Genomic DNA, 57671 nt, shown 5'->3' with positions numbered 1-57671 from the left:
GGCGATCGGGTGCGGGGTGCTGTTCCTGATCTTCCTGATCTGGCAATTCCCCTCGTTCAAGGCGCAGGCCGAGCTCGGATCGGCCTATGCCGCGCGCGTCGGCTGTTCGTGCCGCTATGTGCAGGGGCGCAGCCTGGAAAGCTGTCAGACCGATTTCGAGCCCGGGATGGAGATGGTGTCGCTGAGCGAGGATCCGGCGACGAAGACCGTCACCGGCAGCGTGCCGCTGCTTGCGTCGCGCAGCGCGCGCTACGCGGGCGCGAGCGGCTGCCTGATCAATCCCTAGCCTAGGGTCAGGACCCTAGGGTCGAGGCGCGCCGAGCCGTACCACGATCAGCGCCAGCGCCGCGGGTGCGCCGAAGACGAGCAGCCAGACGACCGCCTCCTCGCCCCAGCCGTAACCGGCCGACAGCACCCCGACGAGCAGATTGCCGACCGAGATGATCAGCCACAGGACGAGGAACGCCCAGGTCGCGCGCGCCTTGTCGCGGATCAGAATGCGAAGCCCGATCAGCAGCGCGAGGCCGGCGATCAGCATGATGGCAGTGTGCGACATGGTCCTGTCTCCCCCTCTCGTTCACCCTTCGGCGGCATCTCCGAAACGCCCGAGCCACGGCGCCCAGCGCCGCCAGCCGCCATGATAGCTGCCCCATTCCCAGAGTGCGGTGAAGACGAGCACGGCGAAGACGGCGATGCCGAGCGCGATCGGTTGCCAGTGCAGGAACCAGGCCGCCGCGCCGACCGCGATCAGCAGGATGCAACCGATGATGTGCGAAAAGGGCGGCAGGCGGCGGCCCGCCGTCGCGTGCTTGAAGCCCATATTGCCGATCAGGAAGAGCAGCGACCCGCCGATCGACACCGCGAGGAACGGAAATTCGATATGGCCATAGGGGTGCATCAGCAGCATCTCGTCGGCGACCGCCGAGACGACGAGCCCCGCGACGATCGGAATATGCCAATAGGTATAGGCGCGCCGCGCGAGCACGCCGGCCTGGTCGCTTGCCTCGATCACTTCGCTGCCGCGTTTGGCGCCGCTGTCGAAATAGAGCCACCAGAGCGCCGCCGAACCGAGGAAGCAGGTCGCGAAGGCCAGCCAGTGAAGGCCGTCCTGCGGCAGTTTCGCGAAGGTCGCGCCGGTGATCAGCACCCCTTCGCCGAGCGAGATGATGACGAAGAGCGCGCAGCGTTCAGCCATATGCGCGCCCGAAATGTCCCAGTCGGAACCTTTCGACCGGCCAAGCCCCGGCGCGGGAAAGAACAGCAGCGGTCCCGCATAATCGACGAGCAGCGCGCCTGCCCAGAACAGCATCCGCGCCGCGGGGTCGGCGAGCGCGCCGGCGATCCACAGGGGCAGCGAGAGCAGCGACCAGAAAGTGATGCGCATGAAATTGCGCGCGCGGCCGTCGTGGACGCCCCAACTCGCCCACACGACATAGAGCGATCGCGCGGTCTGCATCGAACAATAGGCCGCGGCGAACAGCCAGCCTGTCTTGCCGAACGCATAGGGAATCGCGCTCGACAGAACGAGCCCGGCCAGCATCAGCAGGATCAGCATCAGCCGGACGTTCGGATGGTCGGGATCGACCCAGTTGGCGACCCAAGTCGTGTAGATCCACACCCACCAGACGGCGAAGAGCAGCATCAGCGTCTGGAGCGCGCCGAGCCAGCTAAGATGTTCGAGCAGTCCGTGCGACAATTGGGTGATCGCAAAGACGAAGACGAGGTCGAAGAACAGCTCGAGATTGGTGACCGGCGCATGGCCGTGCGCGTCGCGGGTGCGAAACAGTTTGTCGCGGATCACAACAGCCCCTCCCTCGTCGCCTGACGGCGCCAGGCTCCGGGAGATATACCGAGCTTGTTGCGGAAGGCGGCACATAAATGTGCGTGGCTGGAAAACCCGGTCGCGAAGGCGATCTCGGCGACGGTCAGCGGCCGGTTCATCAGGAACCAGCGCGCGCGGCGGAGGCGCTGGTGGAGCAGATATTGCGCCGGGGTGCGCCCGGTCGCGCGCGCGAAATGGACGATCAAGCTGTTCACCGACATCCCCGCCTCGGCCGCCATCTCCTCGACGGTCAGATGCGTTTCGATCCGCGCCTCGATGAAGGTCATCAGCCTGTCGAGCCGCCGCGCGATGTCGGGCGCGACGGGAAAGCGCATCACGCCGCCGTCGAGCGCCGCGGCGATCGTGTCGACCAGCCGATCGCCTGCATCGGCCTCGCCCGCGCAGAGCGCGCGGACGAGCCCGGCCATCGCGGGATCCTCATATCCGGCCAGGATGCGCGCGCCGGGCGGCACGATCAGACGGCCGGACGGTATCTCGACCATGATATGGCGAACCGCGCCTCCCTGCGCGCGCGCGCGATAATCATGCCCGGCGGGGATCAGCCACATTTCGCCGGGCAGCGGATCGCCGAGCGAGGTGCGCCGTCCGTCGAGCCAGGTCTCGAGCCAATGATAGCTTCCGGCCTCGTACAGGATCAGCAGATGGACGGGCCGTTCGATCGTCCATTCGGAAGGGCCGTCGATGCGGTCCTCGACAAGAGTCGCCTTGATCCCCTCCCTCTTCATGGCCCGATAATGGCAACTATGGGAGAATCTGAAAGCCTGCAATTTCGGGCGATTCTAGTGTTTAATCCCGTCGTCCATATACGAGTTCAAACACCTCGGACGGCGCGAACAACTGTGTCCTGCGCTCCTTCCCGCCACCCTTGGAACGCGCATGGCACAGCCGGACCCCTCCTGGCGGGCGGCAATCGGATCTCGCCGCCCGCCCCCTTTTTCTCAAGGGGTTCGATCGCTGCTATGCCAGGAAATCGTCCATCGCCGCATTGACCGCTGCGGGGCATTCCCACGGCACGAAATGGCCGCAGCCGGGGACCTTGACGATCGTCACATCGGGGACGAGGTCTTCGATGCCGTCGAGATTGCAAGGCGGCAGCGCGACGTCGTCGAGCGCCCAGACCACCAGCGTCGGAATCGTCAGTTTCGGGAAAGGGGTCGCGGGCGGTTCGGCGAAAGGCTCGTCCATCGCGGGCACATTCGCAGGCGATCCGCGATACCAGTTTATCATCGCGCGGCAAGTGTCGCGATCCTCCCAGTCCTGGAGCAGCCGCGCGATCTCGTCGGGCGGCTGGATGCCGCCGCTCGGAACCTTGCCGGCAAAGGCATGGGCGAGGATCCCGGCGATGCCATGCTCCTCGATGATCGCGTCGCTGGCGGGATCGCGGAAGGTGCGGATATACTGGCTCGCCGCGCGCTGTTCCGGGTTGGTGAGCAGCAGGCGCTGGAAGATCGCCGGGTGCGGCGCATTGGCGATCACCGCGCGCGTGACGCGGCCCGACCACGCCGGATGCAAGCCGCCGGGCTGGCCGCCGAGCGCCACGCCCCACGCGATCGCCCCGCCCCAGTCGTGGCCGACGATGGTGAATTGGTCGACGCCCAGCGCATCGGCAAGCGCGAAGATGTCGGCGATCAGCTTGTCGGGGGTGTAGGATTGGGCGTCCTGCGGCTTCGACGACCCCCGATAGCCGCGCTGATCGGGGGCGATGCAGCGAAAGCGGGTCGCGAAGTGCGGCAACTGGAACCGCCAGGTGCGATGCGATTCGGGAAAGCCGTGGAGAAAGATCAGCGTCGGCGCATCCTTCGCCCCCATATCGACCACGTCGAGTTCGACCCCGGTCGAGAGCGTCAACCGCACCTGTTCGAAATCGCCGCTCATCCACCCTGCTCCTTTGGTTTCGTTTCGAAACCAACTAGGCGCGGATCAGCGCGGCTGGCAAGCCGCAACAGGCGGCGGCCTGCACGGGTCAGGGGTAGCTGACCGTCTTCGGCACCTCAGGGATCGGTATGAATTCCTCGCTGTCGCCGGGGACGAGCGGGAATTTGCGGTCCTTCCAGTCGTGCTTCGCCTGCGTGATCCGGTCGCGGGACGAGCTCACGAAATTCCACCAGACATGGCGCGGGGTCTTGAACGCCTCGCCGCCGAGCAGCATCACGCGGGCGTCGCTCCCGGCGCGCAGCGTCATCGCCTGTCCCGGCTGGAGGATATAGAGGCTGTGGCGTTCGAGCTTTTCGCCGTCCAGGCTGGCGTCGCCGATCGCGACGACGATCGCACGCTCGTCGGCTTCGGCCTCGATCGGCATCGTCGCGCCCGCATTCATCAATATGTCGGCGTAGATCGTCGCGCTGTGCTGGGTGATCGGCGAGGTCGCGCCCCACAGGCTGCCCATGATCACGCGCGCCGAGACGTTGCCATCCTCGACGAGCGGCAGATCCTCCTTCGCGACATGCTCGAACGCGGGATCGATCTCCTCCTTGCCGTCGGGAAGCGCGAGCCAGGTCTGCATGCCGGAGATCGCCGAGCCGGTGGCGCGCTCGGCCGCGGGTGTACGCTCCGAATGCACGATGCCGCGGCCGGCCGTCATCAGGTTGCACGCGCCGGGACGGATCGTCGCGAAGGTGCCGAGGCTGTCGCGATGGTCGATCGCGCCTTCGAACAGATAGGTGACCGTCGCCAGGTTGATATGCGGGTGCGGACGCACGTCCATGCCCCGTCCGATGTCGAAATGCGCCGGGCCGAACTGGTCGACGAAGATGAAAGGACCGACCATCGTCCGCGCCTTGTTCGGCAGCGTGCGGCGCACCTCGAAGGCGCCGATGTCATGGGTCGAGGGAGTGATGATCTGCATCAGGATTCTCCCGGCGCGGTCGCCTTGATCGCCAGCGCATGGACGCGCTGGCCCGGCAAGTCGCCGAGGGCCTTGTTCACCGCGCGCTGGCGCGCGACGCGGTTCTGGCCCGCAAAGCCCGCCCATTCGATGGTCAGGCTGAAATGCGATTCGCCCGATCCGTCGTCGCCGGCATGGCCGTGATGCTTGGCGCTGTCGTTGCTGAGGGTGACCTTCGCGTCGGGAAAAGCGGCGGCGAGCAGCTCTTCCATCTCGTGTTGGACTGGACCTTTTTGTGTCATGCCCCCATGTTGGGCGCGGACGTTCCGCATGACAAGCCCCCGCTCCCCCCGATTCCATGGCCGCATCCCGCGCGAAGCCCCCTGCGCCGTTCCCGGCTGCCGCGAGCCCGGCGAATTCCGCGCGCCCCTGTCCTCGCACCGCTCGCCCGACGGGCCGCCGCCGTACCGCTTCCTGTGCCTCGACCATGTCCGCGAATTCAACGCGGGCTATAATTTCTTCGAGGGCATGACCGCCGACCAGATCATGGCGGCGCAATCGCCGACCGCGGGCTGGGAAACCGAAAGCCGCGCCTTTCGCCCCGCGGGCAGCGCCGACCTGCCGCCGCGCTGGGCCGACTTCAAGGATCCGATGGACGCGCTCGGGGCGCGCTTTCGCCAGCGCATGGACGAGGCGCGGCGCGAGGCGAGAAATCCCGGCCTCAGCCGCGAAGAACATGCCGCGATGCAGTTGCTCGCGCTGCCCGCCGACGCCGACCGCGCGGCGCTCCGTCGCCGTTACAGCGAACTCGTCCGCAAATATCATCCCGACCGCAATGGCGGCGATCGCAGTTTCGAGGCGAGACTCGGCGAGGTGGTTCAGGCATATCAGATGCTGAGAAAAACAAAGGCGTTCGCATAGGGAGAGGTTCGATGAGCGACCTGAACGAAGCGCGGATCGACGTCGTGCGCCGGCATATGGCGCTGGAGATCACACACGACTGGGACGGCGTCCTCGCGACCTTCGAGCATCCCCGCTACGAGCTGATGGGCCCGGGCACCATCTTCGACGGCGAGACCGCGGTACGCTCCTATTTCGCTTCGTCGCGCGAGCCCTTTCCCGATCAGGCGAACGAGGTCATCGCGATCGCGGCCGACGCCGCCACGAACACGGTGCTGGTCGAATTCTGGTTGACCGGCACGCATCTGGGTCCGCTGCGCCTGGGCCTGCGGACGATCGAGCCGACCGGCAAGGCTTTTCGCATCCGCATGGCGGCCAGCTTCGAGTTCGCGCCGGGCAGCGACAAGATCGTCTGCGAGCGGCCCTATTACGACCAGTCGGCGGTGATGAAGGCGCTCGGCCTGCTCTGAATAAGGCGTTGCAAGCCGCAACCCATAGCGATACCGGCTAGCCGAAGCGCCGTCTGCGGCGACTCTCCCTGATCAAGATCGCTGGACAACCGACATGACCGATATCCCGAACAGCCTCCCCGACCACCACGGCTCGACGCTTCTCGGCGCGCCCGATACCGAGGTGAGCGCGCGCGAGATGTTCGGCGTCGATATCGACATGATGGTCCCCGCGTTCAGCGAGTCCGACGAGCGCGTTCCCGACCTTGACCCGGCCTATGTCTTCGACGGCGACACGACGCTGGCGATCCTCGCCGGCTTCAAGTTCAACCGCCGCGTCATGGTCCAGGGCTATCACGGCACCGGCAAGTCGACGCATATCGAACAGGTCGCGGCGCGGCTGAAATGGCCGTGCATCCGCGTCAATCTCGATGCGCATATCAGCCGTATCGATCTCGTCGGCCGCGACGCGATCGTGCTGAAGGACGGCCAGCAGGTCACCGAGTTCCGCGAAGGCCTGCTCCCCTGGGCGCTGCAGACGCCGACGGCGCTCGTCTTCGACGAATATGACGCGGGCCGTCCCGACGTGATGTTCGTGATCCAGCGCGTGCTGGAGGCCGAGGGCAAGCTGACCTTGCTCGACCAGAACCGCGTCATCCGCCCGAACCCGCATTTCCGCCTGTTCGCGACCGCGAACACCGTCGGTCTCGGCGACACCAGCGGGCTGTATCATGGCACGCAGCAGATCAACCAAGGCCAGATGGACCGCTGGAACATCGTCGTCACGCTGAACTACCTTCCCGCCGCGACCGAAAGCGCGATCATCCTCGCCAAGGTTCCCGGCACCGACGACACGACCGTCGCCAACATGGTGAAGGTCGCCGATCTGACGCGCCAAGGCTTCATCAACGGCGACATCTCAACGGTCATGTCGCCGCGCACCGTGATCAGCTGGGCCCAGAATGCGGCGATCTTCAACAACCTCGGCTTCGCCTTCCGCCTGTCGTTCCTGAACAAGTGCGACGAGGCCGAACGGATGATCGTCGCCGAATATTATCAGCGCGTGTTCGGCGAAGACCTGCCCGAAAGCGTCATCGGCAAGTGACGTTGGTGCGCCACCTCGCGGTGGCGTCCGCCGCATTGGCGCTTGGCGGCTGCGTCGTGACGCCGGTCGACTATGGCAAGGTGCCGCACGCGGCCTATGTCGCCGACCCGCGGTGCACCGCACAGCCGGGCGCGGCGGTCGACGAGGCTGCGCTGCCGCTCTTCTTCGTGACGAGCCGGCTGCCCGATTGCCGCACGGACGCGATCAGCCTGACCAACCATCGCGGGGAGCGGATACGCCACGGCCGCTTCGCGAAGCCGGCGGAGATCGACAAGAAGCTGCGCACCCCGATGGCGTTTCAGGACGAAGGCGACTGGTGGCAGGCATTGCAGGCGGAAACCGACCGCAAGCAAGGCCGCGTGCTGCTCTACGTCCATGGCTATCGCGAGACGTTCGAGACGACGTCGAAGGACGCCGCGCAGATCGCGCGCATGACGGGCTTCGACGGGCCGGTGATCGGATACAGCTGGCCCTCGCAGGGCGAAGTGCTGAAATATGCCGCCGACGAGACGAACATGTATCACGACGTCCGCAATTTCCGCGATTTCCTGCGCGGGCTCGCCGACAAGCCGTGGGTGAAGGAGATCGTCATCGTCTCGCACTCGCTCGGCGCGCGGCTGGTGATCCCGGCGATCGGCACGGTCGATCGCGTATCGCGGCGCGCCGACCGGACGGGGAATATCTCGACCATCATTCTCGCCTCGCCCGACATCGACAGCGAGACGTTCGAGCGCGACATCGTCGACGAGGTGCTGTCGCCCGAGCGCGTCGCGCAGGGGCGGCACATCACCCTTTATGTGTCGGCGAAGGACAAGGCGCTCGCGGTGTCGCGCGCGGTTCACGGCTATCCGCGGCTCGGTTCGCCCTTCTGCTTCGACCCGTTCGAGGCGGCCGATCTCAAGGCCAAGGGCTTTCCCGAGCGGTGTTTCGTGGGCACGATCCCGGGGGTCACCGTCGTCGACACGACCGAGGTGTCGCGTGGATCGACCGGGCACAGCAATTTCCTGCGCAGCGCGGTCGCGTGCCGCGATTTCGTCGATGCGGTGGCGGGCAAACAGACTCGGCCCGAGCGCGTCGCAACGCGATTGCCCCATGTCTTCTGGTTGCGGCCCGACCCGGCGGCGCCGAAGGAGCTCGACGAGACGATCTGCAACCGCGATCCCCTTTGACAGCGGCGGCGAACCCTCCGATCCCCTTTCTTCCCGCCGCAAAGCTGGTTACAGCCGACTCGTCATGTCCGCCCAATCCCCCCTCGACGACCTGAAAGCCGCGCTGTCGAGCGTCGCGCGCGCGGTCACGCGCGATCCCGAGGTCGAGGTGGGCTTCACCGCCGATGCGCCGGTGCAGATCGGCAAGGCGATCAAGGTGCCGACGCCGTCGCGCACCCTGCCGCGCGATCAGGTCGCCGAGGCGCGCGGTTTCGCCGACGGCTATGCGCTGCGGATGAAGCATCATAGCGACAAGGTCCACAGCGCCGCGCGCCCGTCCGAGCCGCTCGCCGCCGCCGCGTTCGACGCAATGGAGCGCGCGCGGATCGAGGCGCTGGGCGCGCGCAACATGGCGGGGATGCGCCAGAATCTCTCCGCCTCGCTGACCATGCGGATGCGCAGCGACCCGATCAGCCGCGCGCAGGCCAAGGAAGATGTGCCGATTTCGAGCGCGCTGGAACTGCTGATCCGCGAGGCGCTGACCGGCGAACGCGCGCCGCAGGGCACCGAGACCGGCCTGTCGCTGGTGCGCGAGTGGATCACGAAGGAAGCCGGCGGCGACCTCGACGCGCTCGCGATGCTGATCGACGATCAGGCCGCCTTCGCCGAGACCGCCAAACTCGCGCTGCGCCACCTCGACCTCATCTATGGCGACGAGCCGATGGAGGAAGGCGCCGAGGATACGGGCGAGGAAGACGAGTCCGAAGCGGACGAAAGCCAGGACGAGCAGGAGAGCGAGGACGGCGGCAGCGGCGAAAGCCAGGTCGACGCGCGCGCCGAAATGGCGGGCGACCAGGCCGACGACGGCGACAGCGACCCCGACGCGCAGGAAGTGGAAGCCGACGGCGAGCCCGAGATGGGCGGCGAAGGCGACGAGGGCATGCTGCCCGTGCGTCCCAACCGCCTGCCGACCGACGTCCCCGATTTCAACTATGTCCGCTTCACCGAGAAGCATGACGAGATCATCGCCGCGACCGAGCTTTGCGACGCGGACGAACTGACGCGCCTGCGCGCCTATCTCGACCAACAGATGACGCATTTGCAGGGCGCGGTGACCAAGCTCGCGAACCGCCTCCAGCGCCGGTTGATGGCGCAGCAGAACCGCGCGTGGGATTTCGATCAGGAGGAAGGCCAGCTCGACGCCGCCCGCCTCGCGCGCGTCATCGTCTCGCCGGGCAGCTCGCTGTCGTACAAGGTCGAACGCGACACCGACTTCCGTGACACCGTCGTCACGCTGCTGATCGACAATTCGGGCTCGATGCGCGGGCGGCCGATCAGCATCGCCGCGATCAGCGCCGACATCCTCGCGCGCACGCTCGAACGGTGCGGGGTGAAGACCGAGATTCTTGGCTTCACCACGCGCACCTGGAAGGGCGGGCAGAGCCGCGAGGACTGGCTCGCCGCGGGACGCCCTCCCCATCCCGGCCGCCTCAACGATCTGCGTCACATCATCTACAAGCCCGCCGACGAGCCCTATCGCCGCGCGCGCAAGTCGCTCGGGCTGATGATGCGCGAAGGGCTGCTCAAGGAAAATATCGACGGCGAGGCGCTGATCTGGGCGCACCACCGGATCGTGGGCCGGCCCGAAGAGCGCCGCATCCTGATGGTGATTTCGGACGGCGCGCCGGTCGACGATTCGACACTGTCGGTCAACCATGGCGCCTATCTCGACCAGCATTTGCGGCAAGTGATCGAGTGGATCGAGAACCGCTCGCCGGTCGAGCTGTGCGCGATCGGGATCGGGCACGACGTGACGCGCTATTACAGCCGCGCCGTCACGATCATGGACGCCGAGCAGCTGGGCGGCACGATGGTCGAGCAGCTCGCGGGCCTGTTCGACATCGACTGATCGCCGGGGACTGCCCCGAAATGGGCCGCCCACGGGGTGGGTGACAAGCCCTTTTGCCCTCGTTACAAACGCTTCCCGGAGCAGCAGGGACTCGCGGGGCTACGACGGGAACCGCTGCATCATCATTGTGCTGACGGGTCGCCGGCACGGACTGAGGACCGCACCCCCGAGGGTGCCGGCTGAGGGGGCGACTGACCGTGAAAAAAGCATCCGACCTGTTCATCGACTGCCTGGAGGAAGAAGGCGTCGAATATATTTTCGGCGTTCCGGGCGAAGAGAATCTCGACTTTCTCGACAGCCTATCGCGCTCGACCAAGATCAAGCTGATCCTGACCCGCCACGAACAGGGCGCGGGCTTCATGGCCGCAACCTATGGCCGCCACACCGGCAAGACCGGCGTGTGCCTGGCGACGCTGGGCCCCGGCGCGACGAACTTCGTCACCGCCGCCGCCTATGCGCAATTGGGCGGCATGCCCATGATGATGATCACCGGGCAGAAGCCGATCAAGAAGTCGAAGCAGGGTCGCTTCCAGATCCTCGACGTCTGTTCGATGATGGCGCCGATCACCAAATATACGCACCAGATGGCGTCGTCGGACAATATTCCGAGCCGCGTGCGCGAAGCCTTTCGCCTCGCCGAGGAGGAAAAGCCCGGCGCGGTGCATATCGAGCTGCCCGAGGATATCGCCGACGAGCATACCGATTCGACGCCGCTGAAGCGCAGCCACTCGCGTCGCCCCAACGCCGACGTGAAGTCGGTCCGCGAAGCGGTGAAAGCACTCGAAAAGGCGAAATCGCCGGTGCTGGTGATCGGCGCGGGCGCGAACCGCACCATGACCAGCCGCATGCTGCTCCAGTTCATCGAAAAGACCGGCATCCCCTTCCTGACGACCCAGCTCGGCAAGGGCGTGATCGACGAGCGGCACCCGAAGTTCCTCGGCTGTGCGGCCCTGTCGGCGGGCGACTTCGTCCACCGCGCGGTCGAGGCGTCGGACTGCATCGTCAACCTGGGGCATGACGTCATCGAAAAGCCGCCCTTCTTCATGAAGCAGGGCGGGCCGACGGTGATCCATGTGTCATCGAAGACGGCCGAGGTCGATCCGGTCTATTTCCCCGATATCGAGGTGATCGGCGACATCGCCAATGCCGTCTGGCAGATGAAGGAGGATATCGTCCCCAACGGCGGGTGGAAATTCGACCATATGCTCGCCTTTCGAAAGGCCGAGGTCGAGCATACCGCGCCGCTCGCGGCCGACACCCGCTTCCCTATTTTTCCGCCGCACCTCGTGCAGTCGATCCGCGACGCGATGCCCGACGACGGGATCATCTGCCTCGACAATGGCGTCTACAAGATCTGGTTCGCGCGCGGCTATACCGCGTGCAAGCCGAACACCGTGCTGCTCGACAATGCGCTGGCGACAATGGGGGCCGGCCTGCCCTCGGCGATGATGTCGGCGATGGTCTATCCCGACCGTAAGGTCATGGCGATCTGCGGCGACGGCGGCTTCATGATGAACAGCCAGGAGATGGAGACCGCGGTGCGCCTCGGCCTCAACCTGACGGTGTTGATCCTCAACGACAGCTCCTACGGCATGATCCGCTGGAAACAGGCGAACATGGGGTTCAAGGATTGGGGGCTGACATATGGCAACCCCGATTTCGTCAAATATGCCGAAAGCTATGGCGCGCACGGCCACCGCGTCGAAAGCGCGGCGCATCTGAAGGAGTTGCTCGCGCATACCCGCGACACGCCGGGGGTGCATCTGATCGACTGCCCGGTCGATTATTCGGAGAATGACCAGATTTTGAACATCGACATCAAGAAGCTGTCGAAGGAGCTTTAATCTCCCGCTTGCTGCTCCCCGGCGAAAGCCGGGGTCCAGAGCACCCTTGCGCAACCGTTGCGCGTTCCAGCCCTGGACCCCGGCTTTCGCCGGGGAACGGAGAAGTAAGATATGAAGCTGAAAGACGTCTACCCGCTCTACCTCAACAACAAGGCGGTGCAGCCCAACACCGATCTGGAGGTGATCGACAAGTTCACCGGCGAGGTCGCGTTCCGCACCGCGCTGGCGACCCCCGACGTGATCGACGCGGCGATCGCGGGCGCCGTCCGCGCCGCCGAGCCGATGGCGCGGCTTGCGAGTTTCGAGAAGCGCGACGTCCTGGCGCATTGCGTCGCGCGCTTTCAGGAGCGCTTCGACGAGCTCGCCTATGCTTTGTGCGTCGAGGCGGGCAAGCCGATCGCCGACAGCGAGGGCGAGGTCACGCGCCTGATCGACACGTTCCGCATCGCCGCCGAGGAAGCGACGCGCAATTATGGCGAGGTCCAGCCGCTCGACATTTCGGCGCGCGCCAAGGGCTATATGGGGATGTGGAAGCGCGTGCCGATCGGCCCGTGCAGCTTCATCTCGCCGTTCAACTTCCCGCTCAATCTCGCGGCGCACAAGATCGCCCCGGCGATCGCGATCGGCTGTCCGTTCGTGATGAAGCCGGCGTCGCTGACGCCGCTCGGCGCGATCATCATGGGCGAGGTGCTCGCCGAATGCGACATATTGCCCGAGGGCGCGTTCAGCATTTTGCCCGCGAGCCGCGCCGGCGCCGATCTGTTCACGACCGACGAGCGGCTGAAACTGCTTAGCTTCACGGGTTCGCCGGGTGTCGGCTGGGATCTGAAAGCCAAGGCGGGCAAGAAGAAAGTCGTCCTCGAACTCGGCGGCAATGCCGCGGTGATCGTCGACAAGGACGCCGACCTCGACCATGCGCTCGCCCGCATCGTCTTCGGCGGCTATTACCAGTCGGGGCAAAGCTGCATCCATGTGCAGCGCGCGATCATCCATGCGGATATCTACGACACATTCCGCGACATGCTCACAGCGAAGGTCAAGACGCTGAAAGCGGGCGATCCGAAGCTGCGCGATACCTTCATCGGGCCGATGATTTCGGTCAAGGAAGCGCAGCGGCTGAAGGGCTGGATCGACGATGCGGTCGCCGCGGGCGCGACGCTGCTGGCGGGCGGAGGCTGTGAAGGCAATATGCTGGAGGCGGCGCTGCTCGAAAATGTGCCGACCGACACCGACGTGGTGCGCGAGGAGGCCTTTGGCCCCGTCGTCATCCTGTCGAAATTCACCGACTGGGAAGCCGCGCTCGCCGAGGTCAACGACAGCAAGTTCGGGCTTCAGGCGGGCATCTTCACGCGCGACATCCACAAGGTGCTGGAGGCGTGGGATCATCTCGACGTCGGCGGCATCGTCGTCAACGACGTGTCGAGCTATCGCGTCGACAACATGCCCTATGGCGGGGTCAAGGACAGCGGCCTCGGCCGCGAAGGCGTGCGGTTCGCCATGGAAGATATGAGCGAAATCAGGAATTTGGTGTTTAGGCGCATTTGATCCTCCCTGCGGCGAAGCCGTGGGGAGGGGGACCGCTTGCGAAGCAAGTGGTGGAGGGGCCGTCGACGTCGCGCCATTGCCCCTCCGTCAGCGCTGCGCCAAAGGCGCAGTTTATCCTGAGCGCCTGCCAGGCAGTCGAAGGGCGCTGCCACCTCCCCATCGCTGCGCGACAGGGAGGATCAGCAAGGCCGTCACAAACCCGCCCACAAACTTTCTTCAAACTGTCGCGGCTTCGATTCCCGCGTTGTAACAAATCTCCTGTCTACGCGGGGGGCAGCAAAGGCTGCCTTCGGAGTGTGACATGGCATCGATTTCGACCCTGCCCATCCCCGCCCGCTTTCCCGATCCCTTCACCACCGATCCGCATGTGCCCGAACGGCTGATCGGCGAGCGGCGGAGCTATCGCACCGTTTGGGTCAGCGACATCCATCTCGGGACGCGCGGGTGCAACGCCGCGATGCTGATCGACTTTTTCGACCATGTCGATTGCGAGACGCTGTACCTCGTCGGCGACATCATCGACGGCTGGCGGCTCAAGAAGCGCCACTTCTGGCCGCCCGAGCATAATGACGTGGTCTGGCGCGTGCTGAAGCGCGCGAAGCGCGGCACGCGCGTCGTCTATGTTCCCGGCAACCATGACGAGATGGTCAAGCCCTTCGACGGCTTCGATTTCGGCGGCGTCGAGATCCGCCGCGAGGCGATCCACGAGACCGCCGACGGGCGCAAATTGCTGGTCGTCCATGGCGACGAATTCGACGCGGTGATGCTGGCGCACCGCTGGCTCGCCTTCGTCGGCGACGCCGCCTACACCGCGCTGATGAAGTGCAACGTGCTGGTCAACGCGCTGCGCAGCAAGCTGGGCCTGCCCTATTGGTCGCTGTCGATGGTCGCCAAGCACAAGGTCAAGAACGCTGTCCAGTTCATCGGCCGTTACGAGGAAGTCGTCGCGCACGCCGCGCGCTCGCGCGGCGTCGACGGGGTGGTGTGCGGGCATATTCACAGCGCCGAGATGCGGCCGATCGACGGCGTCGACTATTACAACGACGGCGACTGGGTCGAGGGCTGCACCGCGCTTGTCGAGCATCACGACGGCACCATGGAAATCCTCCACTGGGCCGAGGAAGTCGCGGTGCGCGCGTTGCCGGCGCAGCTCGCGCTGCCGGCGCGCGCGGCATGAGGATCCTGATCGTCACCGACGCTTGGGAGCCGCAGGTCAACGGCGTCGTCCGCACGCTGCAGGCGACGATCGGCGAGTTGCGTGAGGCGGGGCATGAGGTCGGCGTCATCTCGCCCGACCTGTTCCGATCGATCCCCTGTCCGACTTATGGCGAAATCCGCCTTGCCTTCGCCGGCCGGCGAGCGGTCGGGAAGCGCATTCGCGCCTTTGCGCCGCACGCGATCCATATTTCGACCGAGGGGCCGCTCGGGCTGGCGGCGCGGCGCTGGTGCCTGGCGAATGACTTTCCCTTCACCACCGCCTACCACACGCGCTTTCCCGAATATGTTGCGGCGCGGTTCCCGGTGTCGCCGGCTTTCGTTTGGCGCTTCATCCGCTGGTTCCACCGCCCCGCGCGCCACATCATGGTCGCGACGCGCAGCCTGGCGCGCGAACTCGCCGATCAGGGCCTGACGCAGACGATGATGTGGGAGCGCGGCGTCGACCACGCGCTGTTTCGCGAGGATCGCGAGCCGCTGGCAGCGTTCGACGGGCTTGTCCGTCCGATCCAGCTCTATGTCGGCCGCGTCGCGGTCGAAAAGAATATCGAGGCCTTCCTGGACACGCGCGAGCCCGGCACAAAGGTGGTGGTCGGCGGCGGTCCCGCGCTCGCCGACCTGCAGGCGCGCTATCCGGAGGCCGTTTTTCTGGGCAAGCTGAGCGGCGAAAAGCTAGCCGCCGCCTATGCCGGCGCCGATGTCTTCGTCTTCCCGAGCCGCACCGACACCTTCGGCCTGGTCGTCATCGAGGCGCTGTCGTGCGGCACGCCGGTCGCCGCCTATCCGGTGCCGGGACCGGGCGACATCGTGCGCGACGGCGCCGGTGCGCTCGACGACGATCTGGACAAGGCGATCGCCGACGCGCTCGCCTGTCGCCGTGCCGACGCCGCGGCGCTCGGCGCGCGCTACAGCTGGCCGAACTGCACCGCGCAATTCCTGAAGGCGCTGACCTTCGTGCCTGAGGGCCGGGCGGCTGAAGGCGCATTTGGCACAGCGGCCCTGCCGGCCTGACCCCTTCCCCCCTAAACGGGGAAAGGAGGCTCTCCCGATTGTCAGAAAGCCTTGCGCCACTCCAGCTCGATATAGCGGCCGAGCGGGTCGGTGTAGCCGGGCTGGTAATTGAGCGGCACGACGCCGTTGGCGTCGGTGATCCGGCGCTGGGCGTCGAACAGATTGTCGACCGACAGGCGGAGACGCGAGCCCTTCAGGAACGGCAGGCTCTTCGTGATCTCCGGCCGCTGGTTGAAGTCCATGAAGAAGCGGAGGTTGAAGGTCGCCAGATCGCCGAAGTTCAGATCGCCCGCGCTGCCGCCGACGACGGTGCTGCCGCTGTCATATTTGGCGCTGACCCGCGCGCCGAGCCCCTTGTAGAAAACGCCGCCGTCGAGTTCGACGAGGTGGCGGTTGCTGCCGCCGCCATTGCCCGTCGCCGACCCATTGAGCAGGTCGAGTTCGGGAATACCGGGGCCGATCAGGACCTTATCGGTCAGCTTGACGGTGTGATAAAGCGACACCTGCCAGCGCCCGCCCTGCGGCCCGCCGAACATGCCGCCGGGTCCGCCCGCACCGCGCCCGCGGAAGCCGCCGCCGGCTGCGCCCGGCCCGCCGGGGCCGCGGCCCGCGCCCGGCGGCCGGCCGCCTTCGCCGCGCGGCGCGCGGCCGGCCGCGCCTGCGCCGTCGGGCCGTCCCGCGCCTTCCTTCGGCTGTGCAAAGCTCTTTCCGAAATTGAAGCCCCAGCGAATCTGCGAATTCTCCGCGCGGGCGAAATTGACCGGACGCTGATCGAGCGCGATCAGCACGCCGTTCGCGTCGCGGATCGCGCGGCCCGGGAAGGCGGCCTCGATCTCGGGCGTGAGCAGCGGGAAGCTGTTCGAGGTGTCAAAGCTCTTGTTGCGGTTATAGTTGATCGACAGGTCGAGGCCTTCGAGCATCGGCGGCGACCAATTGAGGCCGACCTTGAAGTCGCGGCGCTTCTCGGCGAGCAGGAACGGATTACCCCCAGTCGTCGTCGTAATGCGCACCGTCTGGCCGGTCGCGAAGTCATAGTAAGTGACGTCGGGCGTCGTCAGCGGCGCCGCGCCGAGCTGCGTCACGCTGGGCGCCGCCTCGTCGGTGTTGAAGCTGGTCACGACCGACAGATTGCGGGTCAGCACGAAGTTGAGGTTCGCGCCCCAATTTTTGAGCGTCTGGAAATCGCTCGGCTTCTGCACCTGACCGCTGAGCGTCGCCGACAGCCGGAAGGGTCCGACGCCATATTCGGGATCGAGCAGCGGGATATTGAGCGAGCCGAAAGCGCTCGGCACGTCGCGCGACAGCACGGTCGTCGTGACCAATGTATCGCCCGTCACCGGGTCGCGGCGTTCCGACCGGCTGTCATAGCGCAGCCCCGAATAGCTGCCCGTCGCCGACAGGCGCAGCGGCCCCGCCCAGCCTTCGGCGAGCGTGCCGGACAGATTGGCGTTGCCGCCAAAGGTCTGCTGGCTGCTGTCGAACCGCTCGGTATAGCTGTCGGTGCCGTTGAAGCGATCGGTGAAGATCAGCGAATCCGCATCGGCATAATTTCCCGACACCGACCAGCGCCACTTGCCAAGCAGGCCGTTGACGCTGGCGGTCGAGGTCAGGTTGCGGCTGCGGCTGTCGCGTTCCAGCGGATCGGACACGCCGCCCGCACCGGGGCCGAGCAGCGACAGGCTGTCGGTCTGGTCCCAGCGCAGGTTGACCGACGCGTCGGTCGTCTTGCCCAGGCTGCGCTGGATCGTGCCGTCGATCGAGTAGGTGTCGGTCGCGGCGAGCAGGCTGCGCGAAGCCGCCTCCGCGGCGTCGTTGGTCGCCGGGTCATAGGTCAGGTTGCGCTCGCTTTCGAGCAGCATCGACTTATGCTCCCAGCCGCCATTGACGCTGATACGGCCGTTTTTTCCGATCGTCAGGAAGCTGGGCTCGATCTCGCTCTGCAAGCGACCGCCCTGTGTCGGGATGCCGCCTTCGACCTCGATCGCGACCTGACGGAAATTGGGCTTCAGCACCACGTTGACGACGCGCTCGTCGGCGGCATAGCCATATTGCAGCGCGACTTCCTCGGGGAAAATCTCGACCTTGGCGATCGCTTCGGGGGGCAGGTTGCGGACTTCGCCGAAGCCGCCGACGCGGCGGCCGTTGACGAGGATGATCGGCCGGCCGCTGCCGCGCCCGCGGCCCGAACGCGTCTGCGGCGCCAGCGCGTCGATCAGTTCCGACAGGTTCGATACCCCGTAACTGGCGATCGCCGCCTCGTCGAGTTCGGCCTCGGCCTTGATGTCGGTGTCGAGCTGTCCGACGAGGCGCTGCGCGGTCACGACGATCTCGTCCTGATCATAGTCCTCCGCCGGCTCGGCGGCGTCGTCCGCGACGCTGGCGGCGGGCTCGGCGGGCTGCTCGGCGGCCGTTGCGGCGGCTTCGGTTTCCGCCATCGCGGGCGTCGCGATCGACGCGCCTGCCGCCAGCAGGATCGCACGGGTGGAGAGCGCGAGGCGAGTTTTCTTCATCGGGGGAGAGGCCTTTTTCTTTTTTCTGTCTTTGTTTTTCTTGCCGCATCAGGGCTTAACACGCGCTGACGCCGATCTTTGTTCGGCGTTCAGTTATGTCGCAATTGTCGCAACAATGTGTCGGGGCCACGCTTGTTCCACCAACGGCCGATATCGACCGCTGGACAGCAGGGACGCGCCTCTTTATCGGCCACCCATGCCGACTCCCGACTCTGCCGCCGCCCATCCCGAATCCATCCTGATCGTCGATTTCGGCAGTCAGGTGACGCAATTGATTGCCCGCCGCGTCCGCGAGGCCGGCGTCTACAGCGAGATCGTCCCGTTCAACGCCGCCGAAGCGGCGCTCGAGCGGATGAAGCCAAAGGGCGTGATCCTGTCGGGCTCGCCCGCCTCGGTCCCGGCAAGCGGCAGCCCGCGCGCGCCGCAGTCGGTATTCGACAGCGGCCTGCCCATCCTCGGCATCTGCTATGGCCAGCAGGTCATGAGCCAGCAGCTCGGCGGCCGCGTCGAACCCGGCGGCGTCGATGGCGAGCGCGACGGCGAATTCGGCCGCGCCTTCCTGACCGTGACCGAACCCTGCGTGCTGTTCGACGGGCTGTGGGAGGTCGGCGAACGCCACCAAGTATGGATGAGCCACGGCGACCGCGTCACCGAGTTCGCCCCCGGCTTCCGCATCGTCGCGATCAGCGACGGCGCCCCCTTCGCGCTGATCGCCGACGACGAGCGCCGCTATTATGGCACGCAGTTCCATCCGGAGGTCGTGCATACGCCCGACGGCGCCAAGCTGATCGCCAATTTCGTGCGTCACGTTTGCGGCTGTTCGGGCGACTGGACGATGGCCGAGTTCCGCGCCGCGAAAATTGCCGAGATCCGCGCGCAGGTCGGCGACCAGCGCGTGCTGTGCGGTCTGTCGGGGGGCGTCGACAGCGCGGTCGCCGCGGTGCTGATCCACGAGGCGGTCGGCGAGCAGCTGACCTGCGTCTTCGTCGATCACGGCCTGCTGCGCATGAACGAGCGCGAACAGGTCGAGCGCCTGTTCCGCGACCATTACAACATCCCGCTCGTCGTGGTGGACGCCGAGGAGCGTTTCATGCGCGGCCTCGCCGGCGTCACCGACCCCGAAAAGAAGCGCAAGTTCATCGGCGGCGAGTTCATCAACGTCTTCGAGGAAGAGGCGAAGAAGATCGGCGGCGCCGACTTCCTCGCGCAGGGCACGCTCTACCCCGATGTCATCGAGAGCGTCAGCTTCACCGGTGGGCCGAGCGTCACGATCAAGAGCCATCACAATGTCGGCGGCCTGCCCGAACGCATGAACATGAAGCTGGTCGAGCCGTTGCGCGAATTGTTCAAGGACGAGGTGCGCCTGCTCGGCAAGGAGCTGGGCCTTCCCGACATCTTCGTCGGCCGCCACCCCTTCCCCGGCCCCGGTCTTGCGATCCGCATCCCGGGCGAGGTGACGAAAGAGCGCTGCGACATCCTGCGCAAGGCCGATGCGGTGTATCTCGACGAGATCCGCAACGCCGGACTGTATGACGCGATCTGGCAGGCGTTTGCGGTGCTGTTGCCGGTCAAGACCGTCGGCGTGATGGGCGACGGCCGCACCTACGACAGCGTGTGCGCGCTCCGCGCGGTGACCTCGACCGACGGCATGACGGCCGATATCTATCCCTTCGACGCGAGCTTTCTCAGCCGCTGCGCGACGCGGATCATCAACGAGGTCGAGGGCATCAACCGCGTGGTGTACGACTATACGTCGAAGCCGCCGGGCACGATCGAGTGGGAATGATTCGGGGCACGCAAATGCCCGAATACCTCTCGCAGGGATGACGTCCAACTAATTGAAAAAAATAATTTTGTTGTCGATAACATTCGGCGACAATCGGTGGGCAGCCTTCATTGCGAGCGGACGGGCTGACGGCGTTGCCTACCCTTGTTTCTTCCAGAAATCGTCGATACCGTCAGGAACACATCAGCCCTAGACGGTATTTTTTTCGCTCTAACAGTCGGAAAAGCAGTGCTTTTTCGGGCGGGAGAACCGCGCTTTTAGGCTGACGGTATTTTTCCGTCGGAGTCCCCCTCATGCTTACCGATACAGAACTCAAGCACCTGAAACCAAAAGCAAAACCATATAAGGTCACGGACCGTGACGGCATGTATGTGCTGGTCAGTCCCGGCGGCACCATTTCCTTCCGCGTGGACTACCGTTTGCATGGGCGCCGGGAGACCGTGACACTTGGCAAATACGCGCCTTCGGACCTCTCGCTAGCGCGCGCTCGCGAAAAGTGCATCGACGCAAAACGAATGATCGCCGAGGGGCAGTCGCCGGCCATCGAGAAGCAGCGCGAGAAGAGGCGGATCAAGGAAGCCAAGAGCTTTGGCCAGTTCGGAGAGAAGTGGCTTCAGTGTGCTCCTATGAGTTCGTCGAGGAGCCCCGGCCAGGTCGACGATGGGAAACCGGTGATGGTCAGCGTCCGCAAATGCTGGTTGCCAAGCCGCGGCTCGAGCCCGCCGACGAGCGGCTGGTCGGTCAGTAGCGCATCGAGGTACACCGGCGTCTCGGGCAGACGCCGGAGCCGACGTCGATGCTGGCGGCCGACGGACTTCCGCTCGGCGCGGTCATCGATGCGGCCAACAAGGTGAACGTCAAGCCGATCCGCCTCGCAGACCCTGCCCTCGCATCGCTCCCGGTGACCGGGCGCTTCGACGTCGCCAATGGCGCGAGCCTTGCCCGCAAACTCGCCGCGGCGCTGGGCCTTGAGGCGATTGAGGGACCGGACGCGATCACGCTCCGTAAAAAATAATTCCAATCGGAAAGGGGGAAATCCCCTTTCCGGTGTTTTGCACCCCCAGACGGCCATCGGTGGCCGCTTGGGGAGGTATGATGAAGTACAAGTTTTTGGCGGCGATGCTCTCGGTGAGCACCGCGGCAGTCGCGATTCAGGTTCCCGCTGCCAAGGCGCAGACACAGCCGGCCCAGCAGAGCTACAATATCGCCGCGCAGGATCTCGGCGCGGCGCTGCAGCGCTACTCGCAAATCTCGGGCCGCGAAGTGATCGCCTCTTCAACCATCGTCCAGGGCAAGCGCAGTGCGCGTGTCCAGGGCCGCCTCACGCCCGACGCCGCCCTCTCGCGGCTCCTTTCCGGCACCGGCCTCGTCGCCGAACTGGTCGACGGCGCGCTGATCGTCCGCGAGGGAAACGACACTGCCGAGGAAGCTGGATCGACTGAGGCAGGAAGCGATGCGATCGTCGTCACCGGTTCACGCATTCGCGGCGCAGGTCCCACCGGTTCACCGGTCGTATCGATCAATCGCGAGGCTATCGAGAAGAGCGGCTATGGCACAGTCCAACAGCTCCTTCAGTCGCTGCCGCAGGCGTTCGGGGGCGGGTCGAATGAGTCGACTACCGGGACAACCACGCGGAATGGCACAGGCAATGATGCGACGCTTGGTTCCAGCATCAATCTCCGCGGCCTCGGTACCTCGTCGACGCTCGTCCTGATCGATGGCGCCCGCCCCGCACTGGGCGGGGTCGGCGGGCTCTTTGCAGATATCTCGCTGATCCCGGTGAGTGCGATCGAGCGGGTCGAGGTTCTCACCGATGGCGCCTCGGCGATCTACGGCGCCGATGCCGTCGCCGGCGTCGTCAATATTCGCCTGCGCAATCGCTTTGAAGGCGCCGAGACGACGCTCCGGGCCGGCACCGCTGACGGCGATATGACGGAAGTCCAGTTCAGCCAACTCCTCGGCAAACGGTGGAGCGGTGGCCATGTCGTGCTCGCCTATCAATATTCGGAGCGTGGCGCGCTCGCCGGCTCGGAGCGCGCCTTCGCGCGCGAGGACCTGCGGCCGTTCGGTGGCCCGGACTATCGATCGACGACGGCGGTGCCGGGCACGATCCGCGCCGCGAACGGCCAGATCTTCGGCATCCCTACCGGACAGAATGGCACCGCACTGACGGCCGCACAGCTTCTGCCGGGAGTGCAGAACCGTCGTGACGCTCGCGCCGAAAGCGATGTCCTGCCGCGCCAGCGCGTCCATAGCCTTTATGCGGGAGGCGAGATCGCGCTGACCGAAGGCCTGACGCTGCGTGCCAATATTCTCGCTGCCGAACGCCGGTTCAGGCGGATCGCCAAGGGCGACTTTCTCCGCGTGTCGCGGGTACCGGTGACCAATCCCTTCTATGTCGACCCGATCGGGACGAGGCAGCCGGTCCAGGTGACCTACAGCTTCGTCAACGACCTTGGCCCCGATACGCGTACCGGCCGTGTCCGCGCGGTGACCCTGTCAGGCGGCCTCGAGCAGCGGCTCGGCCCCTGGCGCGTCGAACTCAGCGGCGCCTTCGGCCGGCAGAAGGGCAAGGCCAATTACTACAATCTCGTCAACAGCGCCCGTCTCGCGGCGGCGCTGGCCGATACCAATCGGGCGACTGCGCTCAACGTGTTCGGCGACGGCACAGCGAACAACCCGGCGACGCTCGACCGCATCCGGGGAAGTTACGGGACGATCGACGACTTCTCGACCTGGTCGGCGGCACTTCGGGCGGACGGCCCGCTGTTCCGGCTTCCGGGCGGCGATATGCGGCTCGCCGTCGGCGCGGAGTATCGACGCGAAGCCTATGACTATTTCGTCAAGAATGACATCAGCACGGCCACGCCGAACAATGCGCCCTACCCCGGCTTCCCCGGACCGCGGCACGTTAAATCAGTCTATGCCGAACTGAACCTGCCGATCGTCGGGGAGGAGAATTCGATTCCCGGCATCCACCGCCTCGAACTCTCGGCGGCGGGCCGGATCGAGGAGTATAACCAGTTCGGGCGCACCGAAAATCCGAAGTTCAGCGCACGTTGGGAGCCCGTGCCCGGCATTGCGCTACGGGGCTCCTTCGGAACCTCCTTTCGCGCCCCGCTTTTCGACGAGCTGATCGGGCCGGCGCTGTCGCTCTATTCGGTCGAGCGCGTTCCCGATCCCGCCTCGCCGACGGGCACCTCGCCCGTGCTTGCGCTGTTCGGCTATGCGCCGAACATCCAGCCCGAGAAGGCGACGACATGGACCGCGGGGTTCGATATTGCCCCGCCGTCGATCCCGGGTCTCCGCGCCTCGCTGACCTATTATGATGTCGACTATCGTGACCGCATCGGGACGGTCACCGAGGACTATCTCCGGTTCCTCTCGAACCGCGATGTCTTCGGCGGTGTGATCGTCGACAACCCAACCCTGTCGCTCGTCCAATTCTACTTCGCCCAGCCGACACTCAGCAATCCGCTCGGGCTCGCGCCGACCGACATCAAGATCATCCTCGACGGGCAGACGCGCAACCTGTCGGCCGAGCGCCAGCGCGGTATCGATTTCGACCTCGGCTATGCCACGTCGCTCGCGGGCGGAACGCTCGATCTCGGTGTCGGTGGTACGCATATCTTCTCGATCATGCGGCAGTTGACGCCGGGCGCGGCTAGCACCGATTTTGTCGGACTCTATGCGAGTCCGGTCAAATGGCGCCTTCGCGGGCGCGCTGGCTGGTCGAAGGGCGGCTTCTCGGCCAACGCCTTCGTCAATTACACCGATAGCTATCTCAACCAGATCCCCGTGCCCGCCGAGCGCATCGCATCATGGACGACCGTGGACTTGACGCTGTCGCAGCGCATCGGCGGTGACGAGAGCGATGAAGGAGGCCGCGGGCTGCAACTCGGGCTCAGCATCCAGAATCTCTTCGACAAGGACCCACCCTATGCCGCGGTGCGGAGCCAGACGTCGGGCCAAGGCTATGATCCCGAGAAGGCCAGCCCCATCGGGCGGATGATTTCGGTGCAGGCGACGATCCGGTGGTAAGCCGCGCAGCGCTCTGCCTCGCCCTCCTCGTCTCGACCTCGCCCGCCGCCGCCCAGGTGACGGCGCGCGAGATCGCCGAGACGGCCGACATCTCCGGGATCACGGCGTCGCCCGACGGCAAATGGGTCGCCTACCGCGTCGAGCGGCCCTCGACGGCGACCAACCGCATCGACGTGGACTGGTATCTGGTGCCGGCCAATGGTCAAGCGCCACCGCGCGCCCTCGGCCGTCTCGGTACGGCAATGTGGGACGATGCCGGCTCGGTGCTGCCCGGCGATGCGAAATGGTCGCCCGACAGCCGAGCCCTCGTTGTTCGCGCACTTGTCGATGGGCAGGTCGCGCTGTGGTCCACCGGACTCGACGGCGCGGGATTCACCCGGATCGTGGCGGCAGATGGCGACATCGAGGCTTTCGCTTTCGCACCCGATGGGTCACTCATCACAAGCGAAGGCCCGTCGCGCGACACGATCGCGCGAGCCGAAGATGCCGAGCGCGAGGCGGGCATTCTCGTCGACGGCAGCACAGATCTCGCGCAGCCGCTCTATCGCGGCGCGTCGATCAACGGGCGGCCTTCCAGCCAGCGTTTCTCGGGCGACTGGTTCGATCGCGCACCGCTGCTCGCGGCCGAGCCGAGGCAGGTCGCTGTACGCGCCACGCTGCTCGCCCCGCCTCGCGGCGCGTCGGAGGAAGAAAGGGCGGCTCTCGTGCCGCCCCCTCACCCTGCCCTGCTCATGCTGAAAGACTTGCCCGCGGAGCTGCGCACCGCCCTCGAAGCCGAGCGCGTCTGCGCCACGAAGACCGGCTGCGCTGCCGACCTTCCCCGGCTTTCCTGGTGGATCCCGAGAGCCGATGGCGGTGCGGTCGTGGCCTTGCATGACGCTGACTACAGGCAGAGGCTTCAACGATGGCTACCCGCGGAGCAAAAGCTGGCGCCACTTGTCGAATCGAACGGCCAGCTCTCGGGCGGCCGCTACTATTTCCGGCCCTGCACCGCAGCGGGCGACGCGACTTTCTGCGTCGAGGCTGCCGCGAGCACGCCCCCGCGTCTCGTCCGGATCGGCGCGGACGGCGCAAAGTCAGTCATTGCCTCCCCCAATCCCAATCCTGACAGCGACGGGCTCCTTGCCGAAACCATCGCATGGCAGGTGAGCGGCAGCCGTGCGTCGGGCATTCTTATCCGCCCGAAGATCCCCGGGCGGCTGCCGCTCTTCGTCACCTATTATAGCTGCTATGGATATGTCCGCGGCGGGGTCGGCGACGAATGGCCGCTTCGCGCGCTCGCCGCGCATGGCATCGCCGCGCTCTGCATCAACGCGGTCCCGAGCAAGCTCGAAGGCCCGAAGCGCTACCAGCTCGGGATGGAGGCGATCCAAGCGGTCGTCGCCGAGCTTGCCGGACGCGGCATTGTCGACCCCGATCGGGTTGGCATGGGCGGCCTCAGCTTCGGTAGCGAGGTCACAATGTGGACAATGATGCACAGCAAGCTTCTCAAAGCTGCATCGATTGCCTCGGTACAGATGGAGCCGGCCTACTATTGGTTCAACGCGCGTCCGGGACGCGAGACCTTCGCCGACAATGTGCGCAAGGGCTGGAACGCAGGCAGACCCGACGAGGATCCGGCAGGTTGGAAGCGGATATCGCCGGCGCTCAACATCGACAAGATCGGGGCGCCGCTGCTGATGCAGCTCCCCGAGTCCGAAGCCCGCCTCTCGATCGAACTGCAGAGCAAGCTTGGGCTCGCTGGTCTTGGCGAGATGCACATATTCCCCTTCGCGCCGCATCTGAAGGTCGAGCCGCGACAGAAGCTCGCCGCCTATCAGCGAAATCTCGACTGGTTCCGCTATTGGCTGAAAGGCGAGATCGATCCCGATCCCGCCAAGGCCGCGCAATATCAGCGCTGGTCGAAGCTCGGCGCAAAGCCCGCCTCGGCCGCGCGCACCCAACGCTCGACATCGCCGATCTCGATCAAGCGGAAATAATCGAAGTCGCCCTCGACGAGATCGCGCCCGAGATAGGCCTCGATACGGGGCCGATCGAGCAGGCCCTGCTCGGCGAGCCGCCCGCCAAGCAGCAACTCGCGCAGCGCCTCGCGCTGCGCGAGATAGGCCGCCCCGCAAAGAGATTCGAGCCGGCCCTTGCCGCGTCGCCAGACAATATCCGCAGGCAGGTGCGACGAAAAGGCAGCGCGCGCCACGGCTCGGTCGCGCCCACCCGTAAACCAGGTCCAGCTCGGAATAGTGAGGCAGAATTCGACGACGGGCTGCGAGAGCAAGGGCGTAACCACGTCGCGTCCGTGCCAACGGCCAGGGCGGTCCAGGAAGTCGACGATGCGGCGGAGCGAGTGGACATGGTTGCGCTTCGCCTGCGACACGGCATCCGCGCCATCGTCCCAAGGGTGCGGAAAGGCGCGATCGGGCAATGCCGCAGGATTGAGATAATCGGCGTCGCGGCGCCAGGCCAGCCGTGGTCCTGCCCGCTTCGCCCGCCAGGCGAGCCGGGCCGCCTCCCAGATCGTCGCCCCGCCCGCGCGAGCGATATCGCGCAGCACGCCGAAGGACCGGGACCCGACTCCGAATGTCCCGAAAGCATCGAGGATCGGCGCCACCGTGCCGTCGAACTCGAAGATATTGTCGCCGCCGATCCCGCCGAAGACGGATATCCCCCGATCAGGGACATTGTCCGCAAAGGCACGGTCGATCCCGCCTAGCGCGCTATAGGCGCCGGGCCGCGGCAACGGTCGGCGCGGCAGCGCCACGAGATCGATCCCTGTCTCGTCGTGCAACAACTCGGCAAGCTCGATCCCGAGATGCTCGGCGACCTGCAGGGCGTAGTGGCGCTCGTCACCGTCGGCCCCGGGGGTCACGAAGGTGATCGCTGAAAAGTCAGCTCCGGAGGCGGACAATGCGGCAGCAACGATCGAGCTGTCGAGCCCTCCCGACAGCTCCAGCAGGATGCTTTCCCTGGAGGCGCTCCACTGACCGACACTCTTGATGATCCGTCGCTCAAGCTCGGGAGCGAGATCGGACACGCCGCGGGTATCCGATTTCGCGACATGGTCCCATGGCGACCAGAGCGACCTTACCGCAATATCCCGGCCATCGAAATCAAGCCGCGTCCCCGCAAGCAGCTCGTTGAGGCTCGCTATGCCCGTGCGATCGGTGCGCAAATTGATATGCACCAGGCTTTGGGCAATGAATTCCCAATCGACATCCCTGTTCGATAAGAAGCGGGCCAGGAGCTCGAGATCGCTCCCGCAGACATTGCCGCTCTCGTGCCGGGTCCAGTAAAGCGGCATGCCGGTCAATGGTGCGCGTGCGACATGCTGTCCCGAGCCGTCGCGTGAAAATGCAAGAAAGTCGCCCCATCCGTCGCCCGGCGTCGAGCAGGTGGCCCCGGAACGCGAAAACATATCCCCCAGCACATGAGTGCCATCGGGGAGGCTGGCAGCAGCTATCCTATCTCCCGCAAAAATCAGCAGATCGGGCTCGAGCGCGACCGCCCTGAGCCCGTGAGCGTCGGCCGCAGCCGCCACCGGCGCGCCGCGCCCGGCGGGGCCGAGAAAAGCGAGGACTCCCCGTCTCATCCAACCACCAGGATCGGAGTGAAGTTGCGCGCCTCCGCTGCCGTGCCGGTCAGCACGGTCTCCGGGGTCTGCAACCAGCAATGCGCTGCAAAGGGTTCGAGCCGAACGCCGAACACCATCGCCGCGGCGAGACCGCGCGAAAGGAGGATATGGTCGAGCGCCAGCGCGTCGATCAGGCAGCGCGGCGGTTCAGGATTGATCCAGCGGCTCGCGGCATAGCTGGCAGCGACCCGCGTCGCGTCCTTGTTCGCACCCGGTACTCCAACCTTTTTCTTGCGCTGGCGGCGGCGTTCGATCGTGGTAGCGATTTGGTCAGGGCGCATGCCGCGACGCGCCGTTCGAAGCGCCCGTGCCGTCGACAGGGCCATGGCTGCGCTGAAGCGCTCTTCCCGCAAGGTGGAAATATCGCGTCCCGGAATGTCGATCGACGCGGGCGCGAGTTCGGTTTCCCGGCCGGCCCGGGCGAGGAAACCCGTGGCTACGAGCCGTCCCATCGCATCGCTGTCATTGGGCTCTCCCGCCCGCAGCCGCAGGAAAGCCGCTCGATCGCCACCCCGGAGCGCAAGATATTTGTCGCGGGAAAGATCGAGGAAGACGAGTTCGCTTCCGATCTCGCAATATCCCGTGCCGGGAGCCAGACGCCATCCGATCATGCCATTCAGGCAGCCCCCCGAAGCCGCCTTGAGGGCGGCCCCGGGAAAGCCGCTCAGTCCTGGGTGAGGCCGGGATGCGGCATCCGGCCGCCGGGTTCGAAGGCCGGCCCGCCTTCGCCGGCGGTGTCATTGCTGACGGTGCCGAGTTCGACGAGATCATTGGGTTCGCGTTCCATGTCGGGTCCTTTCGCGAGATCATGGTCATGCCCTGTGCCGGGGGCCGGCAGGACCGACCCCCGGGCGGCCCGGTCAGTCCTGGCGGAGACCGGTCTCGAGGATCTTGCCGCCGGCTTCGATGCCGAAGGGGACCTCGCCGGCCGTGTCGGCGCTGACGCTGCCGAGATCGACCAGTTCGTTAAGTTCACGATCCATGATCGCTTCCTTTCAGATTGCCGCGGAATTGCGGCTCCTTCGAAGCTAGGGAGGCGGCGCCGTATAGGAATTTTATACGACTCATATTCTCCGAATATTATCGGAGCGGCTCGGAGCGCTTGCGGATCTCGGCGGCAACCCGCCCCGCGAACCCTGCCCGTCGGCGATGGAAGCGCGTGATTTTGCTGCGCAAAGCGCTCCAGCGCCCGAAGCGGTAGTCTTCCGCCATCGCCTTGAGCGCTTCGCCAGCGTCGGCATCAACGCGGACCTCCAGCGAGCGAATTGTCATGCTCCTCTCCACCATATTGACGATCGCGGCGCGAAGTTCGCCATTCGAGCTGCCGGTCGCGATGGTCCGGAAGAGACTTTCGATCGCCTCCGGATAGGAGTCGTGAGCCGCAAGTTCGATCAGGCCGCCGGGCAAATCCGGCCGCGGCGATCGCCCCTTGAGCGCCATCGACAGGAGCGCCCCGGCCCAGCCATAGAGGTCGACGAGATCGGCCTCGCCAAGGAGGGGCTGCCGGAACCCCTCCTGGTGCCAGCTCTCGATGATCCGCTCCCCCGAGAGGCGGTAGAGGGCATCGCGGACCGGAGTGGCGCTCGAGGCAAGCGTTCTCGAAAGCTGCGCGGCCTCGAGGCGAGTGCCTGGCGGATAGGCGCCAGACAATATGCGTGCCTTCAAATCCAGATAGACCCGCTCCATCGTGGCACCAGGGCTCATGCCGCCAACGCCCCGCGCTCGCCTTCTCCTTCCGGCCGCTGCCCGGCGACATAGTCGGCGAGAAGGGCCTGCTGATCGGGCCGGAGCGCATCGACCGCGGCGATTGGGTCGGCGGGGTAGCCATTGAACAGCACCGACGGACATTGCCCCTCGAAATTGCCGAGATTGGGACGATGCTGCGCATAGCCGGCAAGCGCCGCGAGGTCTGGCGCGAATGTCCGTGCAATCTCCGGCGGATAGGCCAGCCACTGGTTCTCGTAGGGCTTGAGCCAGCCGAGGCAGTAGCTGACGATGATTCCGCGGCGGACGCTGCCGCTCCGATTTCCGCCGGCGCCGTGCAGTGTCGAGCCGAGGAAGACGATCGCGTCGCCGGGCTGGGCCTCCGCAACGATCGGGGTTTCCTTCGATTCCTCCACCAACGCTTCGACGCCATGGCTGCCCGGCCAGATGATCGTCGCGCCATTCTCCTCGGTGAAGGGGGTAAGCGGCCACATGACATTGACGAGATATTCGACCTCGCCGAGAGCGCCCTGCCACATATTCTGGTCACGGTGCGGGAATTGCGCGAGAGCGCCCGGATGAAGCTCGATCGCCTGGGCGAGATTGAGCTGGATCCGGTCGCACCAGTTCCCGAGTACGATCTCGGCGAGCTCGAGGACGGCAGAGTTCATGACCAGATCGCCCATATGTGGCGAGCGGATCAGAAGGCGGCCGAACCGCTTGGTCCTTGTCCCGTAGAAGCCGCCTTCACAAAAAGGCGTCGCCTCGTAGCGTGGCCCGAGATCCTCGGCGATCGCGCCGATTAGCGAAGCCGGAACGGCGTCGCGGAGAACCGTATAGCCCCTTCCCATGAGGTCGCGGGCTGCCGGGGATCGATGCGAACGTGCGTCGAGCGCAGCATGATTGATCAGCATCGTCCTCTCCTCACGCGGCGCAGGCGGCGTCGGTCGCCGCGGCGTCGCTGGCGATGCCGGCCGCAGCGAGCTTGGCAATCGTCGAGGCGTCGATCTCGATCCGCAGCGCCGCGAGCGCTTGTCCCCGATGGAGCACGGGTTCGCCAAGGGCGCGGCAGTCCCAGCCGAAAGTCTGGATCTGGCGGAACCAAGGGAGCTCGGCGACGCCGGTGTAGGTGCGTACGCCATTGGCGAGGGCGAACTCGGCGAGGCCTACCAGGAGCGCGTCGCGTGCGTTCCTGCGCTCGCGCGCCCCGATGCCCGGCGACAGGCAGAAGCGCGTGATCTCGAGCACATCGGGACCTTGCGGCACCTCACCCTCGACGAGACCCGGAAACAGCGTGTCGAGCAGCGCGGGCCGGGTCGTCAGCAGCAGGCGGGCCGAGGCGAGATGATCGCCCTCCTCGGTCGCGACGATCAGGTAGATCGCGTCCTCATTGTCGAACTGGTCGAGCTCGTAGCGGCCGGCGAGCGCGGGAAGGTCCCATTTCAGGAGATCGATGAAGACGCGCTTGCGCGCCTCGAACATGGATCTCAGCACCAGGTGCTCGCGGGTCCGGTTTTGTTGATCGACGATTAGCAGCATGGATAAGCCTCCTTTTGAAAGAGGCGTTCCAATTGAACGGCTTTTCGGACCCGCACCATAGCATGATAGGGGGGTGTCCACGATTTTTCTCAGCGCTTCGCGATGTCCTCGAAGCTGATGTCGCCATCGTACAGCGCCCGCACGGTCAGCGTGATCCCGCCATTCGCCTCATAACGCTGGCGCGCATTGCGCAGATGCTCGCGGACCGTATCGGGACTGAGACCGAGAATAAGCCCGATCTTCCAGACCGGTTCCCCCTTGGCGGCCCATATCAGGCATTCGCGCTGCCGATCGGTGAGCCGCGGCGCGATGCGCGCGAGGGCCGGATTGCCGATTTGCCGCGCAGCATCGAAGGCCGCGCCTCCGATCATGCGAGCGAACTGCAGCGCATCGGCGTTCGCCGCGATCCCCGGCTTCCAGGCGAACGATACCGATCCATGCGCATCGCCGGGAATATGAGCGGGGACCGTGAGCCCGTCGCCAATGCCGTGCCGTAGCGCCTCGCCGAGGATCATCTCGTCCTCGCGCCGTTCGCCTGCCAACGGCTTCATATCGTGCCACAGAAACCCCGCCGAACTCCGCTGGCTCGCACGATGGACCGGATCGGTCACGCCGAGTTTCCGCTCGTCGAACCAATGCGCCCATTCCTCGGGATAGTTATGGATGCGAATGCCGCGATCGGGCGCAGCGAGAAAATCGACGTGATGGCTCAGCGCGAACCAGGAGCAGCCCAAGGCGCGGCAGGCTTCGGACAGGAGGTCGGCGAGCGCCGCCTTGTCCTTCACATGACTGACGTCGAGCGCAAATGCATGCGCGGCGTCCATCGTCGGCATTATGACCTATAGCGCGCCGACCGGCGTTTCCGACCTGCCCGGTCCGCGTGCTCCTCGTCAGTGCAGGCGACCCTGCCCTCTCACAAGGCTGGCCGGCCCGCAACGGTCGATCGCCGCTGGTCAAGGCGATCTTGGGAGAATCTGAAAATGCGGGACAAGTCCATATTATTCAAATATATTCGGAAGATATAACCAGATTGAGGCCATTATTTCGAGAGATCGGCCGGCGTTCGACCGATTTCAACCTTCGCCCGCTAATGGCAGGTCCCCCGAAGTCAGGCGCCCAGATTCTTCAGGGGCATCGAAACAGGACCGTATCCAGCGTCGGGCGGCAGCACCAGAACGGGTTCTCCATTCTCTTCGGCGACCTCGGGCAGCACGGTGACGAGCCTGCGTTGCCTTGCGCGCGAAATGCAATCCTCCGCACTTTCTGCCTCTGCTAGCAGCTTCAGGTTCATCAAGGTCGGAAAGATGATGGTCCGCTCGCCCGCCGCCGCCAATCGGATCGCCTCCCGCGGCGATATCCACTCCACATCGACGGTCTCGCGTCCGTCACAGGCCGCCACCTGTCTCGGCGGCGCGCTTATGGTGTAGAACCAGGTATCGAACCGCTTGGGCATGATAATCGGGGTAATCCACCGGGCGAAGGTGGCGAGTGCGTCGAGATCGAGGCGCACGCCCAATTCGCGAACCACATCGATGAAAGCGATTTCGCCCGTCTCGACCGCGCTGCGCGCCGATGCGTCGCAAGCGCCCTCAAACGGCGCGCCTTGGGCGGTCTGCGCCAGCAGAATCCCCGTTTCCTCGAATGCCTCGCGGATCGCCCCGATGCGCAGGGTTCGCTGGACCGCATCCAGATTGTTCCACCCGATCGCATGCTCGGACCAACGCTCGTCCTTGTCGCCATCATGCGTCTTGCCGCCTGGAAAGACCAAGGCACCGGATGCAAAATCGATCTGGTGATGGCGCTTGACCATCAGGACCTGAAACTCGGGCTGGTCGCGGACCAGGAGCAACGTCGCGGCGGGCTTCGGTTCGGGAACCTGGGGTGCATTGGTCATTTGTGTCTCCTTGGGTCGAGCTGCATCGAAACTCTCTGGTGCGCGCGCAATTCAGTTGCTTCCCGCCGTGCCCATCGGGTCCCGCCGAACATCTGCTGCTGCCGCGCGCATCGAACCGTCACCCTTGGACCACTCTTCGATCAGCGCCCGCAAGGCAGCGGCAAAGGCGAGAGGTTGGTCGAGCATCAAGTGATGTTGTGCGTCCGGAATCGCGATGATCGGGATATCTTCCCCTCCCAGTTCGCGCACGTAGAGGTGGGAATCGGGCGTGAAGAGCTGGCTCTGCTCGCCGTGGACAATCGCCTTTCGACCAGGTGCGGCGATCAGCCGGGGACCGATTTCGAGCCACAGGCGGCGAGAATTGTCGCGCCGGAAGACTGCCGGGGAGAATTTCCACACCCACTCGGCCCCTTGGCGGCGGAGCGCATGATAGGCCATGTAATCCATCAGAAAAGGTTCGCCCACCGGCTGTGGCGGGGCCAGCACGAACCTGGACCGCGCACTCGCGTAATCGGGATAGCGCCGATGAGGCTTGTCGGGATCGCCCGAGCCGGGACTGCTGCGGCCGTTGCTCCAATATTTTTCCAGTTCCGACGGGCGTAGAATCATCATGTCACAGATTATCACTCCCGCAAATGCGGCCGGCGCGAGTTCGAGAGCCTGCAGGGCTACGGCCGACCCGAAGCTGTGCGCTACCAGGATGGGTTTGCGAGCGTGGCCGAACAGGCCAAGGGCATTGGCGACCCCGATCATCTCGCGCCCGCGCGCCGCCATGTCGCAGTCGGGGCGCACGTCGCTGTCGCCCATGCCGGAAAGATCGTAGGCGACTATGTGGTAATCGCGGGACAGGAACGGCGCGATGAAGGCAAAGCAGCGGGCGTGCGACAGGAAGCCGTGGGTCATCAGGACCGGCGGCGCCGCGGGATTACCCCATCGGAAATAGTGAATGCGCACGCCATCGACTGTCACGAAGCCTTCCTCGCGCGGAACCGCCAGCGCCGCGACAAACCAGTCCGGCAGGACCGACGGGTCAGATACCCATTCTTGCACGATATCGGGGACAGTCTCGGTCATCGGTCGTTGCTTTCGTTCATGCCAGCGCGAAGCCGCGATACCCGTCCGCTGCCACGTCTTCGGAAATCTTGGCGAAACCGATCACGCTGGGATAGTTGAGCAATTGTCGAGGTTTACCCGGAATATTGTCGCCCATGTACCAGGACATTGCCCGGGGAAAGAGCGTCATGGACCCGATCGCGGCGACCCCCTCGGTCCATTCACGCTCGGCATCCTCTTCCGCTTCAAACCGCGTGAAGCCGCGGTCGCGCAGCGTCACCAGAAAATCCCGGACCCAGTCCCCCTGGATTTCCGCTGCCGTCGGGCCGTTGGCGAAACCCGACGGGCTCAGCGGCCCGTAGAGATAGGCCAGGTTGGGGAAGCCGTGCACGGCATAGCCGAGATAGGCAGTCACCTGTTCGCGCCAGGTGTCGGCAAGTCTGAGATCATTCCGGCCCCGAATATCGATCTGCATCAGGCCGCCGCGTCCGGCATCGAAGCCGGTAGCGAAAACGATCAGGTCGCATTCGATCAACCCGTCGGCGGTTTCGATCCCCTCGGCTATGATCCGCTGCACCGGTGTCCGCGCGAGGTCCACCAGCGCGACATTTTCCTGAGCGAATATCTCGTAATAGTTTCGCTCGAGCGAGGGACGCTTGGTTCCGAACGGGTGCGGCGGTTCGCTTGGTGCCAGGGTTTCGTGCAAGGCCGGATCGGCAATTCGCGCCCTCACCTTGTCGCGCCAGAAATCATAGGCGTGGCGGTTGGCTTGTTCGCTGGTCAGCAGATCGGCGAAATTGGCGTACCAGAAACGCAAACCCCCAGCCTGCCATTGCTTTTCGAACAAGTATCGCCTTGCCTCCGCATCGACATCGAGCGCCGAAGTGTCGACGCTGCCCGTATCGAAACCGCCAGAGGTCTGAAGGCGAGCTGCAAAGATCGCCGGATAGCCAAGCTTCTCCCGCTCCTGTTGCGCGATCGTCAGAGTTTCCTGTCGCATCGGCAGCGCGAGGATTGGCGTGCGCTGCAGCAGGGTGACGTGCGCCGCTTCGGCGGCCGCTTCCTGCGCCACCTGGACTCCGCTGGCTCCGGTGCCGATGATCGCCACCTTCCGGCCGGCCATGGACAGCCCCCGCTGCGGCCAGTGCGCCGTGTGGTGCCATTCCCCCGCGAAGCTTTCCAATCCCGCGATCTCGGGGACATGGGCCTTTGCCGCAAAGCCAAGGCACGGCAGCAGGTAGCGCGCCCGCAACATATCGCCGGCGTCGGTTGTCACGCGCCAGAGGCGCTCGCTCTCGTCCCAGTGGGCGCTTGCCACCCGGGTCCCCATGGTGATGTGCGACCAGAGTGACAGGCGGTCGCAGACATGGCGGAAATAGGCGCGCAGCTCACGCCATCCGGGATAGCGTTCGCGCCAGGTCCAGTCGCGCCACAGCTCGGGGATCGAATATTCGTAGATCGGCACCTGCGAATCGACGCGCGCGCCGGGATAGCAATTCCAGTACCAGACGCCGCCCGGCTCGGCGGCTGCATCGATCAGCCTCGCATCGAAGCCCGCCTCGCGCAACCGGTGGAGCAGGTAGACCCCGCTGAAGCCGGCGCCGACGATCAACGCCTCACAGTCGCCAACCGGTCCGTTGTTCACGTCGTCGCGCCTTGCGATATCGCGAAGTCTCTTACCGCGGCATAGTCGGCCTTTCCGTTAGATGCGCGCAGCGGGATGGTGGCACGATAAACCGCCTTCGGGGTCTTGTAGCCCGCCAGATGCTTGCGGACGTGCGCCTTGATCTCGGTCTCGTCGAACGCGGCGCTCTCCTCGAGGCGAACTACCGCGGTCACCGCCTGGCCCCATTTCTCGTCCGGTACGCCAACGACGAGCGCATCGGACACGGACTTATGGGTCTTGAGCACCTCCTCGACTTCCTCGGGATAGACTTTTTCGCCGGCCGTGTTGATGCAGACGCTTCCCCGTCCAAGCAGAGTGAGGCTGCCATCGGCCTCCACCCGGCACCAGTCGCCGGGGATCGAGTAGCGCACACCGTCAATGGTCCGAAACGTCTTCGCAGACTTTTCCGGGTCCTTGTAATAGCCTGCCGGTATGGCGCCCTTGCGGGCAATGAAGCCGGGAATTCCGCTCCCTGCTTCGACCCTGGCGTCATTTTCGTCGAAAATGTCGCAATGCTCGCCGATCACGAACCTCGCGGTCTGGACGGACCCCTGAGCGGTGGTCACCGACAGTCCGTAACCCAGCCCTTCGGATGCACCGAAGGCGTCCATCAACGCCACTTGCCGGATGTGCCTGATCAACCCTTCCTTGACCTCGCGGCTCCACATGACGCCCGATGAGATGATCGAGACCAGGCTCGAGGTATCGAATTGCTCCGGCGCGTCGTCCAGAGCGGCCAGCATTGGCTTGGCGAAGGCATCGCCGACGATCGCGATGGACTGCACGGCGTGCTTCTCGACACCGCGCCATAGCTCGGCTGCATCGAACGACAGACTGTCGAGCGTGACGATGCAGCCACCTCCCATCATCGCGCCGAGGGCAGAGAGAAGGCCGGTTCCATGCATCATCGGGCAGGCCGGGAGAAATATCCGGCCAGGGCCGTCGGCGCGGATCATATCGACCGTATCATCCAGGTCCAGGGGCGCCGGGCCGAGCAAACCGGCGGTATCGAGTTGCGCCCTCCGAAGGTCGTCGTGCCGCCACATCACACCTTTGGGCATGCCCGTGGTGCCGCCTGTGTAGATGAACATCATGTCGTCGGGAGAACGGACCATTTCCAGCCGCGATCCGTCTCCTTGCGTCGCCAGTGCTTCATAGGGTTCGGCAAAAGAGGCGATTGCCGCCGGATCGCCGATTTCGACAAAGATCCGGACCTTGCCGAGGCGGTCCTTCAGTTCGACGATGCAATCGCGGAATTCGCTGCTGTAGACGATCACCTCGGCATCGGAATCGTCGAAGATGTAAAGCACCTCGTCGGGCTTGTAACGATAGTTGATATTGACGTGGGTCAGCCGGGCCTTGAAGCAGGCCGCCATCGTTTCGCCATATTCCGGGCGGTTCCGCATGTAGAAGGCGACCTTGGCCCCGGCTTCGATCCCCTCATTGCGCAGCGCGCGCGCAAGATTGTTGGACCGGGCGGACATTTCCGGCCAGGTGATCAGCCGGTCCCCATGGATCAGCGCGGGGGCGTCGTGCGGGAGCACGGGTTCGATCGCATCGAGAATGTCGCCAAAGTTCCAAGCAGTCATTCTCTTCCTCTCTCCCGCCTTATCGTGTCGCCGCGTTCAATCCTTGAAGCTGCGCCGCTTCAGCCCTGACCCGCTCCGGTCCGCCCAGAAGCTGGCGGTCGAAGCCGATCCGCTTGAACCAGAAGTGCAGACCAAGCAGGTCGGTAAAGCCCATGCCGCCATGCACCTCCGTAGCCGTCCTCGCCACGAAGCGGTGGACCTCGCCTGTATGCGATTTCGCGAAACAGGCCGTGAGTGCCGCCTCGTCGGGAAGGACGTCGAAGGCATGCGCGGCGTACCACACCAACGCACGGCATGGTTCGTGCCGCGCCGCCATCTCGGCGCACATGTGCTTGACCGCCTGAAAACTGCCGATGACCCGCCCGAACTGCTCACGCTCTGCGGCATAGGCAACCGCCTGCTCGATCATCGCTTCGCCCGCGCCAAGGCTATCTGCCGCTAGCAATATCCGGCCGGCGTCGCGCAGCCGCCGCGTCGCAAGTCCGCCATCGTCGGCAAGGGGCTCGGCCGCCGCGCCGGTCAACCGCAATTCTCCTACGCTTCGCGTCGCATCGATCGTCTGCAAGGCGATCGGTTCGACCCCGGTCGTCGCGGCAGCAAGCAGGTGAAGGCGCCCCGACGCATCAGCGACAATGAAATGGTCCGCCCCCTCGAAGTCGAGCGCGAACAGCGCGGTGCCGGTCAGCCCGCCGTCTTCGATCCGGACCGAAGCGCCATCGCGCTCTTCGACGATGCCTGCGATCGCGACGCCGAAGCGCGCGGCGCCGGAGGCAATCCGGGGTAGCCAGTCGGCCTGCTGCGCGGGCGAGCCTGCCAGCATCAGCGCGAGCGGGGCGAGCACGCTGCGCCCCAGAAACGGTACGGGCGCCACGGCCCGGCCGAGCTGTTCGGCGACCACCGCCGCATCGAGCATCGTCATTCCCAGTCCGCCATGCGCTTCGGGAACCATCAGGCCGGTCAGCCCGATTTCATGGAGAGCAGCCATGACACGATCGCTGACCGCGCTGCCCGCATCCACACAGAAGCGCACATGATCGAGGGGGCAGGTTTCCGCAAGGCAGCGCCGGACCGCTTCGCCGAGCATCTCCTGTTCGGAGGAAAGACCGAAATCCATCAGGCGACGTCCTTCCGGCCCTCGGCAGAAGCCAGCGCAAGTCGCGGCTCGCGCGGCATGTCGAGGCCACGTTCGGCGATGATGTTCTTCTGAATCTGGGCCGTTCCGCCGCCGATGATGAGACCCAGCTGGAACATGTAGTTCCACTGCCATGTCCCGCCCTCGCGCACGCGCGGACTGTCGCTGTAGAGGATGCCCATTTCGCCCATCGCGTCGATCGCCAGGGCCGAGATCTGATGCGCCAGCTCGCAACTCTGCAGCTTGACGATCAGCTTCGCCATGCCCCCCGCGTCGCCCTTGAGCTGGTTCGAAAGCACGCGCATCCCGTTGTATTTCATCGCCGCGACCTCCGCCTGCAGGGCGACGAGGCGGTCGCGCAGCACGGGATCCTCTATCGCCCGGGCCGATCCGACCCGTTCGTCCCGCATCAGCCGGATCAGGGCCAGCAACCTGTTTTCAAGGGCATCGGGATCGCCCAGCATCCCGCGTTCATGGCCAAGCGTGGCATTGGCGACAAACCAGCCCTGGCCGCGCTGGCCCACGATCTGATCGACCGGTACCCGGACATCGGTGAAGAACGTCTCGTTGAATTCGGCGTGTCCGGTCATCGTCTTGAGCGGACGAACCTCGATGCCCGGCAGATCCATCGGGAAGATCAGATAGGAAATACCCGCGTGCTTGGGCGCCTCGGCCTCGGTCCGCACCAGACAGAAGATCATGTCGGCCTGCCGCGCGGTGCTGGTCCAGATCTTCTGCCCGTTGATCACGAAGTGACCATCTTCCTCGCGGGCGCTGGTGCGCAGGCTGGCAAGATCCGACCCTGCGCCGGGTTCCGAATAGCCTTGGCACCAGACGATTTCGCCCCGCAAGGTCGGCTCGATCCAGCGGCGCTTCTGCTCTTCGGTGCCCAGCTCGAGCAGCGTGGGAACAAGCATCGAAATGCCCTGGTTGGAAAGCCCGGCCGGGACGCCCGCGCGGGCGAACTCCTCCGCGATGATCCGGGCCTTCAATATATCGGGTTCGGCCCCGTAGCCGCCATATTCTCTGGGGATGGTCCGGGCGGTGTAGCCATGCTCGATCAGCAGCTTCTGCCAGGCGACCGCAGCGGCATCGGGCCGGGCGGCGCGCTGCGACGCGTGCGGTGCGCGGTGCCTGTTGCCGGCCAGAAAATCGCGCACTTCGTCACGGAAGCGCTCATATTCGGGCCCATATTCGAGGTTCATGGCGCAATGTCTCCAGGCGCGGCCGGCTGGAACACCGGCAACCGGAAATCGTCGCCCAGCGTCTCGAAGGTCAGTTCGACCGGCATGTCGAGTTCGAGTGCGTCGGGAGAGCATTCGATCAGTCTCGAGGCCATCCGCACCCCTTCCTCGAGCTCGACGACCGCGGCAACGAGCGGGATTTCGTCGGCGAAAGCCGGGTGCAGGGCCTGATGCGTAACGGTCCAAGAGAATAAGGTGCCTTTGCCGCTGCTGGGCAGCCAGGCGAAATCGGTGGAGCCGCAGCGTGCACACATATAGCGGGGAAGGTGCCGCCAGGTGCCGCAGGAGGCGCAACGCTGGAAATGCAGCCGGCCGTCCTGGCACAATCTCCAGAATTCCTGTTCGACGGGGTCCTGCGGACGCGGGCGCGGCTTGGCCGGAACGGCCTGCGCATCGGGGCGCAGCTTGGGAGGAAGTTCGCTATCCCCGCTCATGAGAACCTCCGCAAGATGGCGATGCTGCCGTCGCCCAGATCGCCCCAGCCGGTGACGAGGCCGGTCTGGGCGTTCTCGACCTGCCGATCTCCGCAGTCATGGCGCAGCTGGCGGACCGCCTCGACCACATGGTTGAGGCCCCAGACATGGGCCTCGCTGAGCAGTCCGCCATGAGTATTGAGTGGATAGCGCCCGCCCAGCTCGATCTGCCCATCACGGACGAAATCGAGCTGCCCGCCCGGCTCGCAGTACCCCAGCGCTTCGAGCTGCAGCAGCACTACATAAGTGAAACAGTCGTAGATTTGCAGGAAATCCATGTCCTCGCGGGTCATGCCGGCCATCGCGAACGCTTTCGGGGCGGCGTAGGAGAGTCCGATCTTGAACGGATCCGGGCGGGAGGGAATGTCGTCGGCGGGATAGGGGTGCCCTTCGGCCGCTCCGGCGATCGTCACGGGCACGTGCGGCATGTCGCGCGCGCGGTCGATCCGCGAGACCACCACCGCGCAGGCTCCGTCGGTTTCGAGGCAGCAATCGTAAAGCCGAAAGGGTTCGGAGATCCAGCGGGAGGTCGCGTAGGTATCCCAGTCCAATGGCCGCCCGTAGGTAAACGCCCTGGGATTGAGCTGGGCATGTTTTCGGCAGGCCAGCGCCACGGCGCCCATTGCCTCCGGCCCTACTCCGAACAGCCGCGAGTGGCGGGTCGCCAGCCAGGCGTACATCTGCACCGGCAGAAACACACCATAGGGGATGTAATAGCCCTGGATCGTGTTGGTGAGCGTGGTCATGTTCATCGACCGGGTCGGCGGTGCGCCGGCTTTTGGTCGCAGCGCGGAAAAACCGTTCCAGCCAAGCGTGACAAGAACATGGTCGCACAGACCGGACGCGATAGCCATGGCCGCATTTTGCAGTGCGGTCGTGGGACTGGCTCCGCCCATGTGGACGGTGGCTGCGTAACGCAGCACGTCGATCCCCAAATTGGCGGCCATTTCCTCGGAGGTCGTATAGATCGGCGGCGGGACCATGCCGTCGATGTCTCCCGGTTTGAGCCCCGCGTCGGCGATCGCGCGACGCGAGGCCTCCAGCATCATGTCGACCGCGCTGCGTTCGCTGCCCTTGACGAAATCGGTCTCGCCAATTCCGGTAATCGCGGCCTTGTCGGAAAAACCGTTCACGCGCTTCGCCACCGGGTCAGCGAAAACGGCTGGCCAGCGCGAGGGCCTTCTCGGCCTCGGAAACCAGATCGGCCATGACCGAAGCCGCGGGGCGCACCGCGTGGATCAGGCCGATGCCCTGGCCGGCGAACCCGGGGAGAATATCTTTGCGCCTTGCCTCGATACCGGCGGCCATGACCGGGCCGGCGATCATCGACTGATATGGCATCGGCAAAGGTTCCTTGCCTGCCGCGACCCACGCATCAGCCCATTTGTTCCGGATCATTCGTGCCGGCTTGCCGGTGATCGAGCGACTGACCACGGTATCGGAATCGCCGCCTTCGACGATCGCCTCCTTCTGGAAGTCCTCTATCCCCGCCTCTTCCGTGGCAAGGAATGCCGTGCCAACCCAGGCCCCTTCGGCACCCAGCATGAAGGCAGCGGCGACCCCCCGGCCATCGGATATGCCGCCCGCGCCGAGCACCGGCACCCTGTCGCCGACGGCATCGACCACCTGCGGGATCAGCGAGATCGTCCCGATCGGCGAATTATGCCCCCCGCCGTCATGGCCCTGGGCGACGATCACGTCGATCCCGCTCTCGACCACCTGGCGCGCGTGCTGGACCTTGCCGACAACCGCCATGACGATGGTCCCGTTTGCGTGGAGCCGGTCCATCCACGGGCCGGGGTTACCGAGCCCGGCGGCGTAGACCGGTACCTTTTCCTCGATCACGACTTCCATCTGCGCCTCGAAGAACTCCTTCGAGAAGAGCGGCGGGCCGCCTTCTGCATCCCGTCCGCCGATCGCGCGTCGCGCCGCCTCGCTATCGACCTTGGCCAACCCCTCGCGGGCCATGAATTCCTCGGCGAACTGGCGATATTCGGCAGCAAGCTCCATCGGATCGACGGGCGCCGCGCCATCTGGGGCGGGCTTGCCGCGGCGTACCGAGGCAGGGAGCAGCGTATCGACCCCGAACGGTTTGTCTGTCAGTTCGCGGGTCTGGCGAATCCATGCCCGCAGCCGCTCGGGCGCGCAGGCCGCGGCGCCAAGCACGCCCAGCCCGCCGGCATTGGAAACCGCAGCCGCCAGCGCCGGAACGCTTGCCCCGCCCATTCCCGCAAGCACGATCGGGAAATCGATCTTCAGCAACTCACAAATGCGGCTGTTCAAGGCCATTGCCTCTCTCCCTTCAAGCTAGCCTGCTTGCGTTCCCCCAGCGCACCTTTTGCGCGAGCAGATCGGGACTGCGCTCGGCCAGGTAGGTTGTCGAACCAGCGATCAGCCGCTCCATCTGGCGGCGCGCGCCCGCCGCATCGCGCATCCGGACAGCGTGCAGCACGCGGCCAAGGCACCGCAGCTGGGTGTCGCGTTCCTGGGCCGAATAGCCCAGGCTTATCGACATGTTGCGGGTCAACAAGTGCAGTGCGGAGACAAGCAGGCCGAATGTGGGGTTGCCGCTGGCCCAGCCCAGCAGATCGTGAAACCGGCGATTGGTTTCCTCGAATTCCGCTCCGTCTCGCTCGCGCTCGAGCCGTCCCAGGCAATCCTCGAGCGCGGCGAGATCCGCGACGGTTGCCATTTCGGCCGCCCGCGCCGCAACCGTCGGGGCGACCGCCTCGCGCAGCTCGAGCAGCGCCCGAAGATCGGTGTCCATGAATTGGAGGATCAACGCCATCGAACTGGCGAAATCGGCGGTCTGGGGTCGCGTGATGACCGGCCCGCCACCCCGGCCCTGGGCGAGGTGGATGACACCCTGCAACTCAAGAAAGCGCAGCGCCTCGCGAAGCGTTGCCCGCGCCACATCGTAGCGCGCCAGCATGACGTCTTCGGGGGGCAGCCGGTCTCCGGGTCCTTGCGCCCTGCTCTCGATATCTTCGACTATTTCGCGAGCCAGCACCAGCGCACGCTTGGCCTTGGCCTGAGCCTGGCCACTGCCGAGTGCCACGGTGCGGGCGGGATTGCGGCTTGATTGCATATAATTCTGATAAGATTTCGACGAGAAATTGTCAACAGAGGGGTCATATACCGGTTGACTTGGGGGAGTGACGCGTAAAAGCTTATACTATTATTGACGAATCGGCATGATTCTCCTATGCCGCACCCGACACACGAAAGGGAGTGGCGCGGTTATGGCTACGCGATCGATGCAGTCCGGTCCGGATCGCGAAGAACCGGACCGCCCAATTGCCGAAATCCCGCTTGCGGAAATCGACGTCTCTCGTCCGAGCCTGTTCCAGAGCGACAAGGTCGGAGCCTTCTTCGAGCGGTTGCGGCGCGAGGATCCGGTGCATTATTGTTCGGAGAGCGCCTTTGGACCCTATTGGTCGATCACCAGGTACAACGACATCATGGCGGTCGATACCAATCACAAGCTGTTTTCGTCCGAAGCCAAGTTGGGCGGCATCGCCATCCAGGACATGCACAACGACGCGACCAATCTCGAGCTCGAAATGTTCATCGCGATGGACCAGCCCAAGCATGACGCGCAGCGCAAGGCGGTTACGCCGGCAGTGGCACCATCCAACCTGCTGTTGCTCGAACCGGTGATCCGCGAACGGGCCGGGGCCATTCTCGATTCCCTGCCGGTGGGCGAAGAAATCGACTGGGTGAAGAGCGTTTCGGTCGAACTGACGACGATGACGCTTGCGACGCTGTTCGATTTTCCTTGGGACGAGCGAGCCAAGCTGACGCGCTGGTCGGACGTAACCACCGCGATTCCGGGATCCGGCATCGTCGAGAGCAACGAGCAGCGCCGCGAGGAGCTGATCGAGTGCGCCATGTATTTCAAGGGCCTTTGGGATCAACGCGTCGACCGCTCCGAGGGTAGCGACCTGATCACGATGATGGCGAATTCGCCGGCCACGCGTGAAATGCCCTTCCTCGAATTTCTGGGCAACCTGCTCTTGCTGATCGTCGGCGGGAACGACACCACGCGCAACTCGATCAGCGGGGGTGTGATCGCGCTCAACCAGAACCCCGATCAATATGAGAAGCTGCGCCAGCACCCCTCGCTGATCGGCAGCATGGTCCCCGAGATCATCCGCTGGCAGACCCCGTTGACCCATATGCGCCGGACCGCGCTGGCGGATAGCGAGATCGGCGGAAAGCGCATCGCCAAGGGCGACAAGGTTGTCATGTGGTATCTCTCGGGCAACCGGGACGAAACGGTGATCGAGAGGCCCGAAGAATTCATCATCGACCGAAAGAACCCGCGCCAGCATCTGTCATTCGGCTACGGGATCCATCGCTGCATGGGCAACCGTCTGGCCGAACTGCAGCTGCGGATCATCTGGGAAGAGATCCACAAGCGCTTCCGCCTTGTCGAGATGGTGGGTGAGCCCGAACGCCTGCTCTCCAATCTCGTTCGCGGCATCACCCGCCTGCCGGTCAAACTTCACGCGCATTGATCGATGCACCAAGGGAAGGTCACAATCTTATGGTGAAGGTCACCTTCGTCGCCCATGACGGTCGGCGGTTTCCGGTTGAAATCGAACCTGGCATGACGGCGCGCGAGGCGGCTCTGTTCAACGAGGTTCCGGGCATCGACGGCGATTGCGGAGGCCAATGCGCCTGTGCAACTTGCCACGTCCATGTCGATCCTGCGTGGATCGACCGGGTCGGCCGCCTGGCGGATGACAGTATGGAGGCCGACTTGCTCCAATTTGCTGAGGGAACCACGACGGAAAGTCGGCTTGCCTGCCAGATCAAGCTCGATGATCGGCTCGACGGGCTTGTGCTTCGCGTCCCGGAGCAGCAATATTGACCGAGGGCCTTTAGCTGCGGCGCGGCCGCGCCGAGAGGCTGCACACCGATATCCGCGCGGGGCCGATCAGTAGGAGGGCGCCGGCAGGCTGGAAGCCTCGGATGTCCGCGACGGGCCCTTCTACCGGCGGAAGCACGGCGCCTCCCCGGCCCGAGCGGTGCCGCGTTATAGCGTGCAGGCGGATCGATGCGGCATCGGATGCCGGCGATGAACGACGGGCGATACGCCGCGACGGGCAATCTGCGGCTCAGCGCGTTGCGCGCCGGAAATCCCAGAGCGGGATGCCCATTCGCGCCGCCTTGTCGGCGAGATTGTCCTGTATGCCGCTTCCCGGGAAGACGATGAGGCCGACGGGCAGCGCCTCGAGCATCCGGTCGTTGCGCTTGAATGGGGCCGCTTTTCCATGGCGGTTCCAGTCGGGCCGAAAGGTGACCTGCGCCACGCCTCGACTATCGGCCCAGCAGGCAGCCGCACGTTCGGCCCCCGTAGGCGCCGCCCCGTGAAGCAGGATCATGTCGACATGCCGCGCCCGGACCTTGTCCAGCGCAGTCCAGATGGCGTTGTGATCGCCGGTATCGCTTCCGCCGGTGAAAGCGATCCGCGTTCCTTCGGGTATCAGAGCCGCTGCTTTCTCGCGAAGTCTTGCGTCGAGGAAATCGCGGCTGTCGATCAGCGATGCCGTCATCGCGCGGCGATGCGCGCGCGACCCGGTTCGCGGCGCCCAGGCCTTGCGCAGCAGGATGCGGAACTGCTCGGCGGCTGCCTCGCGGAAGAACTCCATGGTATCGCGCCGTTCGAGGAGCGAGATGCCCTCTCGGGTTGCCTGCTCGAGTTCGACCGACCGGATCTCGCTGCCGTCCTGCTCGCGCTGGAGGCGGCGCTGGAGCTGCTCATTGTCGTCGAGCGCGCGCTCGACACGTTCGCCGGCCCGGTGGAAGATGTTGACCAGGTTCCAGAGGAGGTCGCCGAGATCGGGCTCGATCCGGGTTTCGACGAGACATCCGGCCAGCGCATCGAACATGTCCGCGATCGCGCCGCCGGCAAGATGCGCGTCGGGAAGCGGTCTCGGGTCAGGTTCGTCTTCGAACGGACGGTGGCCGAAGAGCTGCATCTCCTGTAGCAAATAGGCCGTGGTGCCGGGTTCGGCGGGACGGTCGTGCGGGGTGGCGTCGCTTTGCATCATGGGTCTCCGTCTGTCCAAGCCGCGCCTCGTGCGGCCTTCGTGGCGACGGAAGGCGGCATGCGGAGCGGGGTTGCATCGCGGCGCGCCGCGACCGGAGCGCAGCGGAGGATGGCGGGCGCGCGGCTATTTTGTTTCGCGATGCAAAGGGGCCGCGAGGCCCCGGCGGAAAATAGCCGCACGCACGCCATTGTTGCCCCGCCCCGCCTGCCGCAGTCGCCCTCTCGCGAAGGCCGGGCGCGCACCGGAGCGGAGAAGCCGCAAGGCTCCCACGCCGCTCGCTAACCCTCCCGGCAATCCGCCACCAATCAAAGAAGCTGCAGGCGATCCGCGGTTGCCAATTGCCGGCTGAGCGAGGCAGCCAGTGCGCTTCGACCCAGCTTCCTGAGGTCAGCGTTGAAGTCGTCATTGTGCGGCTCAAGGGGAATGAGCTCGATGCCGGCCACTCCTGCGCGTTCGCGAAGCGTGGACAGTGCGACCATGCCGGCGGGATCGTCGTCAAGCGCGATATAGAGCCGCCGCAGCGCATCGGGGAACGCGATGGCGGCAAGATGCGCGCCTGACAGTCCCGCGATCATGGGCAGGGTCGGCATGACCTGGCGGATCGAGAGCAGCGTCTCGATCCCTTCACCCGCTGCCATGACGGCTCCCGAAATTCCGAAGCGGACGCCATTTCCGAGAAGGTGGCCCATTGCGCGGCGCGGATAGGCAACCGGTGCCTTGTCTTTGGTCTCCGGGTCGAGCCAGGTTCGGTGGACGCCCGTGACCGAACCCGCGAGATCGGTCACCGCTGCGATCATCGCCGGCCACGCCGGCCGCCCGACCGGATCATCGTCGGTGGAAGCGCGGTAATAGCAGTGGGGGTGAAAGCGGAGAGGAGCATCGGGACAAAGCTCGGTGATCGACCGTCCGCGCAGATATTCGGCTCCAAGCGTGCCGAGGAGAGGCTTTGTCGCTGCCAGCAAACGCCGAGCCGACTCCGGCGATCCGGTCGGCGCCTTTGGCGGTCGAGGATTTCGGGGCATCTCGGGAGGCGGAGGCAGGCTCAGGAATCGACGCGCCTCATCCAACGTCTCGCGAAACCCCGCATGGCCGCAGCTCGCGGCGATGATGTCGAGGAGATCGCCATGATCGCCGGTCGCGGCATCGGTCCATTTTCCCGGAGACCCACCGTCTCCGCTCGCGCCGAGCCGCACATAGAGACTTCGCCCGGGCGCGTTTCGAATGTCGCCAACCATCCAGTAATGGCCTTCTCGGCGGCCGTTGGAGAGATAGCGGCGGCACACAGCCTCGGCATTCTCCCCGAGGCGTCGCGATATGTCGGAAGCTGGACTGGACATGCGGGGCTCCTTCAGGCGGCCTTGCGATCGATGACCCGCTGGATCGGAAACCGATCGACGAGCGCGTCGAACACGTCGGCGCCAGCAGCCCCTGCCGGCACGTAGAGCTTGAGCTTCCACGAAACGATCTCGGAGATCAAGCCCATGGCTTTGAGCCGCTCGACGCCGAGGTCGTTGAACCCGCCGAGCTCGATGCGCCAGTCGTTCATCGATCGGACGCGCCGCAGCGTCTGGCCTTCGGTAAGCTGGAAAGCCACCTCGCCCGCGCCGAGCAACCGCCATGCCTCGGCCTTCGGCAGATCGCACGGCCCGTCGCGCACCACCGACGCCACCCAGCCGGACGATACCTTGCGCCCGATAAGCCGCTCGCCGTCGTCGGTCTGGAGCCGGTAAACGCGCGATGATTCCTTCGGGAGCCGCTTCCAGATCGGCAGCAGCAGACCCGACACCATGTAGAGCGTCGAAGTCTCATACTCGGGGATCCCGTCGAGTTCCGCAGACCACACCGACCGGAATTCAACAGCCGAAGCCGGTTTCCAATGGCTCGCCTCATAGTCCTCGAGATGCATGAGCGTGCGCTCGACCGGTCGCTGCAGCCCGACCCGGCGATGCACATTGCCGTCGTCGTCGATGACGCTGCGGGCACGCTGGCGCAGCGCCGCCCGTCCCGACCGGGCATTCACGACAAGTTCGCCGAAGCCACTTGCCGCCAGGTCGACCGCCTCGTCGAGATCATAAGGAATGATCCGGTCCTTGCTCTCGACGGTCAAAAGCTCGGTCGCCGCGCCCGTCCCCGGGTGCGTATAGATCGTCTGGCGCGACGAGACGATGAAGCTCATCGCGCGCAGTGTCTCGAGCCCGACCTCGTAAGTGCCCGAGGCCATCGCCCCCTCGATACGCGCAACGAGCAGACCCTCAAAAGCCTCGAACAATATGTTCTGGAGATCGATGGTGAGCGCGAGCATGCGATTGAGGAAGGTGGTGATCTGCGGCAGCTCTTCCTTGAGCCCGCCGCCCTCGTCGAGAAGCGACAGGCCCGTCGCCGCCTCGAAAGTCAGCAGCGAGCACCCCTCGACCTTGCCGTCGACGAGCAGCTGGTAGAGGCGGCGAAGCGCATCGCGTGCATAGGCGCTTTCGAGATTGTCCTCGGGCCGGAACATATTCTGCCCGCCCGTCTGCCGCTGACCGCGGGTGATCGCGCCGAGGGTGTCGAGACGCCGCGCGATCGTCGAGATGAAACGCTTCTGCGCCTTCACGTCGGTGGATACGGGTCGGAACAGCGGCTGCTGCTTCTGGTTGGTGCGGTTGGTTCGGCCGAAGCCCTGGATCGCGGTGTCCGCCTTCCAGCCCGCTTCGAGCAGATAGTGGATCCGCCGGCGCTGATTCTTCACGCCGAGATCGGCATGATAGGAACGCCCCGTGCCGCCCGCTTCGGAAAAGACGAGGATGCGCTTGGCATCGTCCATGAAAGCATGGGTCTCGCCGAGATTGGCACTCCCGGAACGATTCTGGACCGCGAAACGCACGATGCCGTCGCTGCCCGTCCTCGGGACGATCCGCCGCGACCGGCCCGTGACCTCGGCAACCGCGTCGGTTCCGAAATGCTGGACGATCTGGTCGAGCGCCCCCGGCACCGGCGGCAACGCTGCGAGCTTCTCGATCATGGCATCGCGATAGCGGGCCGCTTCGCGGTTCTGGACCGGATTGCCATTGCCGTCGAACACGGGTCGCGACGATAGATTGCCCTCGCTGTCTTCGCACGGCTCGTAGAGCTGGACCGGGAAGCTGTGCTGCAGATAGTCGAGCACATATTCGCGCGGCGTGATGTCGACCGACACATCGTCCCATTCCTCGGTCGGGATCTCGGCGAGCCGCCGATCCTGAAGCGCCTCGCCGGTCGAGACGATCTGCACAACAGCCGCATGCCCGTCCTCAAGATCGCGCGCAATGCTTGCGATCGTGCTCGGCGTCTGCATCGCGGTGATGAGGTGATTGAAGAAGCGCTGCTTCGTGCTCTCGAAGGCCGAGCGGGCCGCTGACTTGGCCTGCGGATTGAGCGTGCCATGGAGCGAACTGGTGACCCCGGCCGCTTCCATCGCGGCGCCCAAATTGTTGTGGATGACCTGAAAGGCGCCGGCATAGCTATCGTAAATGCGGCGTTGCTCGTCGGTCAGTGCATGTTCGAGCAGCTCATACTCGACCCCGTCGAACGACAGCGAGCGAGCTGCGTAAAGGCCGAGCGCCTTGAGGTCGCGCGCGAGCACCTCCATCGCTGCGACCCCGCCCTCTTCGATCGCCGCGACGAACTCGCCGCGCGTCGCGAAAGGGAAATCCCCGCCGCCCCAAAGACCAAGGCGCTGCGCATAGGCGAGGTTCTGGACCGTCGTCGCGCCCGTGGCCGAGACATAGACGATCCGGGCATCGGGCAGTGCATGCTGCAGGCGAAGCCCGGCCCGCCCCTGCTGCGACGGTTTGGCCTCACCACGCGTCCCCTTGCCGCCGGCGGCGTTCGCCATCGCATGCGCCTCGTCGAAGATGATCACACCGTCGAAATCGCGCCCGAGCCATTCGACGATCTGTTCGACCCGGCTCGCCTTGGTGTCGCGCGCCTGGCTGCGAAGCGTCGCATAGGTTGTGAAGATTATGCCCTCCGCGAGTTTGATCGGCGTGCCCTGCCGGTAGCGCGAGAGCGGCGTGACGAGCAGACGCTCGCGGCCGAGGGCGGTCCAGTCGCGCTGCGCATCCTCGAGCAGCCGATCCGACACCGACAGCCACACGGCGCGACGCCGGCCCTTCAGCCAATTGTCGAGAATGATCCCGGCGACCTGGCGCCCCTTGCCGGCCCCGGTTCCGTCGCCAAGAAACCAGCCACGCCGGAACTGAACGGCTTCCTCATTGTCGTCGCTCGCCGCGGTGACGACGTCCCAGGTCTCGTCGACAGCCCAACTTCCGGTGATGTGGCCGCTGTGCGCTTCGCCGGCATAGATGATCGACTCGATCTGCGCGTCCGAGAGGATGGCGTCGGCAATGAGGCTTGTCGGCAGATGCGGACGATAGCCGGGCTTGGGCGGCGCGACCGAGGCCATCGCCGCCGATTGCACGAGTGCGGTCGGATGCGGCTTAGCATGCGGGATACCCACCGATTGCAGGACATAGGGCTCGTAGATGCCGTCGCCGAGCGCGCCGTCAGCCGCCGACCAGTCGCGGCAATGATAGTCGAGTTCGGGAGCATCTTCGGCCACGCCAACACGGACGTGTCGCTCGTTGGCGACGACCCGCGTCCGTGCCGGCGCGGCGAGCGGAAGCGCTGCGATCGCGCCCGGCGGGGTCGGCGGCGTGGATCGCGGCGGGACATCGGCGATGACCCAGCCGAGCAAGGTTTCAAGATCGGCAGCCTCGCCGCGGCTTGCCGGCAGGACCGAAGGGTTGATGGCTGCGATTTTGTCGAACACGAGCAGACGCGTCGGCGTGGTCGTGCCATGCTTCGCATAGAGTTTGCCGGCGATGGCAGCGGAAAAGATGAGGCGCGCCTCCCGCTGCAGGCCGGTGAAGGCCTCCCGCCACGCCGGTGCCTCGGGCGAACAATTGGCGCCGACGATGGCCACGAGCCGCCCGCCCGGCCGCAGCCGCGCGAGCGCCGAGCGGATGTGACGGATGGCGGCATCCTTCATCGCGCGATCGACATTCGCGACCGCAGAAAATGGCGGGTTCATCAGGACGACATCGGGAACGACGGCGCCGTCGAGGCGATCGTCGATCGATGCCGCGTCGTGGCGCGAAACATGCGACGAGGGGAAGAGATGTCCGAGGATGTCCGCGCGCGCGGGCTCAAGCTCGTTGAGGGCCAGGCGCGCGCCGGCGAGTTCGGCATGGATCGCGAGCATGCCGGTGCCGGCGGACGGCTCGAGCACGAGGTCGGCTGGACCGATCGAAGCCGCCACAGCGGCGACATAGGCGAGCGGCAACGGCGTCGAGAACTGCTGATAGGCCTGCCCGGCTTCCGAGCGCCGCGTCTGCGTCGGAATGCGGCGCGCGATCTGCTCCCACAGCATCAGGCGCCTCGCCGCCGAACCCGCCCGCGTCATCAGGGCGCGACCATAAGAGCGAAGCAGCAGAACCTGCGCCGCCTCGCAGGCATCATAGGCGGTCTTCCAGTCCCAGCCGCCTTCGGCATCGCTCGCACCGAAGGCTGCGGTCATCGCCGCACGCACCTGTCCGGTGTCAAACGGGGTGCCCGCTTCGAGGAGCGGGAAAATAGCCTCGGCGGCCGCCAAGAGGCGGGAGGCGTCGGACGGGACGGAGAAAGGCGCGGCGCCGAGCGTCGCGCAGGCAGAAGATTTTGGCATGAGCGTATTCCTCGGGAGAGCGGGACGGATGATAGTCCGCCGGACGCTCTCTCTCGGACCCGGCGGCTCCCTTTCCGGCCCCGGGACACTTCCTCTCATCCCATGGAGCGATGGCGCTCCGGATCGATCACGAAGCCATGCCGGCCGACGACATATTCCCCGTCCGGCACGACGAAATCGCGGGTCGCCACCGCGCCGCGCAAGCCGCCAATCGAGGCGGTCGCGATTATCTTGCCGGGGTGCGCTTCGGCCTGGCTCGCAGCGATCACGACCCAGTCGCCTGCGTGATCGCGCTGGAAGGCCTCGCGATCGCGCGTCCGGGACTCCGAGCGCTCGAGCCTGCGGCCGTAGAGCGCCTCCCAGATATCCGGTTCATAGTCGCGAAGCGTTCGCTCGGCCGCCTCGCGCTCCCGATCGGTGAAGAGATCGGGATAGCCCGCGGCGACGCGCGCCCAGTCGCAATCCTCCTCATACCAGCCGTCGTCCCACCGCAGCGCCGGGTGCAGCAGCGCGTTGCGGATCTCATCGAGGTGGAAGCCGCCGTGGCTCGCCGTGTCGTAGCAAATGATCCCCTCGGCGTAGCGTGTGGCTACCTGCGATGGCCCCCAGGGCGTATGCACGCTCCCGGAAATCCGCTCGCGGCCGAAAGCGGCGCGTTGCCGGAAGTGGAGCAGCCACGCCTCGACATGCGATCGGAAGCCCGCTTCGTCCGGGACGATGCCATCGCGCCCGAAGGCATCCTTCGCGGACCATGACGCGATCGGGCGCGAAGAGGAGCCAGCGGTCGAGACGCGATATCCGTCGCCCTCCGGGAGCGCGATCAACCCGAGATAATCGATGCGCGCCGCCATGTGCCCGTCGGACGTGGTGCCATATTCGGCCTGTATCTCCGTCATGCCGCTTCCTCCCGGATGAGTGGGCGGTCGACCGGGTCGGGATCGCTCACCAGCTCGATCCGCGCGTCGTGATAATGATGCTCGGCCAGCCAGGCCCGCGCCGCTTCGTCATTGGCCGCGAGATGACGCAGTTCGCAATTGTCCGCCCGTCCGGTGAGCACGCGTGCAGAACCGGCGACAGGCCGGTCGAGAATCTCGAAGTCGAGGTTACCGACCACCGAATAGATGCGGCGCACGACGAGGATCGGGACCCCGCCGTTCGAATAGGTCGCGAGGTGGAGGCCAAAGGTCGCCGGCGACGAAAAGCCGGGCCGATCGCAGCCGGGCTGGCATCCGATCAGCGTCCCGGTGCCATTGTCATTCTCCCACGTCTTCACCTTGCGCGTGAATCGTTCGGGCGGGCGCGGCTGGCCGTTCGAGAAGCGGATCTTGCTGCCGAGCGGCGCGGACAGATAAAGTTCAAGCGGTGTCATCATAAGTCTCCTGAAAATGAAGAAGCCCGGCGCGATGGCCGGGCTTCGAAGAAGGAAATTCGGTTCGCGGTTTCAGCCGGGCGGTGCTCCAATCGGCAGCTTGGCGATCGCCTGTTCGAGGAAATCGGATGTCGACACATGTTCGATGTCGCCAGCCGTGATCAGGGTCGCCGAGCCGCCGAAGCCATCGGACAGCATCTTCGAACAGGACCAGGCAGATTCCACCTCGATGTAATCGAGAGCCGAACGTTTCACGACGTCCTGGAAGATGCCTTCGAAACCGATGACCGACAGGTCGAAGTCGAGCTCGTTCGTGTCGGGATCAAGCCCTGCAAGCTCGTCGCGGAGACACTCCGCGAGCGAGCTTGCTACGCCATCGTCGGCGGCGAGCATCGTGATCACCTCGGGGACATCCATCGCGACGCTGTCGTTCGGTCCGAACGGCGCATAGAAATAGACATCCTCGCCGATGACCTCATGTCGAAACACCGACGACAGCACCCTGAATTCCAGCTCGCTCATCGCCGTCTTCGGAATGTCGGGGCGCACGACCATCTGGGAATAATAGTCAGCCACGATCAGCGTCCTCCCCACCTTTGTGCGGGAGCGCCGGCTCCGGGTCACCGTCGACGACCAGCGGCGGGATTTCGAAGTCCGCTTCCTCGAAGTAGGTAAGGATCGCCTCGATCGAACCGCGTTCCTTCACGACATGCTGGTCGATCATGATGCGATCATTCTCGTCGCACATGTAGGAGTCGGCTTCCCCCGAGCCGCGGAAGATGACGCGTTCCGCGCTCCACTCGCCGGGATAGCCGCCCGACCAGCGAACGAACGGCAGGCCTTGCTCGACACAGAAGGCTTCAAGCGACTCCGCCCTGCCCCACGGCACATTGTGGGCGTAGAGCGACAGCGATTCGCCGACGATACGATGACCGGCGTGGAAGGTGGGACCTTCCCATTCGATCGAGAGGCGTTCGCTGTTGATGATCTCGACGAGCGCGCCAAAAGCCTCGGCGCCAACGCGCCCGCCGATCGTGATCGAGATGGAGACGCAGTCAGCCATGATGACCTCCTGCGATAGCGGTAGCGCCACCGGCCTCGGCGGCATGGATTGAATTGGCCATTTCATTTCTCCGAAAAGGCGAAAGCCCGGCGCGATATCCGGGCTTTCGTAGTCAGGATGGATTGCGGCTCAGCGCCGCAGCCGGATCATTCGGCCGCGACCGCTTCCGCATCGTCGTCGTCCGTGGCATCGCCCTCGATGTTCTCGTCAAAGCTTTCGGCGAGGCCGGGCGGCAGTTCGCCGGCACCATCGTCGTTCGCGGCTGCGGGCGGCGCCACCGGTTCGAGCTCGGGCGTGCGCAGCGGTTCGGGGAGCCAGTCGGTATCCTCGAGCAGTCGTTCGGCCTCGCGGGCCATGTCGGCCTTCTTCAGATGGTCGATCATCTGCGCGAAATTCTCGCCCCGCGCCTCGGTGACGTCGGCGAGGATGCGCGACTTGGGCACGGCCGCGAGATAGGCGTCCGCTTTCGCCTTCCAGCCGGCGGCAACGACATCGAGGCCGACCGCGCGCGCGATGACATGGCTGTGCGCGACACGCCGCTCGACGCCGTGGGGAGAGATGCGGCCGTTGTCATATTTGACCGCCTCGCGCTGGGCATTGACGCCGACCGACACGCAATGCGCGAACAAGGCCCATTGGTCATCGCTGCCGAGCGCGAGCACCCAGTCCCAGATGTCCTTGTCGCTCTTCGGCATCCGGGTGCGCCATTCCTCCCGCCGCTCGGCGATCGCCTGCCCGGGCGCGCTGTCGCGAAGGCCCGGAGGCTCGTTCGAGAAGCTGACCGGGTTCACGCGGACCTGCACGCAGCCCTCGCTGCTGTACCCGAAGAAGCAGGACAGGACGAAGGCGTGGAGCACCGAGACGAAGGCCGTCGCCGGATCCTTGGCGAAAGCATCCTGCAGCGCGAGCGTTCGCCACGCCGTCAGGTCGGAGACGAGCCGCTCGGACAGAGGCTTGAGCGTCTCGATCTCCTCCTCGCCGGCCGCCTCGCCGGTCACTGCGGGCGCCGCGGCATCGGTGGAAGCCGAGCCGCCATGCTGGCCGCCGGCACTGGCGCCCGCTTCGCCCTCACCGCCTTCGACTTCGGGATCGACTGGTTCGTCCTCTGCTTTCACGAAGCCACGCTCGATCCGGAGCGATCCATTGGCCTCGATCGACAGGAATGCGCCGGCAATCGCGATCTCGGCGGGATCGAAGATCTGCGGCCGCTCGGTGATCGCGCTGATCGTAGCGTCGATCTCCTCGAGGCGCGCATGGACCTCTTCGGGGACTTCATCGGCGTCGCACCATTCGTTGCTGAGCGCCTCGCCTTCGGTCTCGAGATCGGCGAGCGTCTTCTGCTCCTCGTCGGTCATCGGCACTTCTTCGCCGTAGATCGCGCGCATTCCGCGGCTCGCGTTCCATGGCGCATCAAGGCCGGCATCGACCCATTTCCAGCCCTCGCCGCCAATGCGTTCGGCTTCGGATTCGAGTTTCGCGCCGACAAGCTTGTCGAGCAGCGGGGGATCGGTCAGCCAGCCGCCGGCGTCGGCCTCGAAGAGGTCGCGCACGACGCTGCCGCCCGCATCGACATAGGCCTCGAGCCCGACGAAGCGGACGCGTTTGTCGACGACACGCACGCTATTTTCGGTCAGCTTCTGGCGAATGAAGGCAGGCGCCGAACTGAAGCTGGTCTTCAGCAGCTCGAACACGGCTTCCTGGCGCTCGAAATCGTCCGAGATCGTGAAGGCCATGATCTGTTCGAGCGAGAGGCCGTCCTCGGCATAGACCTTGAGCAGCGCAGGCGACACGCCCGCGAGCTTCAGGCGTTGGCGGACGACCGCCGGCGTAACGAAGTGATGCGCGGCGATTTTTTCGACATCGTCGCCCTTCTCGGCCATCGCCTGCATGGCGCGGAACTGGTCGAGCGGATGAAGGGATTCGCGCCGGGCATTTTCGGCGAGGCTGTCGTCTTCGGCAAGGATGCCGCAATCGGCCGGCTTGACGATGCACGGAACGGGAGCATCCCTGGCGAGCCGCTTCTGCTTCACCAGCAGCTCAAGAGCGCGATATCGCCGGCCTCCGGCCGGAACCTCATAATCCCCGGTTTCCTGGCCGTCGTCATTCAAGACCGGCCGGACATTGAGGCTGGTCAGCAGGCCTCGCCTCTCGATATCGGCTGCGAGTTCAGCAATAGTTTCCCCGGCGAGGATTTTCCGCACGTTGGATTGGGACAGGAGCAACCTGTCGAAGGGAATGTCGCGAGACTGGTTGAGGGTGATTTTCGGTTGCGTCTTGGCCATGAGCCATCTCCGGGGCGGGACGCCGGAAGCCACTCTCCCGACTCTCGATTCCGCCGCAAGAACCGGAATTTCCTCTGGCTCTCGAAGAGACACCGGCAGGTCCGGCGTTCGGGCCGGATCAGGCAAGACACCGGCAGGATGGCTTTCGACCGATTCCCGGAAGCACCGCGCGGTAGCGCGGTGAACAGCGTCCAAGCTCGCGCTGCCGAAAAATTTCACCTCCAGCTAGGAAACCGAACTCGGCCCCAGGATCCGGGCGTCGGAATCGCTGACGGTTCGCCGAAAACGCACCGCGCCCCTGCCGCGGCCATCATGCCAATCCCGGCGCGGACGGCGTCATCACTATCCGGTCATGGTGGCCGTCGCCCTCTCCATGACCAGGGCCAGGGCTGCCGGGAGCGCATGTGCGCCGAGCGCGCGTTCGCGGGCAACGACAAGGGCAGCGCGTTGCCAGGCGCTCACCCCAAGTTCGGGCAGGCTGGCACCTTTGAATCGGTCAGCAGGACGCTGGCCTGAAACCCGCCCGGCACAAAGCGGAAGCTGAGCTGCCCTGCGAGCGCTGCGACCGCGCGTTTTGTAATGGCCAGGCCCAATCCGGTGCCTTCGCCGCCGCGCGCCACGTCGCCTCGTGCAAAGGGCCGAACCATCGCGTCGCATTGGCCGGGAGACATCCCGCTGCCCCGGTCGGTGACCGCTATCGCGACGCCATTCTCATTTCGCCGGGCCTCGACACGAACCGGCGCCGCACCGTGGCGGACGGCATTTGCAACAAGATTGGCGACTGCACGCGAGAGGGCGTGCGGCCTGGTTCGAACTTCGAGGCCTGCCTCCACCTCGAGGTCGATAGCACCAGCCGAACCGCTGTCGGCAACGACTTGCGTCAGGAGCGGAGAGATCTCGACTATCTGGATCTCCTCTGTGTCGAAGCTGCCCGCAAAGTCGAGAAATTGGCCAAGCATGGCCTCGATCCTGTCGACCTGCCGAACCGCGCTCAGCTGCAATTCGGGGTCGCCTCGCATCATTTCGAGCGAGAGGCGCAATCGTGTGAGCGGCGTTCGCAAATCGTGACTGACACCGCCGAGCATGAGCGCGCGATCGGCCTCGTGATCGGCAAGTCGCTGTGTCAGTCGGTTGAAGGCAGCAGCAACGGTGGAAATTTCAGGCGG

51 protein-coding genes and 1 pseudogene (2 of these 52 cut by a window edge) are annotated in these 57671 nt (G+C 65.4%); 17 read left to right on the top strand and 35 right to left on the bottom strand.

Annotated features, from left to right (window positions below):
• Nucleotides 1-286 carry the 3' portion of a hypothetical protein gene (locus tag ATE67_RS02775; RefSeq protein WP_197411870.1) on the top strand. Its footprint begins 134 nt before the window's first position, so 286 of the gene's 420 nt are visible here — the last part of the coding sequence; its start codon lies beyond the left edge, outside the window; the stop codon is at nt 284-286.
• A 15-nt stretch (nt 287-301) separates the two neighbouring features.
• Here the strand turns inward: ATE67_RS02775 and ATE67_RS02770 are convergent, their stop codons facing one another.
• From ATE67_RS02770 to ATE67_RS02745, 6 genes are all read right to left on the bottom strand, one after another.
• Nucleotides 302-556, bottom strand: coding sequence for a hypothetical protein (locus tag ATE67_RS02770; RefSeq protein WP_058815131.1), 255 nt, complete (start codon nt 554-556; stop codon nt 302-304).
• A gap of 21 nt (nt 557-577) precedes the next feature.
• Nucleotides 578-1801: a low temperature requirement protein A gene (locus ATE67_RS02765; protein WP_197411869.1), complete on the bottom strand. Its 1224-nt coding sequence runs from the start codon at nt 1799-1801 to the stop codon at nt 578-580.
• Nucleotides 1798-2568 (bottom strand): AraC family transcriptional regulator, encoded by a 771-nt coding sequence (locus ATE67_RS02760; protein WP_058815130.1) that lies wholly within the window; start codon nt 2566-2568, stop codon nt 1798-1800. Before ATE67_RS02760 ends, ATE67_RS02765 begins: the two co-directional genes overlap by 4 nt.
• 232 nt (nt 2569-2800) lie before the next feature.
• Nucleotides 2801-3718, bottom strand: a complete 918-nt coding sequence (locus ATE67_RS02755; RefSeq protein ID WP_058815129.1) for an alpha/beta fold hydrolase — start codon at nt 3716-3718, stop codon at nt 2801-2803.
• A gap of 88 nt (nt 3719-3806) precedes the next feature.
• Entirely contained in the window at nt 3807-4688 is an 882-nt protein-coding gene (locus ATE67_RS02750) for a pirin family protein (protein WP_058815128.1), read from the bottom strand.
• Complete coding sequence (locus ATE67_RS02745) at nt 4688-4969, bottom strand: BolA family protein (RefSeq protein WP_058815127.1); 282 nt, start codon at nt 4967-4969, stop codon at nt 4688-4690. The genes ATE67_RS02750 and ATE67_RS02745 overlap by 1 nt, the downstream gene beginning before the upstream one ends.
• A 28-nt stretch (nt 4970-4997) precedes the next feature.
• Here ATE67_RS02745 and ATE67_RS02740 point away from each other — a divergent pair, with 28 nt between their 5' ends.
• From ATE67_RS02740 to ATE67_RS02700, 9 genes are all read left to right on the top strand, one after another.
• The gene (locus ATE67_RS02740; protein ID WP_058815126.1) at nt 4998-5588 is read left to right on the top strand and encodes a J domain-containing protein; all 591 of its coding nucleotides are present in this window, start codon (nt 4998-5000) and stop codon (nt 5586-5588) included.
• Between the two features lie 11 nt (nt 5589-5599).
• Nucleotides 5600-6037 carry an ester cyclase gene (locus tag ATE67_RS02735; protein WP_058815125.1) on the top strand — a complete coding sequence of 146 codons (438 nt, stop codon included), beginning with the start codon at nt 5600-5602 and terminating at the stop codon, nt 6035-6037.
• A gap of 94 nt (nt 6038-6131) precedes the next feature.
• Nucleotides 6132-7121, top strand: a complete 990-nt coding sequence (cobS, locus tag ATE67_RS02730; protein ID WP_058815124.1) for a cobaltochelatase subunit CobS — start codon at nt 6132-6134, stop codon at nt 7119-7121.
• A complete protein-coding gene (locus ATE67_RS02725; RefSeq protein WP_058815123.1) occupies nt 7118-8290 on the top strand; it encodes an alpha/beta hydrolase in 1173 nt (390 codons plus the stop codon). Before cobS ends, ATE67_RS02725 begins: the two co-directional genes overlap by 4 nt.
• A gap of 64 nt (nt 8291-8354) precedes the next feature.
• On the top strand, nt 8355-10178 hold the full coding sequence (gene cobT, locus ATE67_RS02720) for a cobaltochelatase subunit CobT (RefSeq protein WP_058815122.1): 1824 nt from the start codon (nt 8355-8357) through the stop codon (nt 10176-10178).
• A 197-nt stretch (nt 10179-10375) separates the two neighbouring features.
• Nucleotides 10376-12022 carry an acetolactate synthase large subunit gene (locus ATE67_RS02715; protein ID WP_197411868.1) on the top strand — a complete coding sequence of 549 codons (1647 nt, stop codon included), beginning with the start codon at nt 10376-10378 and terminating at the stop codon, nt 12020-12022.
• A 111-nt stretch (nt 12023-12133) separates the two neighbouring features.
• Nucleotides 12134-13567 (top strand): aldehyde dehydrogenase family protein, encoded by a 1434-nt coding sequence (locus tag ATE67_RS02710; RefSeq protein WP_058815120.1) that lies wholly within the window; start codon nt 12134-12136, stop codon nt 13565-13567.
• 301 nt (nt 13568-13868) lie between these two features.
• Nucleotides 13869-14744, top strand: coding sequence for a UDP-2,3-diacylglucosamine diphosphatase (locus tag ATE67_RS02705; protein ID WP_058815119.1), 876 nt, complete (start codon nt 13869-13871; stop codon nt 14742-14744).
• Complete coding sequence (locus ATE67_RS02700; RefSeq protein ID WP_058815118.1) at nt 14741-15793, top strand: glycosyltransferase family 4 protein; 1053 nt, start codon at nt 14741-14743, stop codon at nt 15791-15793. The genes ATE67_RS02705 and ATE67_RS02700 overlap by 4 nt, the downstream gene beginning before the upstream one ends.
• A gap of 41 nt (nt 15794-15834) precedes the next feature.
• Here ATE67_RS02700 and ATE67_RS02695 read toward each other — a convergent pair whose 3' ends face one another.
• Entirely contained in the window at nt 15835-18303 is a 2469-nt protein-coding gene (locus ATE67_RS02695; RefSeq protein WP_058815117.1) for an ABC transporter ATP-binding protein, read from the bottom strand.
• A 196-nt stretch (nt 18304-18499) separates the two neighbouring features.
• On the opposite strand from ATE67_RS02695, the gene guaA reads away from it, so the two are divergent.
• Nucleotides 18500-20089, top strand: coding sequence for a glutamine-hydrolyzing GMP synthase (guaA, locus tag ATE67_RS02690; protein WP_058815116.1), 1590 nt, complete (start codon nt 18500-18502; stop codon nt 20087-20089).
• A gap of 293 nt (nt 20090-20382) precedes the next feature.
• A pseudogene (locus ATE67_RS20905) lies at nt 20383-20637 on the top strand (Arm DNA-binding domain-containing protein); the annotation flags it as partial.
• A gap of 65 nt (nt 20638-20702) precedes the next feature.
• On the opposite strand, the gene ATE67_RS21615 reads toward ATE67_RS20905, so the two are convergent.
• Entirely contained in the window at nt 20703-20852 is a 150-nt protein-coding gene (locus ATE67_RS21615) for a hypothetical protein (RefSeq protein ID WP_197411876.1), read from the bottom strand.
• Nucleotides 20853-20885: 33 nt separating this feature from the next.
• Here ATE67_RS21615 and ATE67_RS21610 point away from each other — a divergent pair, with 33 nt between their 5' ends.
• The 3 genes from ATE67_RS21610 to ATE67_RS02675 all read left to right on the top strand — a co-directional run bounded on the left by ATE67_RS21610 (nt 20886) and on the right by ATE67_RS02675 (nt 26109).
• Entirely contained in the window at nt 20886-21104 is a 219-nt protein-coding gene (locus ATE67_RS21610; protein WP_058815115.1) for a hypothetical protein, read from the top strand.
• A gap of 80 nt (nt 21105-21184) precedes the next feature.
• Entirely contained in the window at nt 21185-24130 is a 2946-nt protein-coding gene (locus tag ATE67_RS02680; protein ID WP_058815114.1) for a TonB-dependent receptor, read from the top strand.
• Nucleotides 24124-26109, top strand: a complete 1986-nt coding sequence (locus tag ATE67_RS02675) for an Atxe2 family lasso peptide isopeptidase (protein WP_058815113.1) — start codon at nt 24124-24126, stop codon at nt 26107-26109. Before ATE67_RS02680 ends, ATE67_RS02675 begins: the two co-directional genes overlap by 7 nt.
• Here ATE67_RS02675 and ATE67_RS02670 read toward each other — a convergent pair.
• From ATE67_RS02670 to ATE67_RS02595, 18 genes are all read right to left on the bottom strand, one after another.
• Nucleotides 26022-27713 carry an asparagine synthase-related protein gene (locus ATE67_RS02670; protein ID WP_082660159.1) on the bottom strand — a complete coding sequence of 564 codons (1692 nt, stop codon included), beginning with the start codon at nt 27711-27713 and terminating at the stop codon, nt 26022-26024. The genes ATE67_RS02675 and ATE67_RS02670 overlap by 88 nt on opposite strands.
• Nucleotides 27710-28366: a lasso peptide biosynthesis B2 protein gene (locus tag ATE67_RS02665; protein ID WP_058815111.1), complete on the bottom strand. Its 657-nt coding sequence runs from the start codon at nt 28364-28366 to the stop codon at nt 27710-27712. Before ATE67_RS02665 ends, ATE67_RS02670 begins: the two co-directional genes overlap by 4 nt.
• A gap of 53 nt (nt 28367-28419) precedes the next feature.
• Nucleotides 28420-28542, bottom strand: coding sequence for a benenodin family lasso peptide (locus ATE67_RS21275; protein ID WP_156416865.1), 123 nt, complete (start codon nt 28540-28542; stop codon nt 28420-28422).
• A gap of 73 nt (nt 28543-28615) precedes the next feature.
• Nucleotides 28616-28738, bottom strand: a complete 123-nt coding sequence (locus tag ATE67_RS21975; RefSeq protein ID WP_269433423.1) for a hypothetical protein — start codon at nt 28736-28738, stop codon at nt 28616-28618.
• A gap of 97 nt (nt 28739-28835) precedes the next feature.
• Nucleotides 28836-29441, bottom strand: a complete 606-nt coding sequence (locus ATE67_RS02660) for a GntR family transcriptional regulator (RefSeq protein ID WP_197411867.1) — start codon at nt 29439-29441, stop codon at nt 28836-28838.
• A 14-nt stretch (nt 29442-29455) separates the two neighbouring features.
• Nucleotides 29456-30373: a phytanoyl-CoA dioxygenase family protein gene (locus ATE67_RS02655; protein WP_058815109.1), complete on the bottom strand. Its 918-nt coding sequence runs from the start codon at nt 30371-30373 to the stop codon at nt 29456-29458.
• Nucleotides 30374-30383: 10 nt separating this feature from the next.
• Nucleotides 30384-30998, bottom strand: coding sequence for an acyl-homoserine-lactone synthase (locus ATE67_RS02650; RefSeq protein WP_058815108.1), 615 nt, complete (start codon nt 30996-30998; stop codon nt 30384-30386).
• 89 nt (nt 30999-31087) lie between these two features.
• Nucleotides 31088-31831, bottom strand: coding sequence for a helix-turn-helix transcriptional regulator (locus ATE67_RS02645; protein ID WP_058815107.1), 744 nt, complete (start codon nt 31829-31831; stop codon nt 31088-31090).
• A gap of 275 nt (nt 31832-32106) precedes the next feature.
• The gene (locus ATE67_RS02640; protein ID WP_058815106.1) at nt 32107-32892 is read right to left on the bottom strand and encodes an NUDIX hydrolase; all 786 of its coding nucleotides are present in this window, start codon (nt 32890-32892) and stop codon (nt 32107-32109) included.
• A 51-nt stretch (nt 32893-32943) separates the two neighbouring features.
• A complete protein-coding gene (locus ATE67_RS02635; RefSeq protein WP_082660157.1) occupies nt 32944-33966 on the bottom strand; it encodes an alpha/beta hydrolase in 1023 nt (340 codons plus the stop codon).
• A gap of 16 nt (nt 33967-33982) precedes the next feature.
• A complete protein-coding gene (locus tag ATE67_RS02630) occupies nt 33983-35590 on the bottom strand; it encodes a flavin-containing monooxygenase (RefSeq protein WP_058815105.1) in 1608 nt (535 codons plus the stop codon).
• Nucleotides 35587-37200, bottom strand: coding sequence for an acyl-CoA synthetase (locus ATE67_RS02625; protein WP_058815104.1), 1614 nt, complete (start codon nt 37198-37200; stop codon nt 35587-35589). Before ATE67_RS02625 ends, ATE67_RS02630 begins: the two co-directional genes overlap by 4 nt.
• Before the next feature lie 19 nt (nt 37201-37219).
• Complete coding sequence (locus ATE67_RS02620; RefSeq protein ID WP_058815103.1) at nt 37220-38314, bottom strand: acyl-CoA dehydrogenase family protein; 1095 nt, start codon at nt 38312-38314, stop codon at nt 37220-37222.
• Entirely contained in the window at nt 38314-39537 is a 1224-nt protein-coding gene (locus ATE67_RS02615; RefSeq protein WP_058815102.1) for an acyl-CoA dehydrogenase family protein, read from the bottom strand. Before ATE67_RS02615 ends, ATE67_RS02620 begins: the two co-directional genes overlap by 1 nt.
• On the bottom strand, nt 39534-40010 hold the full coding sequence (locus ATE67_RS02610) for a Zn-ribbon domain-containing OB-fold protein (RefSeq protein WP_058815101.1): 477 nt from the start codon (nt 40008-40010) through the stop codon (nt 39534-39536). The genes ATE67_RS02615 and ATE67_RS02610 overlap by 4 nt, the downstream gene beginning before the upstream one ends.
• The gene (locus ATE67_RS02605; RefSeq protein WP_058815100.1) at nt 40007-41182 is read right to left on the bottom strand and encodes a thiolase C-terminal domain-containing protein; all 1176 of its coding nucleotides are present in this window, start codon (nt 41180-41182) and stop codon (nt 40007-40009) included. Before ATE67_RS02605 ends, ATE67_RS02610 begins: the two co-directional genes overlap by 4 nt.
• 16 nt (nt 41183-41198) lie before the next feature.
• Nucleotides 41199-42338: an NAD(P)H-dependent flavin oxidoreductase gene (locus ATE67_RS02600; RefSeq protein WP_058815099.1), complete on the bottom strand. Its 1140-nt coding sequence runs from the start codon at nt 42336-42338 to the stop codon at nt 41199-41201.
• A gap of 13 nt (nt 42339-42351) precedes the next feature.
• Nucleotides 42352-43137, bottom strand: coding sequence for a FadR/GntR family transcriptional regulator (locus tag ATE67_RS02595; RefSeq protein WP_058815098.1), 786 nt, complete (start codon nt 43135-43137; stop codon nt 42352-42354).
• Nucleotides 43138-43306: 169 nt separating this feature from the next.
• Here ATE67_RS02595 and ATE67_RS02590 point away from each other — a divergent pair, with 169 nt between their 5' ends.
• Both ATE67_RS02590 and ATE67_RS02585 read left to right on the top strand, forming a co-directional pair.
• Nucleotides 43307-44569, top strand: coding sequence for a cytochrome P450 (locus tag ATE67_RS02590; protein ID WP_058815097.1), 1263 nt, complete (start codon nt 43307-43309; stop codon nt 44567-44569).
• Complete coding sequence (locus tag ATE67_RS02585) at nt 44566-44925, top strand: 2Fe-2S iron-sulfur cluster-binding protein (RefSeq protein WP_331458738.1); 360 nt, start codon at nt 44566-44568, stop codon at nt 44923-44925. Before ATE67_RS02590 ends, ATE67_RS02585 begins: the two co-directional genes overlap by 4 nt.
• Nucleotides 44926-45172: 247 nt before the next feature.
• Here the strand turns inward: ATE67_RS02585 and ATE67_RS02580 are convergent, their stop codons facing one another.
• The 9 genes from ATE67_RS02580 to ATE67_RS02540 form a co-directional block, all read right to left on the bottom strand.
• Nucleotides 45173-46105 (bottom strand): DUF2493 domain-containing protein, encoded by a 933-nt coding sequence (locus tag ATE67_RS02580; RefSeq protein WP_058815242.1) that lies wholly within the window; start codon nt 46103-46105, stop codon nt 45173-45175.
• 308 nt (nt 46106-46413) lie between these two features.
• Nucleotides 46414-47445, bottom strand: coding sequence for a DUF7146 domain-containing protein (locus ATE67_RS02575; RefSeq protein ID WP_058815096.1), 1032 nt, complete (start codon nt 47443-47445; stop codon nt 46414-46416).
• An 11-nt stretch (nt 47446-47456) separates the two neighbouring features.
• On the bottom strand, nt 47457-51791 hold the full coding sequence (locus ATE67_RS02570) for a strawberry notch-like NTP hydrolase domain-containing protein (protein ID WP_058815095.1): 4335 nt from the start codon (nt 51789-51791) through the stop codon (nt 47457-47459).
• Nucleotides 51792-51886: 95 nt separating this feature from the next.
• Nucleotides 51887-52687, bottom strand: a complete 801-nt coding sequence (locus ATE67_RS02565; RefSeq protein ID WP_058815094.1) for a DUF7007 domain-containing protein — start codon at nt 52685-52687, stop codon at nt 51887-51889.
• On the bottom strand, nt 52684-53160 hold the full coding sequence (locus ATE67_RS02560; protein ID WP_058815241.1) for a hypothetical protein: 477 nt from the start codon (nt 53158-53160) through the stop codon (nt 52684-52686). The genes ATE67_RS02565 and ATE67_RS02560 overlap by 4 nt, the downstream gene beginning before the upstream one ends.
• Before the next feature lie 72 nt (nt 53161-53232).
• Nucleotides 53233-53736 (bottom strand): hypothetical protein, encoded by a 504-nt coding sequence (locus ATE67_RS02555; RefSeq protein WP_058815093.1) that lies wholly within the window; start codon nt 53734-53736, stop codon nt 53233-53235.
• Nucleotides 53729-54223: a hypothetical protein gene (locus ATE67_RS02550; RefSeq protein WP_058815240.1), complete on the bottom strand. Its 495-nt coding sequence runs from the start codon at nt 54221-54223 to the stop codon at nt 53729-53731. The genes ATE67_RS02555 and ATE67_RS02550 overlap by 8 nt, the downstream gene beginning before the upstream one ends.
• 146 nt (nt 54224-54369) lie before the next feature.
• Entirely contained in the window at nt 54370-56505 is a 2136-nt protein-coding gene (locus tag ATE67_RS02545; protein ID WP_058815092.1) for a ParB/RepB/Spo0J family partition protein, read from the bottom strand.
• Between the two features lie 458 nt (nt 56506-56963).
• On the bottom strand, nt 56964-57671 hold the 3' portion of the coding sequence (locus ATE67_RS02540) for an ATP-binding protein (protein ID WP_058815091.1). It continues 597 nt past the right edge of the window; only the last 708 of its 1305 coding nucleotides appear in the window; its start codon lies beyond the right edge, outside the window; it ends in the stop codon at nt 56964-56966.

Origin of the sequence: Sphingopyxis sp. H050, assembly GCF_001468265.1 — a bacterium.
Classification (GTDB): Bacteria; Pseudomonadota; Alphaproteobacteria; order Sphingomonadales; family Sphingomonadaceae; genus Sphingopyxis.
This window is presented reverse-complemented; position numbering and strand designations above follow the sequence as displayed.

Coding starts and splice junctions, on each gene's coding strand:
- ATE67_RS02770 (WP_058815131.1), bottom strand. CDS start 556: ATGTCGCACACTGCCATCATGCTGATCGCCGGCCTCGCGCTGCTGATC.
- ATE67_RS02760 (WP_058815130.1), bottom strand. CDS start 2,568: ATGAAGAGGGAGGGGATCAAGGCGACTCTTGTCGAGGACCGCATCGAC.
- ATE67_RS02755 (WP_058815129.1), bottom strand. CDS start 3,718: ATGAGCGGCGATTTCGAACAGGTGCGGTTGACGCTCTCGACCGGGGTC.
- ATE67_RS02750 (WP_058815128.1), bottom strand. CDS start 4,688: ATGCAGATCATCACTCCCTCGACCCATGACATCGGCGCCTTCGAGGTG.
- ATE67_RS02745 (WP_058815127.1), bottom strand. CDS start 4,969: ATGACACAAAAAGGTCCAGTCCAACACGAGATGGAAGAGCTGCTCGCC.
- ATE67_RS02740 (WP_058815126.1), top strand. CDS start 4,998: ATGACAAGCCCCCGCTCCCCCCGATTCCATGGCCGCATCCCGCGCGAA.
- ATE67_RS02735 (WP_058815125.1), top strand. CDS start 5,600: ATGAGCGACCTGAACGAAGCGCGGATCGACGTCGTGCGCCGGCATATG.
- cobS (WP_058815124.1), top strand. CDS start 6,132: ATGACCGATATCCCGAACAGCCTCCCCGACCACCACGGCTCGACGCTT.
- cobT (WP_058815122.1), top strand. CDS start 8,355: ATGTCCGCCCAATCCCCCCTCGACGACCTGAAAGCCGCGCTGTCGAGC.
- ATE67_RS02710 (WP_058815120.1), top strand. CDS start 12,134: ATGAAGCTGAAAGACGTCTACCCGCTCTACCTCAACAACAAGGCGGTG.
- ATE67_RS02705 (WP_058815119.1), top strand. CDS start 13,869: ATGGCATCGATTTCGACCCTGCCCATCCCCGCCCGCTTTCCCGATCCC.
- ATE67_RS02700 (WP_058815118.1), top strand. CDS start 14,741: ATGAGGATCCTGATCGTCACCGACGCTTGGGAGCCGCAGGTCAACGGC.
- ATE67_RS02695 (WP_058815117.1), bottom strand. CDS start 18,303: ATGAAGAAAACTCGCCTCGCGCTCTCCACCCGTGCGATCCTGCTGGCG.
- guaA (WP_058815116.1), top strand. CDS start 18,500: ATGCCGACTCCCGACTCTGCCGCCGCCCATCCCGAATCCATCCTGATC.
- ATE67_RS21610 (WP_058815115.1), top strand. CDS start 20,886: ATGCTGGCGGCCGACGGACTTCCGCTCGGCGCGGTCATCGATGCGGCC.
- ATE67_RS02680 (WP_058815114.1), top strand. CDS start 21,185: ATGAAGTACAAGTTTTTGGCGGCGATGCTCTCGGTGAGCACCGCGGCA.
- ATE67_RS02670 (WP_082660159.1), bottom strand. CDS start 27,713: ATGAGACGGGGAGTCCTCGCTTTTCTCGGCCCCGCCGGGCGCGGCGCG.
- ATE67_RS02665 (WP_058815111.1), bottom strand. CDS start 28,366: ATGATCGGATGGCGTCTGGCTCCCGGCACGGGATATTGCGAGATCGGA.
- ATE67_RS21275 (WP_156416865.1), bottom strand. CDS start 28,542: ATGGAACGCGAACCCAATGATCTCGTCGAACTCGGCACCGTCAGCAAT.
- ATE67_RS21975 (WP_269433423.1), bottom strand. CDS start 28,738: ATGGATCGTGAACTTAACGAACTGGTCGATCTCGGCAGCGTCAGCGCC.
- ATE67_RS02660 (WP_197411867.1), bottom strand. CDS start 29,441: ATGGAGCGGGTCTATCTGGATTTGAAGGCACGCATATTGTCTGGCGCC.
- ATE67_RS02655 (WP_058815109.1), bottom strand. CDS start 30,373: ATGCTGATCAATCATGCTGCGCTCGACGCACGTTCGCATCGATCCCCG.
- ATE67_RS02650 (WP_058815108.1), bottom strand. CDS start 30,998: ATGCTGCTAATCGTCGATCAACAAAACCGGACCCGCGAGCACCTGGTG.
- ATE67_RS02645 (WP_058815107.1), bottom strand. CDS start 31,831: ATGCCGACGATGGACGCCGCGCATGCATTTGCGCTCGACGTCAGTCAT.
- ATE67_RS02640 (WP_058815106.1), bottom strand. CDS start 32,892: ATGACCAATGCACCCCAGGTTCCCGAACCGAAGCCCGCCGCGACGTTG.
- ATE67_RS02635 (WP_082660157.1), bottom strand. CDS start 33,966: ATGACCGAGACTGTCCCCGATATCGTGCAAGAATGGGTATCTGACCCG.
- ATE67_RS02625 (WP_058815104.1), bottom strand. CDS start 37,200: ATGACTGCTTGGAACTTTGGCGACATTCTCGATGCGATCGAACCCGTG.
- ATE67_RS02620 (WP_058815103.1), bottom strand. CDS start 38,314: ATGGATTTCGGTCTTTCCTCCGAACAGGAGATGCTCGGCGAAGCGGTC.
- ATE67_RS02615 (WP_058815102.1), bottom strand. CDS start 39,537: ATGAACCTCGAATATGGGCCCGAATATGAGCGCTTCCGTGACGAAGTG.
- ATE67_RS02610 (WP_058815101.1), bottom strand. CDS start 40,010: ATGAGCGGGGATAGCGAACTTCCTCCCAAGCTGCGCCCCGATGCGCAG.
- ATE67_RS02600 (WP_058815099.1), bottom strand. CDS start 42,338: ATGGCCTTGAACAGCCGCATTTGTGAGTTGCTGAAGATCGATTTCCCG.
- ATE67_RS02595 (WP_058815098.1), bottom strand. CDS start 43,137: ATGCAATCAAGCCGCAATCCCGCCCGCACCGTGGCACTCGGCAGTGGC.
- ATE67_RS02590 (WP_058815097.1), top strand. CDS start 43,307: ATGCAGTCCGGTCCGGATCGCGAAGAACCGGACCGCCCAATTGCCGAA.
- ATE67_RS02580 (WP_058815242.1), bottom strand. CDS start 46,105: ATGCAAAGCGACGCCACCCCGCACGACCGTCCCGCCGAACCCGGCACC.
- ATE67_RS02575 (WP_058815096.1), bottom strand. CDS start 47,445: ATGTCCAGTCCAGCTTCCGACATATCGCGACGCCTCGGGGAGAATGCC.
- ATE67_RS02570 (WP_058815095.1), bottom strand. CDS start 51,791: ATGCCAAAATCTTCTGCCTGCGCGACGCTCGGCGCCGCGCCTTTCTCC.
- ATE67_RS02565 (WP_058815094.1), bottom strand. CDS start 52,687: ATGACGGAGATACAGGCCGAATATGGCACCACGTCCGACGGGCACATG.
- ATE67_RS02560 (WP_058815241.1), bottom strand. CDS start 53,160: ATGACACCGCTTGAACTTTATCTGTCCGCGCCGCTCGGCAGCAAGATC.
- ATE67_RS02550 (WP_058815240.1), bottom strand. CDS start 54,223: ATGGCTGACTGCGTCTCCATCTCGATCACGATCGGCGGGCGCGTTGGC.
- ATE67_RS02545 (WP_058815092.1), bottom strand. CDS start 56,505: ATGGCCAAGACGCAACCGAAAATCACCCTCAACCAGTCTCGCGACATT.